Source organism: Okibacterium endophyticum, from assembly GCF_054780075.1.
The window spans coordinates 343,985-401,655 of the sequence record NZ_BAAGXA010000004.1 but is presented as its reverse complement, the minus strand read 5'-3'; the positions used below and the strand labels follow the sequence as shown (position 1 = coordinate 401,655).

At 62.9% G+C, this 57,671-nt stretch carries 51 protein-coding genes; 31 read left to right on the top strand and 20 right to left on the bottom strand.

The window, feature by feature from the left end; translation table 11 throughout:
- Positions 1-226: 226 nt before the first annotated feature.
- On the bottom strand, positions 227-1,132 hold the full coding sequence (locus ACYVF5_RS04200) for a class II glutamine amidotransferase (RefSeq protein WP_460943649.1): 906 nt from the start codon (positions 1,130-1,132) through the stop codon (positions 227-229).
- Between ACYVF5_RS04200 and ACYVF5_RS04195 the strand changes: the two genes are divergently transcribed.
- Positions 1,131-2,243, top strand: a complete 1,113-nt coding sequence (locus tag ACYVF5_RS04195) for a carboxylate-amine ligase (protein WP_460943647.1) — start codon at positions 1,131-1,133, stop codon at positions 2,241-2,243. The two genes, ACYVF5_RS04200 and ACYVF5_RS04195, sit on opposite strands and share 2 nt — an antisense overlap.
- 296 nt (positions 2,244-2,539) lie before the next feature.
- On the opposite strand, the gene ACYVF5_RS04190 is transcribed toward ACYVF5_RS04195, so the two are convergent.
- Complete coding sequence (locus tag ACYVF5_RS04190) at positions 2,540-2,806, bottom strand: hypothetical protein (RefSeq protein ID WP_460943645.1); 267 nt, start codon at positions 2,804-2,806, stop codon at positions 2,540-2,542.
- Positions 2,807-3,764: 958 nt separating this feature from the next.
- Between ACYVF5_RS04190 and ACYVF5_RS04185 the strand changes: the two genes are divergently transcribed.
- Genes ACYVF5_RS04185 through ACYVF5_RS04175 form a run of 3 tightly spaced genes read left to right on the top strand, consistent with a single transcriptional unit; the run spans position 3,765 to position 6,396 of the window.
- Positions 3,765-5,330, top strand: a complete 1,566-nt coding sequence (locus tag ACYVF5_RS04185) for a sugar transferase (RefSeq protein ID WP_460943643.1) — start codon at positions 3,765-3,767, stop codon at positions 5,328-5,330.
- A complete protein-coding gene (locus ACYVF5_RS04180; protein WP_460943641.1) occupies positions 5,330-5,815 on the top strand; it encodes an adenylyltransferase/cytidyltransferase family protein in 486 nt (161 codons plus the stop codon). Before ACYVF5_RS04185 ends, ACYVF5_RS04180 begins: the two co-directional genes overlap by 1 nt.
- Entirely contained in the window at positions 5,812-6,396 is a 585-nt protein-coding gene (locus tag ACYVF5_RS04175; protein ID WP_460943639.1) for an LbetaH domain-containing protein, read from the top strand. The genes ACYVF5_RS04180 and ACYVF5_RS04175 overlap by 4 nt, the downstream gene beginning before the upstream one ends.
- On the opposite strand, the gene ACYVF5_RS04170 is transcribed toward ACYVF5_RS04175, so the two are convergent.
- From ACYVF5_RS04170 to ACYVF5_RS04145, 6 genes are all read right to left on the bottom strand, one after another.
- Positions 6,383-7,114 carry a CDP-alcohol phosphatidyltransferase family protein gene (locus ACYVF5_RS04170; RefSeq protein ID WP_460943637.1) on the bottom strand — a complete coding sequence of 244 codons (732 nt, stop codon included), beginning with the start codon at positions 7,112-7,114 and terminating at the stop codon, positions 6,383-6,385. The two genes, ACYVF5_RS04175 and ACYVF5_RS04170, sit on opposite strands and share 14 nt — an antisense overlap.
- On the bottom strand, positions 7,114-10,566 hold the full coding sequence (locus tag ACYVF5_RS04165; RefSeq protein ID WP_460943635.1) for a fibrinogen-like YCDxxxxGGGW domain-containing protein: 3,453 nt from the start codon (positions 10,564-10,566) through the stop codon (positions 7,114-7,116). Before ACYVF5_RS04165 ends, ACYVF5_RS04170 begins: the two co-directional genes overlap by 1 nt.
- 86 nt (positions 10,567-10,652) lie before the next feature.
- On the bottom strand, positions 10,653-11,333 hold the full coding sequence (locus ACYVF5_RS04160) for a hypothetical protein (RefSeq protein ID WP_460943633.1): 681 nt from the start codon (positions 11,331-11,333) through the stop codon (positions 10,653-10,655).
- 143 nt (positions 11,334-11,476) lie between these two features.
- The gene (locus tag ACYVF5_RS04155; RefSeq protein ID WP_460943631.1) at positions 11,477-12,994 is read right to left on the bottom strand and encodes an MATE family efflux transporter; all 1,518 of its coding nucleotides are present in this window, start codon (positions 12,992-12,994) and stop codon (positions 11,477-11,479) included.
- Positions 12,994-13,758: a WecB/TagA/CpsF family glycosyltransferase gene (locus ACYVF5_RS04150; protein ID WP_460943629.1), complete on the bottom strand. Its 765-nt coding sequence runs from the start codon at positions 13,756-13,758 to the stop codon at positions 12,994-12,996. The genes ACYVF5_RS04155 and ACYVF5_RS04150 overlap by 1 nt, the downstream gene beginning before the upstream one ends.
- A complete protein-coding gene (locus ACYVF5_RS04145; RefSeq protein WP_460943627.1) occupies positions 13,755-15,302 on the bottom strand; it encodes a Wzz/FepE/Etk N-terminal domain-containing protein in 1,548 nt (515 codons plus the stop codon). The genes ACYVF5_RS04150 and ACYVF5_RS04145 overlap by 4 nt, the downstream gene beginning before the upstream one ends.
- 170 nt (positions 15,303-15,472) lie before the next feature.
- On the opposite strand from ACYVF5_RS04145, the gene ACYVF5_RS04140 reads away from it, so the two are divergent.
- The 15 genes from ACYVF5_RS04140 to ACYVF5_RS04070 all read left to right on the top strand — a co-directional run bounded on the left by ACYVF5_RS04140 (position 15,473) and on the right by ACYVF5_RS04070 (position 32,755).
- Positions 15,473-16,912: an O-antigen ligase family protein gene (locus ACYVF5_RS04140; protein WP_460943625.1), complete on the top strand. Its 1,440-nt coding sequence runs from the start codon at positions 15,473-15,475 to the stop codon at positions 16,910-16,912.
- The gene (locus ACYVF5_RS04135) at positions 16,909-17,841 is read left to right on the top strand and encodes a glycosyltransferase family 2 protein (RefSeq protein WP_460943623.1); all 933 of its coding nucleotides are present in this window, start codon (positions 16,909-16,911) and stop codon (positions 17,839-17,841) included. The genes ACYVF5_RS04140 and ACYVF5_RS04135 overlap by 4 nt, the downstream gene beginning before the upstream one ends.
- 96 nt (positions 17,842-17,937) lie before the next feature.
- Positions 17,938-18,828, top strand: coding sequence for a glycosyltransferase family 2 protein (locus ACYVF5_RS04130; RefSeq protein ID WP_460943621.1), 891 nt, complete (start codon positions 17,938-17,940; stop codon positions 18,826-18,828).
- A 374-nt stretch (positions 18,829-19,202) separates the two neighbouring features.
- On the top strand, positions 19,203-21,068 hold the full coding sequence (locus tag ACYVF5_RS04125; RefSeq protein WP_460943619.1) for a polysaccharide biosynthesis protein: 1,866 nt from the start codon (positions 19,203-19,205) through the stop codon (positions 21,066-21,068).
- On the top strand, positions 21,065-22,201 hold the full coding sequence (locus tag ACYVF5_RS04120; protein ID WP_460943617.1) for a DegT/DnrJ/EryC1/StrS family aminotransferase: 1,137 nt from the start codon (positions 21,065-21,067) through the stop codon (positions 22,199-22,201). The genes ACYVF5_RS04125 and ACYVF5_RS04120 overlap by 4 nt, the downstream gene beginning before the upstream one ends.
- On the top strand, positions 22,198-22,839 hold the full coding sequence (locus tag ACYVF5_RS04115) for a sugar transferase (RefSeq protein WP_460943615.1): 642 nt from the start codon (positions 22,198-22,200) through the stop codon (positions 22,837-22,839). Before ACYVF5_RS04120 ends, ACYVF5_RS04115 begins: the two co-directional genes overlap by 4 nt.
- 11 nt (positions 22,840-22,850) lie before the next feature.
- Positions 22,851-23,474, top strand: a complete 624-nt coding sequence (locus ACYVF5_RS04110; protein ID WP_460943613.1) for an acetyltransferase — start codon at positions 22,851-22,853, stop codon at positions 23,472-23,474.
- Complete coding sequence (locus ACYVF5_RS04105) at positions 23,471-24,694, top strand: glycosyltransferase family 4 protein (protein WP_460943611.1); 1,224 nt, start codon at positions 23,471-23,473, stop codon at positions 24,692-24,694. The genes ACYVF5_RS04110 and ACYVF5_RS04105 overlap by 4 nt, the downstream gene beginning before the upstream one ends.
- The gene (locus tag ACYVF5_RS04100) at positions 24,691-25,737 is read left to right on the top strand and encodes a polysaccharide biosynthesis protein (protein WP_460943609.1); all 1,047 of its coding nucleotides are present in this window, start codon (positions 24,691-24,693) and stop codon (positions 25,735-25,737) included. The genes ACYVF5_RS04105 and ACYVF5_RS04100 overlap by 4 nt, the downstream gene beginning before the upstream one ends.
- Complete coding sequence (locus ACYVF5_RS04095; RefSeq protein WP_460943607.1) at positions 25,737-26,843, top strand: polysaccharide biosynthesis C-terminal domain-containing protein; 1,107 nt, start codon at positions 25,737-25,739, stop codon at positions 26,841-26,843. The genes ACYVF5_RS04100 and ACYVF5_RS04095 overlap by 1 nt, the downstream gene beginning before the upstream one ends.
- Positions 26,840-27,976, top strand: a complete 1,137-nt coding sequence (gene wecB, locus ACYVF5_RS04090) for a non-hydrolyzing UDP-N-acetylglucosamine 2-epimerase (RefSeq protein WP_460943605.1) — start codon at positions 26,840-26,842, stop codon at positions 27,974-27,976. The genes ACYVF5_RS04095 and wecB overlap by 4 nt, the downstream gene beginning before the upstream one ends.
- 37 nt (positions 27,977-28,013) lie before the next feature.
- Positions 28,014-29,360: an O-antigen ligase family protein gene (locus tag ACYVF5_RS04085; RefSeq protein WP_460943603.1), complete on the top strand. Its 1,347-nt coding sequence runs from the start codon at positions 28,014-28,016 to the stop codon at positions 29,358-29,360.
- The gene (locus ACYVF5_RS04080) at positions 29,357-30,472 is read left to right on the top strand and encodes a glycosyltransferase (RefSeq protein WP_460943601.1); all 1,116 of its coding nucleotides are present in this window, start codon (positions 29,357-29,359) and stop codon (positions 30,470-30,472) included. The genes ACYVF5_RS04085 and ACYVF5_RS04080 overlap by 4 nt, the downstream gene beginning before the upstream one ends.
- A gap of 19 nt (positions 30,473-30,491) precedes the next feature.
- A complete protein-coding gene (locus ACYVF5_RS04075; protein ID WP_460943599.1) occupies positions 30,492-31,937 on the top strand; it encodes a lipopolysaccharide biosynthesis protein in 1,446 nt (481 codons plus the stop codon).
- A 191-nt stretch (positions 31,938-32,128) separates the two neighbouring features.
- Positions 32,129-32,755, top strand: coding sequence for a polysaccharide pyruvyl transferase family protein (locus ACYVF5_RS04070; protein ID WP_460943597.1), 627 nt, complete (start codon positions 32,129-32,131; stop codon positions 32,753-32,755).
- Positions 32,756-32,778: 23 nt separating this feature from the next.
- On the opposite strand, the gene ACYVF5_RS04065 is transcribed toward ACYVF5_RS04070, so the two are convergent.
- Positions 32,779-33,519, bottom strand: coding sequence for a glycosyltransferase family 4 protein (locus ACYVF5_RS04065; RefSeq protein WP_460943663.1), 741 nt, complete (start codon positions 33,517-33,519; stop codon positions 32,779-32,781).
- 535 nt (positions 33,520-34,054) lie between these two features.
- The gene (locus ACYVF5_RS04060; protein WP_460943595.1) at positions 34,055-34,660 is read right to left on the bottom strand and encodes a YdcF family protein; all 606 of its coding nucleotides are present in this window, start codon (positions 34,658-34,660) and stop codon (positions 34,055-34,057) included.
- Positions 34,661-34,694: 34 nt separating this feature from the next.
- Here ACYVF5_RS04060 and ACYVF5_RS04055 point away from each other — a divergent pair, with 34 nt between their 5' ends.
- The 4 genes from ACYVF5_RS04055 to ACYVF5_RS04040 all read left to right on the top strand — a co-directional run bounded on the left by ACYVF5_RS04055 (position 34,695) and on the right by ACYVF5_RS04040 (position 40,558).
- Positions 34,695-36,503: a DUF4012 domain-containing protein gene (locus ACYVF5_RS04055; protein WP_460943593.1), complete on the top strand. Its 1,809-nt coding sequence runs from the start codon at positions 34,695-34,697 to the stop codon at positions 36,501-36,503.
- 406 nt (positions 36,504-36,909) lie between these two features.
- Entirely contained in the window at positions 36,910-37,263 is a 354-nt protein-coding gene (locus ACYVF5_RS04050) for a hypothetical protein (RefSeq protein ID WP_460943591.1), read from the top strand.
- A 244-nt stretch (positions 37,264-37,507) separates the two neighbouring features.
- On the top strand, positions 37,508-39,898 hold the full coding sequence (locus ACYVF5_RS04045; protein WP_460943589.1) for an Ig-like domain repeat protein: 2,391 nt from the start codon (positions 37,508-37,510) through the stop codon (positions 39,896-39,898).
- Between the two features lie 243 nt (positions 39,899-40,141).
- Positions 40,142-40,558, top strand: coding sequence for a hypothetical protein (locus tag ACYVF5_RS04040; RefSeq protein ID WP_460943587.1), 417 nt, complete (start codon positions 40,142-40,144; stop codon positions 40,556-40,558).
- A 290-nt stretch (positions 40,559-40,848) separates the two neighbouring features.
- On the opposite strand, the gene ehuA is transcribed toward ACYVF5_RS04040, so the two are convergent.
- From ehuA to ACYVF5_RS04020, 4 genes are read right to left on the bottom strand one after another with little or no spacing between them, the layout of a single operon-like run.
- Positions 40,849-41,667, bottom strand: a complete 819-nt coding sequence (gene ehuA / locus ACYVF5_RS04035; RefSeq protein ID WP_460943585.1) for an ectoine/hydroxyectoine ABC transporter ATP-binding protein EhuA — start codon at positions 41,665-41,667, stop codon at positions 40,849-40,851.
- A complete protein-coding gene (ehuD, locus tag ACYVF5_RS04030; RefSeq protein ID WP_460943583.1) occupies positions 41,651-42,307 on the bottom strand; it encodes an ectoine/hydroxyectoine ABC transporter permease subunit EhuD in 657 nt (218 codons plus the stop codon). Before ehuD ends, ehuA begins: the two co-directional genes overlap by 17 nt.
- On the bottom strand, positions 42,304-43,035 hold the full coding sequence (ehuC, locus tag ACYVF5_RS04025; protein WP_460943581.1) for an ectoine/hydroxyectoine ABC transporter permease subunit EhuC: 732 nt from the start codon (positions 43,033-43,035) through the stop codon (positions 42,304-42,306). The genes ehuD and ehuC overlap by 4 nt, the downstream gene beginning before the upstream one ends.
- 8 nt (positions 43,036-43,043) lie before the next feature.
- Positions 43,044-43,943, bottom strand: coding sequence for a transporter substrate-binding domain-containing protein (locus ACYVF5_RS04020; RefSeq protein ID WP_460943579.1), 900 nt, complete (start codon positions 43,941-43,943; stop codon positions 43,044-43,046).
- 617 nt (positions 43,944-44,560) lie between these two features.
- On the opposite strand from ACYVF5_RS04020, the gene lpdA reads away from it, so the two are divergent.
- Together lpdA and ACYVF5_RS04010 are read left to right on the top strand one after the other, a co-directional pair.
- Positions 44,561-45,961, top strand: a complete 1,401-nt coding sequence (gene lpdA / locus ACYVF5_RS04015) for a dihydrolipoyl dehydrogenase (protein WP_460943578.1) — start codon at positions 44,561-44,563, stop codon at positions 45,959-45,961.
- A 159-nt stretch (positions 45,962-46,120) separates the two neighbouring features.
- Entirely contained in the window at positions 46,121-46,261 is a 141-nt protein-coding gene (locus tag ACYVF5_RS04010; protein WP_460943576.1) for a hypothetical protein, read from the top strand.
- Between the two features lie 66 nt (positions 46,262-46,327).
- Here ACYVF5_RS04010 and ACYVF5_RS04005 read toward each other — a convergent pair whose 3' ends face one another.
- Entirely contained in the window at positions 46,328-47,119 is a 792-nt protein-coding gene (locus tag ACYVF5_RS04005) for a PIG-L deacetylase family protein (RefSeq protein ID WP_460943574.1), read from the bottom strand.
- Positions 47,116-48,396 (bottom strand): glycosyltransferase, encoded by a 1,281-nt coding sequence (locus tag ACYVF5_RS04000; protein WP_460943572.1) that lies wholly within the window; start codon positions 48,394-48,396, stop codon positions 47,116-47,118. The genes ACYVF5_RS04005 and ACYVF5_RS04000 overlap by 4 nt, the downstream gene beginning before the upstream one ends.
- A gap of 517 nt (positions 48,397-48,913) precedes the next feature.
- Here ACYVF5_RS04000 and ACYVF5_RS03995 point away from each other — a divergent pair.
- Both ACYVF5_RS03995 and ACYVF5_RS03990 read left to right on the top strand, forming a co-directional pair.
- Positions 48,914-49,456, top strand: coding sequence for a copper resistance protein CopC (locus ACYVF5_RS03995; RefSeq protein ID WP_460943570.1), 543 nt, complete (start codon positions 48,914-48,916; stop codon positions 49,454-49,456).
- A 113-nt stretch (positions 49,457-49,569) separates the two neighbouring features.
- Positions 49,570-50,865: a UDP-glucose dehydrogenase family protein gene (locus tag ACYVF5_RS03990; RefSeq protein ID WP_460943568.1), complete on the top strand. Its 1,296-nt coding sequence runs from the start codon at positions 49,570-49,572 to the stop codon at positions 50,863-50,865.
- 74 nt (positions 50,866-50,939) lie between these two features.
- Here ACYVF5_RS03990 and ACYVF5_RS03985 read toward each other — a convergent pair whose 3' ends face one another.
- From ACYVF5_RS03985 to ACYVF5_RS03975, 3 genes are all read right to left on the bottom strand, one after another.
- Positions 50,940-51,905: a DNA topoisomerase IB gene (locus tag ACYVF5_RS03985; RefSeq protein ID WP_460943566.1), complete on the bottom strand. Its 966-nt coding sequence runs from the start codon at positions 51,903-51,905 to the stop codon at positions 50,940-50,942.
- A gap of 82 nt (positions 51,906-51,987) precedes the next feature.
- Positions 51,988-52,986, bottom strand: coding sequence for a hypothetical protein (locus tag ACYVF5_RS03980; RefSeq protein WP_460943564.1), 999 nt, complete (start codon positions 52,984-52,986; stop codon positions 51,988-51,990).
- 69 nt (positions 52,987-53,055) lie between these two features.
- Positions 53,056-54,030 carry an SDR family oxidoreductase gene (locus tag ACYVF5_RS03975; protein WP_460943562.1) on the bottom strand — a complete coding sequence of 325 codons (975 nt, stop codon included), beginning with the start codon at positions 54,028-54,030 and terminating at the stop codon, positions 53,056-53,058.
- Positions 54,031-54,188: 158 nt separating this feature from the next.
- Between ACYVF5_RS03975 and ACYVF5_RS03970 the strand changes: the two genes are divergently transcribed.
- From ACYVF5_RS03970 to ACYVF5_RS03955, 4 genes are all read left to right on the top strand, one after another.
- A complete protein-coding gene (locus ACYVF5_RS03970) occupies positions 54,189-54,668 on the top strand; it encodes a transporter substrate-binding domain-containing protein (protein ID WP_460943560.1) in 480 nt (159 codons plus the stop codon).
- Positions 54,665-55,630: a cation transporter gene (locus tag ACYVF5_RS03965; RefSeq protein WP_460943558.1), complete on the top strand. Its 966-nt coding sequence runs from the start codon at positions 54,665-54,667 to the stop codon at positions 55,628-55,630. The genes ACYVF5_RS03970 and ACYVF5_RS03965 overlap by 4 nt, the downstream gene beginning before the upstream one ends.
- A 206-nt stretch (positions 55,631-55,836) precedes the next feature.
- Positions 55,837-56,682, top strand: a complete 846-nt coding sequence (locus tag ACYVF5_RS03960; protein WP_460943556.1) for a universal stress protein — start codon at positions 55,837-55,839, stop codon at positions 56,680-56,682.
- Between the two features lie 263 nt (positions 56,683-56,945).
- Entirely contained in the window at positions 56,946-57,125 is a 180-nt protein-coding gene (locus ACYVF5_RS03955) for a PspC domain-containing protein (RefSeq protein WP_460943554.1), read from the top strand.
- Between the two features lie 71 nt (positions 57,126-57,196).
- Here ACYVF5_RS03955 and ACYVF5_RS03950 read toward each other — a convergent pair whose 3' ends face one another.
- Positions 57,197-57,616 carry a hypothetical protein gene (locus ACYVF5_RS03950; RefSeq protein WP_460943551.1) on the bottom strand — a complete coding sequence of 140 codons (420 nt, stop codon included), beginning with the start codon at positions 57,614-57,616 and terminating at the stop codon, positions 57,197-57,199.
- Positions 57,617-57,671 lie beyond the last annotated feature (55 nt).

Sequence of the window (57,671 nt, the reverse complement as noted above, 5' to 3'; positions counted from 1 at the left end):
TGGAGGCCGCCGGCACGGAAGCGGTCTCCAACCCAGCGGCCTCCAACCCGCCGGCTTCCAATCCCCCTCTGAGGCCCGGAACGGACTGAGCGGGTCTCGAGACGGGTCGGCCGCCGGGGCGGAGCAGGTCTCGACAGGCCCGGCCGGCGCAGGCCCGCCCACCCGCAGACCCGGTAGCCCGCAGACCCGGTAGCCCGCGGCCCGGCACCCGGCAGCCCGGGCAGCCTTACCCGAGCGCGACGGGATGCAGTCGGGTGATTTCGCGAGTGGTGAGATCGATCATCGCGGCGCTGTCGGGGGGCACGTCGTCCCACCCCTGGGTGTCGACGCCGCTCGAGATGACATAGACGGCGTCGTCGGTGATCTTGTAGTCCATCGCGTAGTACTCGGTGGTGTGCCTCGCGGGCAGTGCGTCTTCAGTCTCGAACAGTGCGCGCAGTTCTTTGCGGGGCGAATCCACCCTGCTGTTGATGTGGATCGCAAACATGCTGTGGGGCGTCAGCATCAGCGCGTTGAGGCTCGCGTTCGGAAACTCCCGCACCAGCCTGTCCAGCGCACGCGTCACACCTTCAGCCTCGTCCCGGTACTCTTCGATGCACTGCAGCACGTAGTGGAAGTATCGCTCGCTGTCGGTGTCTCCCTTCAGACGTGCGCGGGTGGAATCCGTCAGCAGCTCGTCGAGCCTGCTGATCGGAGCGAGGTTGCCGTTGTGGGCGAAGGCGTATCCGTTGTGGCTGAACGGATGTGTGTTCTCGGGCTTCACCGCCAGGCTTGCCGTCGCCCAGCGCAGGTGCGCAAAGCCGGCGGATCCCAGCGGCCGCGCGGCGAGATCGGCGTAGTCTGCGTCGAGTACAGCGGTTTGCGGCGATGTCACCGTGCGGGTGCTGTGATCGCTCGGGTCTTGCCACGCCATGCCCCATCCGTCGCCGTGCACCGAGGTCAGCGACGTGAACTCGTCGAATCCCTCGCGTCCGAGCACATCGACCAGCGAGATCGGGCGATTGGTCACGTATCCGAGCAAGCGGCAGATGATGGTCCTCCTTCGCGGCGGGCTGCCTCCACCCAACCCGATTCCGCTGCTGGGAGCAAACCCGCTCGCGAAGTAGGGTACCCCCTGACACACTGGAGCCATGCGAACCGTTGGCGTCGAAGAAGAGCTTCTGCTGGTGAGCGCTGAGAGCGGTCGTCCGCGCTCTGTGGCGCGTCGGATCCTGCGGGATGCCGTCACGGCAGACGACAAGACCAGCCCGCAGAGGCCGGGGGGCTCGCTCGAGCATGAACTTCAGCAGCAGCAGCTTGAAACGGATACTCCGCCGCACACCCTGATGTCGGCGCTCGGCGACGACATCAGGGTGTGGCGAAAGCGGGCGATCGAGGCCGCACGTGATGCGGGGGCGCGAGTGGTGGCATCCGGCACGTCGCCGATGCCCGTCGAACCGCGCATCATGCCTGACGAACGGTACAAACGGATGGCTGAGCATTTCGGCCTGACCGCCAGCGAGCAGCTGACCTGCGCGTGTCACGTGCACGTGGCGATCGAGTCGGCCGACGAGGGCGTGGGTGTGCTCGACCGCGTTCGCAACTGGCTGCCCACGCTGGTGGCGCTCAGCGCGAACTCGCCGTTCTGGCGGGGGCACGACACAAGCTATGCGAGTTTTCGCTCACAGGCGATGATTCGATGGCCGACCGCCGGGCCGACGGACGTGTTCGGGTCTGCAAACGAGTATCGCGCACTGGTCGATTCGATGCTGCAGTCCGGGGTGATCCTCGACGAGGGGATGCTGTATTTCGATGCTCGCCTGTCGTCGCACTATCCGACCGTGGAGATTCGTGTGGCGGACGTGTGCCCCGAGGTGGACGACGCGGTGCTGATATCCGCCCTGTGCCGGGCGCTTGTCGACACGGCATCCGATGCATGGGCGGCCGGGGCGCCGCCTGCGCCCGTCCCCACAGCCATGCTGCGCTTCGCCAACTGGCAGGCCGGTCGTTACGGAGTCGAGGGCGATCTGCTCGACGCGGTGTCGATGAAACCCCGTCCGGCGCGAGAGGTGATCGCTTCGCTCGTGGACCACGTGCGAGACGCCCTGCGCGGCAACGGTGACGAGGCCTTGGTCGAAGCGCAGATCGAACAGGTCCTGACGCGGGGAACAGGGTCGAGGCGTCAGCGTGACGTGCTCGCGAAGACCGGTCAGCTGGCGGATGTCGTCGCCGACCTCGTGAGAGTGACTGCCGGTCAGGACTAGCGTCGCGCCCTGTCGGGTCGGTCGAGCCCTGTCGGTGGTCGAGCCTGTCGGTGGTCGAGCTTGTCGAGACCCGCTGGAGGCCGTGCACAACTTCGGAGAAAACCCCTCTCCAGGCTCTCGGGCCGGCGTGTTGCACACTTCGCACTTGGATCTCCGAAGCTGTGCACGCCAACTCGGAGGGACGCCGCCTTCGGGGTGAGCGAAGACCACTCTCTGCCGCGTGATCAGCGCTGAACCGGTGGCGTGAACTCGCTACACCGGTGGCGTGAACCCGCGCCGCAGGTGACGAGAACTGGTCACGGCTGCCAGGTCGAACGGCGTGGACCGATGTGCTTCTCGACGAGCGGTTTCAAGGTGATGTCGCGCGTTGTGAAGCGCCAGCGTGCGCGAACCCGGGTGAAACCGTCGTTGTAGAGCGAGATGCACAGATCTGTGGTGAGAGGTGCGCGCGCGACGGGTTGCCAGCCCGATGAGGCACGGTAGGCCTCACGCAGAACGGGTTTCGCCTTCGCAGCGTGAAAGAGCCGCGCAACCTCGTCTGGAACATCGTTGACCACTGTCATCACACCTCCCGCGGCGTCGCACAACATAGCGATCGGCCAGGCCTTCCCGGTCAGGCTCAGTATCCTGCGCGAAGGGCGGCCGGAGCAACTCTCTGCACAGCTATTCACCAGATCGTCAGCTGACGGAAACGTCCGCTCACGGATAACGTCCGCTGACGAAACCTCAGCTCACAGAAACGTCCGCTCGCGGAACACCAGCTGACGGAAACGTCCGCTCGCGGAAACCTCCACTGATGGAAACGTCCGCTCGCGGAAACGCCAGCTCACAGAAACACCAGCTCACGGAAACGTACGACGCGTTCACACGAACAGGTAGCTCGAGCCCCCGAAACCAACTCGTCGCCCCCAGTACGGGGGTGATTTCGCTCAAACGGAGCGAATAGTGGTATGCGAGCGGCGTCGCTGGCGTGTATATTAAATGGTTAACCCGAAATACACCTCAGTGACCCGTATTGTTTCCCGCAATTCGGATCCAGAGGTTCCGCGTTCGCTTTTACCCGAGAGCGAATGCATCGCACGGCAGGTTTTCCCGAACCCGCCGCTTCGCTCCGCGGAGAACCCGACGCGACGCGTACCCGAAAATGCTCTAACCCGACCCCGTTTTGCCTTCCGGTGTTACCCGACCCGGCCCCCGATAGCGCCCTCGCGCGCGTCACCCGAGCCATCGCTGACCCGAGCGGCAGAACCCGACCCCGCATCGCCTCACCGGCCCTCACCCCAGCCCGACGTGTGTCACCCGACGCGCGTGGGATGCAGGTGCTCGAGGTGTGCTTACCCCTGTTCAGAACACCTGTAGACCCGAAATTCAGGTAGCTATGTCACCGATGAAACGTCGGCCCGTTCGCCGACCCCTTTTCCAGACCTCCACTCACCGGACCCCGTCTCAACGTCTCACCGCCGCCGATCTGAATCCAGCCGACGTGAATGCACACGTGCAGCTCGCCCGCAGGACACAGCGATGAGCCAGTTCAGCGCGTCTTCTCAATCGTTCGACTTTCCTGTCTCTGCGCGCTACACGCGATACGACACAGATCGGCGCAACGCCTCAGCGAGCTCAGCGAGTTCAGCAAACTCAGCGAGCTCCGTCGACTCCGTTGCGTCGGGCATGCTCTGGGCGAGACGATACCGCGCGAAGCTCATCGTCACCGACCTCTCGGTGATCGTTGTCACGCTCCTGGTCGTGTGTCTCACCCAGCTGGCGGCGGTCGGGTTCTCGCCCGCAACTGCACGTTCACGCGTCGAGCTGGTTCTCGTGCCCCTCACGATCGCGGTCTTCTGGACCGCAGCCCTCGCCATCGCGCACAGCCGGATGTCCCACGTGGTGGGGTCTGGCGCAGAGGAATACAAACGGGTCGCGGTGGCCACCACCTTCGCGATCCTGGTTCCGACGATCTACTTTCTGATGATCGACGTCCACGCAGCTCGCGGCTATCCGCTTGTGACGCTTCCAGCCGGCGTCGTCGGCCTGCTGCTCGGGCGCTGGTTGTGGCGAAAGTGGCTGTTGAACCAGCGCAGGTACGGCCACTACCTCTCGCGGGCGCTTGTTGTAGGACAACGGGACGAAGTGAAGTATGCGATCAGGCAGATCGCTGAGAAGTCTGGAGCCGCCTACCACGTGGTCGGCGTGGCGCTCGAGCGATTCGAAACCGATGCCCTCTCGGCTGCGGGCCGCAGCATCCCCGTCGTCTCAGATGTCGAGCACGCCGCAGAGGGCGCCGCGCGCGTCGGCGCCGACACGGTCATCGTCGCGGGCCAGCCGAGCGTGGGCAGCGACTACATCCGCACGCTCAGCTGGCAGCTCGAGGGCACAGCGACGGAACTGGTGTTGTCGAGTCGGCTGACGGATGTCGCCGGCCCCCGCATCCATTTTCGTCCCGTCGAGGGATTGCCACTCATCCAGGTGGAGATCCCCACGTTCGACGGCACCAAGCATGTGATGAAGCGCGCGTTCGACATCGTCGCCTCGTCGCTCGGCATCGTGGTGCTGATTCCCCTGCTGCTCGCCATCGCCATTGCGATCAAAATGGACAGCGACGGGCCGGTTCTGTTTCGTCAGGAACGTGTCGGCCGAAACGGGCGTTCGTTCAGCATCTTCAAGTTCCGTTCGATGGTCGTCACCGCAGAGCAGGAGCTCGCGGCGTTGCTGGCGCAGAACGAGGGCGCCGGCCAGCTCTTCAAGATGCGCGACGACCCGCGCGTCACACGCGTCGGTCGAGTGCTGCGCAAGTACTCACTCGATGAGCTGCCGCAGATCTGGAACGTGCTTCGCGGCGACATGAGCCTCGTCGGTCCCCGCCCTCCGCTTCCACGAGAGGTCGAGGGATATGAGGATCACGTCAACCGCCGACTCTTCATCAAACCGGGGATCACCGGTATGTGGCAGGTGAGCGGGCGCTCCGACCTGAGCTGGGAAGAGAGTGTGCGGCTCGACCTCTACTATGTCGAGAACTGGTCGCTCACCGGCGACCTCATGCTGATCTGGCGCACTTTCAAAACGGTTGTGAGACCGGCTGGAGCGTATTGATGGGCATCGGCGAACGGCCTCATCAGAAACGAGTGGGGTACGCGGGTGGTGCCTTCGACCTCTTTCACATCGGGCACCTGAACATCCTCAAACACGCCAGGAGCAAATGCGATTACCTGATCGCCGGCGTCGTCTCAGACGAGATGCTGCTGCTGACGAAAGGGCGGCTTCCGGTCGTGCCGATCAGCGAACGTCTCGAGATCGTGCGCCACATCAGCTTTGTCGACGAAGCAGTGGCCGAAACTGTCGAAGACAAGCTCGAGACGTGGGAGAAAGTGCGGTTCGACGTGTACTTCAAGGGCGACGATTGGAAAGGCACCGAGAAAGGCCGTCGGCTCGAGCGTGAGTTCGCCGCCGTCGGCGTGCAGGTCGTCTACTTTCCCTACACCATGAGCACGTCGAGCACAGCTCTTCGCCGCGCGCTAGACGCCCTCACGAACCAGGCGCCCGCGAGTCAGGCGCAGGCGGAAGCGGCGATGAGATGAACAACGTTTCTCTCCCGACGACAGCACGTGCCTCGACCCGTGCCGAGTGGGCTGCGCTGTGCCGGGCCGACTGGGCGGCCAATCGCGGTTATCCGAAGAGCAGGGTTGTGCTCATGTTGTTCCGCAGCGCTCAGTACTGGCGCTCCAAGCGCGGCGTCGGCCGTCTCGGTCACCTCATCGTCGGAAGCTTCTACAAGGTCATCAGCGAGTGGATGCTGGGGATCGAGATCCCCGCCAGCACGCGCGTCGGCCCCGGGCTCCGCCTTCGGCACGGTGTGGGCGTGGTGGTCAACCCTCACGCGGTCATCGGCGCCGGCGTCATGCTTCGCCAGGGGGTGACGATCGGCAATCGTCGCGAGAACGACGATTGCCCGGTGATCGAAGACGGCGTCGAACTGGGCGCCGGCGCTGTTGTGGTCGGTTCAGTTCGGGTCGGGCGAGGCAGCAGGGTGGCACCGAATGTGGTGCTCATGCAAGATCTTCCGCCGAACTCCGTCGCTCTGCCCGCCCCTGTTGTGGTCAAGGCCCGCCGTTCGCCCGATGCACCATCGAGCCGGAGGCCGGCGCTCAGCGAGCGCTGAGTTCGCGGTAGCGCCGTCTCATCGAGAGCGCGCTGTGCAGCGCGTTGACGGCGAAGAGCGCCGTGTACGCCGCGGCGAACACGGGGGCGAAACCCCAGAGCGCGAACACCCAGCAGAGGGTTCCCATGTCGCTCGGCAGCAGCAGGACCGACCGGAGCGCTCCACCCGTGGCCGGTGCCTGCGGCAGCCCGTCGGCGCGGCGCAGCTGTTCGCCGAGAATCTGGCTCATGAACTGCCCGACGCTCACAAGCGTGTAGAGCAGGGCGACGCCGAGCAGCCAGACCGGCGCCTCAGCCCGCATGGCACCGACGAGAACGGCGAGATGGATGGCCGGGGTACGGATGGCATCCACAACGTGGTCGAGCCATTCTCCCGCGCGGCTTCCGCCCCCGCCGAGGCGGGCCACCTGGCCGTCGGCGGAGTCGAGCACATAGCCGATGGCGAACAGCACGGCGATCGCCACACCGACCAGAGGTGCGGGTGGCACGGTGAGGAGAAGCACAATCGCGCCGAGCGAGAACAGGGCGCTGATCGCGGTGACCGTGTTGGCCGACCACCCCATGCTGTGGGCCGCTGCGGCAGCGAACCGGGCGAGTCTTCTATTGACCCAGCGTGTGTATGCGGGCACGCCCTCGCCCGGTTTCTGTGCCTGTTCGAGACCATGCAGCGCAGAGGTGAAGCTCCGCTTCACGGCCGGCGCGGTGCGTGACTCGGCCATCAGAGTGCCGTCGCCGAGAGATCGAAGCTCACGCTGGGGCTGCTGCGGTAATTGGAGACCACCTGCACGGCGATCACATTCGCACCGGGCGTGAGAAGTGCTGGGTCCACGTCGAATGAGACCGGGTTCGCTCTCGCCGTTGTGGTGTTCGGTGCGCTGTTCGCATAGGTGTTGTGGGTGATCGTGCCGTCGATGAGGTTGGAGCGACCGACCTCGACGCCGTTCACGAACACGAGGATGCCGTCGTCGGCAAATGTGCTCAGCCGGATGCCGCCCGCCGGCACGGCGTCGGCCGCGAGGTCGAATGTGGTGCGGAAGTACACGGACGATGGCTTCGGAGTCACCGACGTGGTGAGGGGCGTCACGATCGTCTGGCTGGTTCCCCACCCGAACGCGGCCGGGCCGGTCGGCCATGAAGCCGCATCGAAAGCGGGTTGATTCCAGTCGGCAGCAGGAGCATCCGCTTGGAACAGGTACGCCCACTGTGCCCCTTCAGCGACCAGCGGCGTGGCCCCCACGGGGTCTGGTTCGGGGTCTGGTTCCGGTTCGGGCTCAGGCTCAGGCTCAGGCTCCGATTGCGGCTGCTGACCGAAGACGGCTGTCGCCGCCAGATCGAAGCTCGCGCTCGGGGTGCTGCGGTAGTTGGAATGCACCTCTGCAGTGATGATGTTCGTCCCGGTCGTGAGCAGTGCTCCGCTGACGTCGAAGCTCAGCGGGTTCGTGGCGGCCTGGCTCGACGACACCGCCGCATTCGCATAGGTGCCGTGTGTGACGGGCCCGTCATCGAGATTCGCCCTGCCGACCTCGGTTCCGTTGACATAGACGACGATTCCGTCGTCGGCACGTGTTGTGAGCGTGACGGATGCGATGGCACCGGCATCAGCGACGTCGAAGGTCTTGCGGTAATACGAGGTGAGGGGTTTCGGTGCGGGGGCGTCGAGGAGTGTGGCGATGCTCGAGTGCCCCCAGCCGATCGGAGCGGTTCCGGTCTGCCATGCGGACGCATCGAACTGCGCACTCGTCCAGCCCTCGCCAGGAGCATCGGTCTTGTACCAGTACGACCATTCGCCGGCTCCGGCCGAGATGAGCACCGGGTTTCCGCTTCCGCCTGGGATGGCAGAAGTCGCCGTCGTTCCCGCGGTGCTCGCCGAGCGGTTGCCCGCAGCATCCACCGCCCGCACGAAGTACCGGGCGTCGTCGCCTGCAGCTGGAATGGAGGCGCTCAGCGCCGACGACGTCGTGACGACACGATCGTCGCGAAGCACTTCATAGCTCACCGCTCCGCTGTCGTCTGTTGCGGCATCCCAGCTCAGGGTGACGTCGGTGCCGTCGGTGAACGCCGCGAGGCCGGCCGGTGTGCTCGGTGGCTGGGCGTCGCGCGCCGCGAACCGGGCGAACCCTCCAGACCACTGCTTGACGAATCCGGCACGTACCGATGCGTTGTAGTCGCCGCCCACCCACGTGGTGCCTGTCGAGTCGACGAAGATCGCCCACGCTCCGGCACCGTTCCGCGAGCTGAGCATCGGGCTGAATGCCGGCAGGTATTCGCCCGTCGCGGCATCCCAGGCGCCGACGGAGTTGATCTTGGATGCCTGGGTCCACGAGGTGCCGATGCTGCCCCATTTCGACGCGCCGCTGTAGGTCGTGTGGAAGCAGTGGCAGCCGGCATAGAGGACGCCGTCTCGAGCGTCGATGGCCTGGAAGTCGCCGCCCGATTTGGTGATGTTCGTGCTGGCGAGGTCGAAGGCGTCACGACCGTAGCTGAAGAGCATGTGCTCAGAGCCGCCGAGCCAGACCTGGCCGCCGGCCTCTTCGACCGTCTGCTGGTAACCCTGTCGATCGCCGTCGCGATTCGAGAACTGCACAGCCCAGTCGAGGGCGGTGGCACCGGTTGTGCTCAGCGCTGCTCCTTTGTCGGTGAATGTGCCGTTCGACGATGTGAAGAACCCCGCGAAATAGACACGATCGCTCTGGGCTGCAGCATCGAGTGACATCACCGTGCCGTTGAACGAGGGATTCCAGCTCGGGTCTGGTGTGCCATCGGTCGCCGAGAGCCTTGTCCCCGAACGCGAGTAGATCTCGCGCGTCTCGCTCCCGCCGGTGGCGTGCGTGAAGCTGCCTCCGGCGTAGAGCCAGCCGTCTTGCACGTCGAGGGTGCGCACGATGGGAACACCGCCGCTCAAGTAGTTGAGCAGGCGGCCTGTGAAGGTCGTGTCGGTCGCCCCGGTCGACGGTTCGAGCACGGTGAGGCCGGCGACGGGCTGGCCGTTCACCTGTGTGAAATAGCCGCCGACGGCGACGCGGCCGTCTGGCAGGGTGGTCAGAGCCTTGACCTGATTGTTGAACGTCGGCCGGAATGACGAGATCCACTCGCCTGTCGCGACGTCGAACGCGGCGAGGTAGGACTGCTCCACGCGGCTGCCGCCGCCAGAGGTCTTTTGCACGTATCTGAAGTTTCCCCCCACATAGACGACGCCGTTCGACTCGGTGAACGCCGACACCTCATTGCTCCCCTCGAGGCTGCTCGGGCCGGCGCCGAGACCGGCGACGCCCCACGACGTGGGCTGGGCGAAACTCTCGGCGACGGCCTGCTGGGCCGTCGCCGGTGTGCCGGAGTCGGGAATGGCCGTGAAGACCTCGGACGACGAGAGCGTGGGGCGCAGAAACACCTGCGTGAAGGGCCGGGGATTGCCCGCCGTCGATGACGGTGCCCACAGATAACTCTGTGCGTCGTTCGTTCCTCGCGACGATGTGCCGAAACCGAAGCCGTACATCCATCCCTGAGCGGAGCCGGTGGTCGTCTGCACGCGTTGGAGTGCGCTGCCATAGCCGAAGCTGCTTGTGCTCCCGCCGGTTCCCGTTCTCGTGCCGACCCGCCAGCTGGCTATGCGCTGCTCGTTGTCGAACATCCACGACCAGTCGTCGCGCGGCGATGCGAAGGTGAAGGTGGCGTCCTGCCAGCTCGAGCCGTCTGCTGTCGTGGCGCGGTGCAGGCGGATGCCGTCGTCGAGCGACGACACACCTTCTCCGTTCAGGAGCGCGTCGATCTTTGCCGAGGAGAGCTGGCGTGGGGCGAAGGCAGCTGGTCCCGTGACGACATCGCGCACCTGGGCAGGAGTGCCGTATCCCTCGTTGCTTGTGCTCCAGTCCTCGCGGCCCCGGCCGACGAGCACCCATCCGCCGCCGTCGGTCTCTTGGTCGCAGTAGAACTGTTCGGGGGCGCCGAGTTCCGGAGTGACAAGCCAATAGATCCCGCTCGGTGCGTCCGGGTCGTTCTGGACGATCTCCCAGCACGACGCCGCCGCGCTCTGCACGCCGAGACCGTCGGGCGCGCCCGTCTCGGGCGCAGCGGTGGCTGCGATCGGCGAACCGACGACGAGACCCGCGATGAGGGCGATCGTCACGGTCGCGCTTGCGGTCTGTGCGGGGCGGGCGAGGGGCAAGAACGTCACTGTCGGGTCCAATGTGTGAGGGGCTCGGGGGGTGAGGGCTTCGGGTGCGCGGGTTTGGGTTCGGGAGCGGTGAAGTGTGTGCAGGGTCAGCAGGTGGGGTCGTCTGGAAAGGTGCGCGCGGTCACCTTCCACAGTGAGTCTTCGAAGGTCAGGGTGAAGAGGTTGAGTGCCCGTGGTGAGCTGGGCCCGTCGGCCGAGATCGGGTTTCCGCCGTGATCGAGGATCGTGACGGTGCTCGAGTCGACGCAGGCGAGCGCGGTGACCGTGGGTGGAACGGCGCCGTCGTCGACGCCCGTGATCGTCACGGACTCGAGAACGGATTCGCCCTCGATCGTCCATCCGTTCACCTCGAGTTCGAGGCGCTCGGCGCGAATCTCTTCGAGCATGGCCTCACCGGCTACCCCGCTGAGTGCTGTGAGATCGTCTGCCGTGACGTCTGCTGTGGACAGCGCTGTCAAGAAGACAGCGAGGGTCTGCTCGGCGTCTTCTTCGGTCAGATCGCCGGGCGCGGCCGCCACAGTGCTCGTCGGCGCGGGCGGCGCAGTGGCTGAAGCGTCCGCTGGGCCGCCGGCGGGGCCGGAGCCACTCGTCGCCGTGCCCGGGCCGACGCTGAACCACACCGCGATGACCACGGCGATCACACCGGCGGCAGAGACCAGCCAGATGAGGGGTCGCCAACGCGCCCCACGGCGCGATGGGCGGGAGGGAGTCGTTGATGGAGCAGTCGGTGGGGTCGCCGAATGCTCCGAGCGCGAATGGCTCGTCATGGTGTCCTGCATTTCGGGTTTACAGGTGATCAGGCGGGTAAGCACCGGAACGGTGATTTCGGGTCTCGTTCCGATCCGTCAGAGACGGCAGGTGGCATCATCATACACCAGACGCTTGTCTATGCAAGATGTCGTCCGAAAGACTATGTCGTGGTTCCACGCCGTCGGACGAGGGATATCAGATCCACGAGGTGCAGGCGACGTCTGTCGAGAACGCACCAGACGACGAACAGCACAGCGCCGATCCCGATCGAGATCGCCAGAGCCGCACCGGTCGCGCCCAGCCAGAGCCTCAGGGCGATGGCTGGAACACCTATCGACACAACGGGAACCAGCAGCGCGTACCCGATTCCGCGAAGGTCTGTGCGTATGCCGACGAAGCGGCGCACCTGCACCGTTGCGAGCGCGGCGTCGGCGAGCATGCTGATCGCCCAGCTGACGGCAGCGCCCGTTATTCCGATGACCGGGATGAGCGCGACGTTGCCGACGACGTTGATCACCAGCACCACACCTTTGTTGAAGGCGGCCCAGCCGCTGCGCCCGCTCATCAGAAGCACGGAATGGATGTTTCCGGCCGCGAAGGTGACGATCGCACCGGCGCTCAGCACGGCGAGCGCGACGGCGCCAGCGTCAAAGCCCGGGCCGAGCCAGCTGAGCACGACCGGCGCGAAGATCGCGAGCATAAGGTAGATCGGCGTGCTGAAGATGACGAGCCAGCGCGCGGCGGTTTGATAGAGCTTCTCGACGTCTGCGATCCGGCCCTGGTGCAAGAGGGTGCTGAACCGAGGGGAGACCACAACCCGCAGCGCCGTGTCGACGATGAGTCCGGCGGCGACGAAGCGGCTCGCGCCGCCATAGACACCCGCAGCGGCGGAACCGAGGATCCAGCCCACGATCAGCACGTCGAGCCAGAGGATGGACTGCTCCAGTCCGGCAGAGATGGTGCGTGGCACCGCATAGCGTCTCACCCGGGTGAACAGCTCGCGATCTGAGCGGAACGGGCCGGCTGTGCCCGCGGCGGCTTCGTGGCCTCTGAGCAGGATCCACACCACAAGCAGGGCGGCAAGAGCCATGATCGCCGTCGGCGCTGCCCAGCCGAGGGCGGCGGATGTGAGGGTGCCGCCGAGAACGGCTATGCCGGCGACGACAGCGATTCTGATGAGCGGCAGGCCGATGCTGCCGATGGCGACGTATGCTCCGATTCCCCCGAGGCCTCGCGTGGCAGCGAGCGCAGCCATGAGCACGGCGGCCGCCGGCAGAAACCAGCCTGCAGCACTGACCGCATCGCCGACGGCTCGATCGTGGCCGATGTGCTGCCCGCCGATCACGATCACCGCTCCGCCGATGAGCCCGCCGGCGAGCGAGAATCCGATGATCTGCGCGAGGGCACCACGAATGAGCGCGGGGTCGCTGTGGGCGAGGCGCGGCAGCAGCCACACAGCGACGGAATCCATGCCGAGCTTGGCGAGGCTCAGGGTGATCGTGAACACGGCGATCGCCTGCATCACCACCCCTGCGCCCGACTCGCCGAAGGATCGCGTGAGCACAACAGTGAGAGCGAAGCCCAGAATCGCGCTCGCCGCCGCGCCCACGAAACTCAGTGCCCCGCTCTGCGCCAGCGCCTTCGATTCGTGCGCGGCGTCGCCCTGCCCGTTCGCCACTACCGCGCCTGTCGCGACATGCGCAGGTACTGCATCCCCAGCCTCGCGATGAACGCCGGGTTCCCGATCAGGTAACGCTTCGCGAGGCGCCGCGGTTCGATCAGCAGGCGCCAGAGCCATTCGAGCCCGGCCCTGATCATCCATGCCGGGGCACGTCTGTTGGCACCGCTCGTCCAGTCGAAGAGGCCGCCGCAGCTCAAGATCGCCGATGCGCTGACCTCATGGCGGTGCTCGGCGATCCACTCCTGCTGCAGCGGGTCGCCGAGCCCCACCAGGAGCACGTCGGTCCGGTGGTCCGCGATCGCGGCGAGCAGGTCGGGCACCTGGTCGTGCTGCACGTATCCGTGGTGGGTCGCGATCCTGAGCGAGGGGTGGATTTCGGTCAGGCGTTCCGCCGCGAGCTCGGGGATGCCCGGTCTGCCTCCGAAGAGGAACACCGATTTTCCCTCTTTCTCGCACGCCGCCATCAGGGGGAACACCAGGTCGGTCGTCGCGAGGCGCTCGGGGACCGGGGTCTTGAGCAGTTTCGACGCCCAGACGACCGACTGCCCGTCGGCGTAGGCAAGGTCCGCCCTGCTCAGAATCGCTCGGAACCGGGGATCGGTCGCCGCGAGATTGCACACGTGTGCGTTGACTCCGATGGCGACGCGGGGCGCCGCGTCGTCGAATGTCCAGCCGATGATCGTCTGCACGGCGGCATCCATCGTGACGGCATCGACGGGCACTCCGACGACGATTCCTCTGTCGGGATCAGTCGTGGTCATCGTGGATTCTTGGTGGGCGGGGCCGGCTTCGGCGATGTTGCCGTGGGCTTGCGGGGCTTCTCAGGGCGCGGGGGAGCAGAGGTCTCGGGGGATTCGTGCGTGACAGACGGTCGCGCTGACGGGGTCTCGGCCGCTGATCGATGCACGACGAGAGCGCCGAGAAAGACGCCGCCGACCTCAAGCAGGTCGTCGATCTCGGTCTCGAGCCGACCTGCTTCGCTCCGATCCAGCTCGGCGATGAGAACGAGCGCGTCAGAGAGCCGGGCGGCGGCCACGCGGCTCGATCGGTCACTGTCCTTCGGCAGCACCAGAACCGTGAGCGCGTCGTGCGAACGCCCGCCGTCGGCGTCGAGCAGCCCACGGAGCTCATCGGTCATCACGTGCCTGCCGGCATCCGGCGCTGCCTGGGAATCGGCGACCGCGATGAATTCGAGATGCTCGAGCGCTGCAACGGCGCTCGAGACCCGGGTCTCGAGCTCGGCTGACGCACCAGGCACCACGAGCCTGGTCGGCTGGCCGGCCTCGGCGAAGCTCGCGGCCAGATTGACGGCCGCGAGCGAGACGTTGTGTCCGTCGGTGTCGTCTATCACCGCGAACACGCGACCGGCGGCTTCAGAGACGGACAGAATCCGTTCGCGTGCCACTCGTATCGCATCCAGAACAGAGCCGGTGGCGGGCACCGACCCGTCTTCAGGCGGAATCTGAGCCAAGACGCGGATGCCCGTTGCGCGGGCGACGTCGCCCGCGTCGCGCACACGATGGCGGAAGGCGTTGATCGCGAAGGCGAGCAGCAGCCCGACGGCCAACCCGGCCAAGACACCGGTGGCGAGGAAGATCGTGCGGGATGGCGCCGTCGCGACCTCGTTCTCGCCAGCCGAGGTGAGAATCGATCCGCCAGAGGTGTCGATCGACTCTGTCGTCGTCTTCTGTGCGAGAAGGCTGTCGAGCTCGATGAGGATCAGGTCACGGTCGCTGGTCGCCTGATTGGCCTCCGAGCTTCCGGGAACAGCTGCCGACACACGGCTGTTCGCGTCGACGAGCTGTTCCTGCAGGTCGTCGAGCCGCTCGGCGATGCGGCTGAGGATTCCGCTCAGACGCTGCTCCGCCTGCTCGGAACGGTAGGCCAGGTAGGCCTCCGCTATCGCGTCGGCGCCCGCGCGAGCTTCGCGCGCGGACGGGGCCGTCATGCTGATTCTGATGACCGTCGCGTCTGGGATGACTGTGGCCTCGAGAGAAGAGCGCAGCTCTGCAGCGCTCAAGCCGAGTTCATCTGCCACAGTGGCGGCGACGACGTGCGACGAGGCGATCTGCGCCTCTGTGGTGCCGTCGAGCAGACCAGAGGCCGATCGTTGCGCGTTGAACGGGTCGGTTGAGATCACGTTGATGTTCACGTCGGTTCGAGCTGTGTAGCTCTGCCCGACGAGCAGCAACGAGACGACGGCGATGAGCGCTCCGAGCACAGTGCTCGCGACGATGACCTTCCACTGACGTCTGACAATGGCGGCGTATCGCCCGAGACTCAGCGCAGGCGGTTGCTCTGCCAACAGTTCCTCCCCGGTGTCGCATCATCAGATGGTCTCGCCTCTGATGCGAACTCGACGTTCACCGGCCGGCTCTTCGCCGTCGCGAACGGTTGGCGTAATTATGGCATGGCGACAGAGAGGTTGCACGATGACGGCTTGCACGGCGACCCCGGATGGATGATCCTTGAGAAATGCGCCCCTCCCGCCCGTCGTTCCGTGCCGGACGGTCAGGCGAGGGCGCCGACGTGCCGGCCCAGGAGGCTGATCCGGGGGGAGCGCCCGGTTTTCGGGATCGACGGCCGGTATCGGCATCCGTCGCCCGATTGCCCCGGTGGCCGTTCGCCCTGGTCTTTCTCGGGGTTCCGCTCTGGTGGGTGCTCGGCATCGGCGACGTCGCCTTCATCCTCGGCGCTGTCGTTATGGCCGTGGTGCTCATCCGTCGCGGCGACGTGCGGGCTCCGCGCGGTTTCGGCATCTGGATGCTCTTTCTCGCCCTGATGCTGTTCTCGGTGATCGGAATCGACACAGGCGGCCGGCTCATCGGCTTCGTCTACCGTGCTGTGCTCTATGTGTCGATGACCGTGATCTTTCTCTATGTCTATAACGGCCGCCCGTCGCTCACGCCCCGATACGTCGCGGGGGTGCTCACCGGCTATTGGCTCGTTGTGGTCGCCGGCGGGTATCTCGGCGTGTTCTTTCCGCTGCTGACGATCACAACGCCCCTCGCGTATCTGATGCCGGACGGTCTGCTCGCGAACGAGCTGGTTCACGAGATGGTGATCCGCCGGGCGACGCAGTTCAATCCGGACTCGTATCTCGACCTCGATCCCCGACCAAGCGCGCCCTTTCTCTACACGAACGGCTGGGGCAACGCCTATTCGATGCTGATGCCTGTGGTCATCGCCTACCTCTTGATGGTCAAAGGGGAGCGCCGGTACTGGTGGCTGCTCGTCGCCATCCCTGTGTCCGTGGTTCCCGCGGTGCTGACGCTCAACCGAGGGATGTTCATCGGTCTCGCCATCGCACTCGCCTACGTGGTGCTGCGGTTGCTGCTCATGGGCAGGGCGAAGGCGAGCATCGCCTTTATGGTCATCGGTCTTCTCGCCGTGATCGCGTTCATCGCCTCGCCCGCCGACGACGCCCTGACGAACCGCCTCGACGAGTCGAGCTCGACCGAAGACCGGGGCAACCTCTATCAGGAGACCTTCGAGCGCACACTCGAGTCACCTCTGTTCGGGTATGGGGCGCCGAGACCCTCATACACGGAGGGCGCTCCGTCGGCGGGCACCCAGGGCCAGTTCTGGATGGTGATGTTCTCACATGGTTTCCCCGCCGTTCTGGCGTTCAACGGATGGCTGCTCTGGGCTTTTGTGCGATCCCTTCGTCGTCGAGACACTCTCGGCCTCGCCTGCAACACGGTTCTGCTGATCATCAGCGTCGAGAGCCTGTACTACGGGGTGACCACAAGCGGCCTGCCGATCGCCATGGCGGCTGCCGCACTCGTTCTGGGAGAGGAGCAGGCGCGGCGCAAGCGGGCGCCGGCTCCGCTACACTTGTCGAATTCTGAGAGAACCGCGTTGCTGACCCGAAGCAACGTGCCCGCCCGAACCCGAACCGAGCGAAGTCCATGAACGAATTCCCGCACGCCGCAGGCCAGGGCGTGAGCGTGGTGATTGCCACGAGAGGCCGCCCAGAGATGCTTCGCACAGCCGTGCGAAGCATCTTCGCCAACGACTATGAGGCGCCGATCGAGGTGATCGTCGTCTTCGACCAGATCGATGTCGACCCGTTGAACGACATCGCTGTGCCGCCGGGGGCCGAGCTGCACACGGTGCGGAACGAGCGGACCCCCGGACTCGCGGGCGGCCGGAACACCGGAATCATGGCCGCACGGCATCCGCTCGTCGCCTTCTGCGATGACGACGATGAGTGGTTGCCGACCAAGCTCAGGCGCCAGGTCGAGGCCTGGGACGACGACCCCGGGGCGTCGCTCATCGCAACGGGCATCCGCATTCAGACGACGGGGGCGACCCACGATCGGCTTCCGCCGCGGCGGGCGGAGTTCGCCGATCTGCTCGAGTCCCGCATCACCGAGATCCACCCGTCATCGTTTCTGCTTCGGCGGGCAGACCTGCTCGACGGCATCGGTCTGGTCGATGAAGAGCTGCCGGCGTCGTATGGCGAAGATTACGACCTGCTGCTGCGCGCGGCGCGGACCGGGCACGTTCTGAGCGTGGTCGAGCCGCTTGTGGTGATCCACTGGAACCGCGCGTCGTTCTTCTCTGAGCGGTGGGAGGGAATCGCCCGCGGCCTGGCCTATCTCTTGAAGAAGCATCCGGAGTTCGCATCGACGAGACGGGGCTCGGCTCGCATCGAGGGGCAGATCGCGTTCGCGCTCGCCGCCGTCGGTCACCGTTATGCGGCTCGTCGCTGGGCGCAGGTCGCTATCCGCCATGATCCGCGACAGTTGCGCGCCTATGCGGCGCTCGCCGTGGCGCTTCGCCTGGCGCCGCCGACCTTGCTGGTTCGCCTGGTGAATCGAAGCGGTCGTGGACTGTGACACGACCGAGCCCGTGACGTGGCATGTGGCTGGACGAGCCAGTGACGTGGAGGGACCATGACATGGACGGATCGGTGACGTGGACGGATCGGTGACGTGCCGCGCCTGAGTGTTCTGGTTCCCGTGCGCAACGGCGCGGGCACGGTGCGGCGCGCGATCGACTCGGCACTGCGCGTGATGCCACGCGACAGCGAACTGCTCGTCTTCGACGACGCGAGTGACGACGGCACACCTGCCGTGCTCGGGCGGATCGACGATCGTCGCCTGCGCGTGATCCGCTCGGAGCAGCCGCTCGGCGTGGCCGGGGGTCTGAACCGTCTGCTCGAGCACAGCGACAGTGAGTTCGTGGGCCGGATGGATGCCGACGACGTGTGCGTTCCCGCTCGGTTTCGCAGACAGCTGTCTGCGGTGCGCACCATGGATGTCGTGTTCACGACTGTCGTCGAATGGACTCCTGGATCGCGGCTGAAGCCGAACGCTCCGATCGCGCTCGCCCCCGATGTGTTTCCGTACCACCTGCTTCTCACCAATCCGGTGGCCCACCCGACGATGCTGGCCCGCCGTCACGCGATCGAGGCCGTCGGTGGCTACCGGGCGGTTCCTGCAGAGGACTACGATCTCTGGATCCGTCTCGCTCTGACCGGGGCGAAGCTCGGGCGCCTGGCGGCTCCCGGGCTCATCTATCGGGTGCACGGCGGGCAGGTCACCTCGTCAGAGAGCTGGCGGCTCTCGTCGTGGCGCAACCCGCTTGTGGCCGAGGCGTTCGGCGACCTGAGCGGCAGGCTGCTCGGGCGTCGCTTTCCTCGCCTCACCACGCTCGCCGTCGACGACAGCATCACCCGAGCCGAGTTCGACGTCGCGCTCACGCGTTTCGCCGGGGCCGTCACAGAGGCCTCGGCTGCGCTGCGCACGATCGACAGGCGTCGGCTTCTCAAGACGCTGATGGAGAGGGTGGGCGCAGTCCGCGCCATTCGCGCTGCGCTGTAGCCCGCCCCGTTGGTCGAGCCCGTCGGGACCGCCCCCAATCCAGGGGACGACGGTTTCGCATCGGTCAGCCGTCTATCCACGGTCCTTTCCGCCTGCAGCCGTGGACTTTTCGCTCACATCCACAGCCCACGTCGTGGTTGCGGCACCCGGTCTTTATGAACAGTTCATGACGCGGCATTGGCGCTCGCGCTTTCTGCGGGGCTAATCTGGAGAGCGCGCTGCATTTCGTGGTGTGCGTATCTAGCAGATGGATGTTTCGGGGTATCCAGAATGCATGTAGGAGCGGCACAACCGACGTTCGGCGTCGCAGATGAGCGCGTGTTCGAGGGTGTTTCACGCGGCGGCTCACAACGGGCGATTCGCGAGGTGCTCTCGTGAGCGAGACACAACGAAGAGCTCACGGACCGGTATCCGATTTCAACCTGCGCTACGCATCGCAGTTCGGCCTGGACGCTCTTGTATGGGTCATCACGTTGACCCTCGCCGAACTGTTCCGCTTCGACTTCGCGTTCGAGCGAGTGGGCTGGGCAGCCATCGCGATCGTCGGCCTGAGCGCTGCGCTCCTGCACTTCTCCGTCGGCCTCGTGTTCGGTCTTTATAGCGGTCGCTACAGCTACGGAACCTTCGAAGAGGTGCGCGCGGTCGTGTATTCGGCCCTTGTCGTCGGTTCTGTGACCGCGTTGTTCGTCATCTTTTTCGGCATCGACTGGGGCATTCCCCGAAGCACCGGGATCATCGCTCTGCCGATGGCCATTGTGGGCATGTGCGGGCTTCGCTATGTCAGACGACTGGTCACCGAGCACCGGCGCAAGCCGGGCGAGAATGCTCGCAGAACCATCGTCTATGGTGCTGGATACATCGGCGAGACCCTGATCCGCAGCATGCTCACCGATCCCCACTCGAAATATCGCCCCGTGGCCTTGCTCGACGACGACCCGGGCAAGGGCAACCTGCAGATACGAGGGGTGCTCGTGATGGGGACCTCGGCCGATCTCGAACGTGTCGTCAAGAAGACGAGGGCTACGGATCTTGTCATCTGCGTCGGCCGCGCCGATGCGTCGCTCATCCGTCGGGTGTCGGATGCCGCCACCGAGGTGGGCGTTCGCGTGTCGGTTCTTCCGCCCTTCGAAGATCTTCTCGAGGGCAAAACACGGGTCTCCGACTTGCGCGAGCTTTCGATCGAAGACCTGATCGGGCGCCAGCCCGTCGACACCGAGGTCGAGACCATCGCGGGTTACCTCGAGGGCAAGCGCGTTCTCGTAACGGGAGCAGGGGGCTCGATCGGGGCCGAGCTGTGCCGGCAGATCACCAAATACAACCCTCTCGAGCTCATCATGCTCGACCGTGACGAGACAAGTCTGCAGGGTGTGCAACTGTCGATCGACGGGCACGGCCTCCTTCACACGAAAGACGTTGTGCTCGCCGACATCCGTGACGTTTCGAGTCTTCAGAAGATCTTTTCCGAACGACGCCCGGATGTCGTTTTTCACGCAGCCGCACTGAAGCATCTCCCGATGCTCGAGCAGTATCCAGACGAAGCGTGGAAAACCAATGTGCTCGGCACGCTCAACGTTCTCAACGCCGCCCGCTCCGCCGGCGTCACAACATTCGTCAACATCTCGACAGACAAAGCGGCGAATCCCACGAGTGTGCTCGGGCACTCGAAGCGGGCTGCCGAGAAGCTGACCGCGTGGATGGCGGGCGAGACCGGGCAGAATTACCTGTCTGTGCGCTTTGGCAATGTGATCGGCAGCCGTGGTTCGATGCTTCCGACGTTCAAGTCGCTGATCGAGGCTGGTGGTCCGCTCACCGTGACCCACCCCGATATCACACGATTCTTTATGACGATCCCCGAGGCCTGCCAGCTTGTTGTTCAGGCGGGCGGCATCGGCGAACCGGGTGAAGTGCTCATCCTCGACATGGGTGAGCCGGTTCGCATTCTCGACGTCGCCGAGCGCATGATCGCGATGTCTGGCAAAGACATCGAGATCGTGTTCACCGGTTTGCGTGAGGGCGAGAAACTGCACGAGGACCTCATCGGTGCGAACGAGACAGACGTTCGCCCCCGGCATCCCAAGATCTCGCACGCTCGCGTCGAGGGAACGCCTCCCGAGCTGCTCGACATCAGAATCTGGAAGGAACGGATGCTCTCAGTCCCGCGCAACAATGACACGAGTGTGGTCGGGCTCGTCGCTGCCAGTGCTTCGGGCAGTGCTCCCCAGAAGGCCCCGACGGAGTGAGCGAACGCATCTATATGTCTTCTCCCGATGTGGGGGAGAAAGAAGAAGCAGCGGTCATCGCGGCCATTCGATCCGGATGGATCGCGCCTCTGGGGCCAGATGTCGACGCGTTCGAGAGGGAGCTCGCTGAGCGTGTGGGGGTCTCGCATGCCGTCGCGCTGAGTTCGGGCACCGCAGCACTCCACCTGGGACTGCTCGGTCTGGGCGTCGAGCGAGGTGATGTCGTTGTGACCTCGACGATGACGTTCGCCGCGACGGCGAACGCCATCACCTATGTCGGTGCGACTCCGCATTTCATCGATTGCGATGCGGCGACGGGCAATATGGATACCGTGCTCCTGCGGCGGGCGCTCGAGGAGTATCGCGAGCGCGGGCGGATGCCGACAGCTATCGTTCCGGTCGACCTCTTGGGCAAGGCCGTCGACTACGCGGCGGTTCTCGCCATCGCCGACGAGTTCGGAATCCCTGTCCTGTCGGATGCCGCTGAATCCTTGGGCGCATCCCACAGGGGCAAAGCGGCGGGTTCGTTCGGGCGAGCATCGATCGTCTCATTTAACGGAAACAAGATCATGACGACCTCGGGTGGCGGAATGCTGCTCACCGACGACGAAGAGCTGGCCCAGCATACGCGCTATCTAGCGACCCAGGCGCGCCAGCCGGTTGCGCACTATGAGCACACCGATATCGGCTACAACTACCGCATGAGCAACCTGCTCGCCGCACTGGGCCGCGCCCAGTTGAGCAGGCTCGACGAGATGATCGCCAAGCGGCGGGCTCTGCGAGATCGCTACAAGCGGCTGTTCGCCGACGTCGATGGCGTGACGGTTTTCGGCGACGGGTTCGACGACGAAGACAATTTCTGGCTGACCTCGATTGTCGTCGACGAAGAGGTCGCAGGTTGGCGAGCCGCTGACCTCAGCGCAGCGCTCGCCGAGGAGAACATCGAAAGCCGCCCGCTCTGGAAGCCCATGCATCTGCAGCCGGTGTTCGCCGATGCGCCTGCGACGATCAACGGATCCGCTCAGCACCTGTTCGAGACGGCGGTCACGCTGCCGAGCGGGTCTGCATTGACCGCGGAGCAGATCAACCTCATCGGGGACGCAATCACCAGCTTCGTCGGACACACGGCATGAACGCAGAACGGCCCCGCATGCTGTATCCGCTCATCAAACGTTCCTTCGACATCGTGCTTGCGACCCTCGCATACGTTCTTTCTCTTCCCCTGCAAGCTGTCATCGCAATCGCTATTGCGACAAACCTGGGGAGACCGGTTCTCTTTCGCCAGCGACGTCCGGGCAGGCATGGCCGAGTGTTCGTGCTTGTGAAGTTTCGGACGATGAAGGACATAGATCGTGCGCGCGGGCTCGTGACCGATGAGGACAGGTTGACAAATCTTGGCAAATTCCTCCGTTCGACTAGTCTCGACGAAATTCCGACCTTGGCCAACGTCATCAAGGGAGATATGAGTTTGGTTGGCCCGAGACCACTCCTCACTGAATACATGGACCGATACACAATTGAGCAAGCGCGCAGGCATGAAGTAAGACCTGGCATAACGGGGCTTGCGCAGGTGAACGGCCGGAACGAACTTCCTTGGGAAGAGCGACTCAGCCTGGATGTGCAGTATGTAGACAGGCAGAGCTTTGCGTTGGACCTGAGATTGATCAGCGCTACTGTCGGCAACGTGATGCGACGTCGAGGAGTCACGTCGCCAGGCCATGCCACGATGCCCGAGTTTCGCGGGAACCAATCATTGGGCGAACCGAATTGAGAAACGATGTAGTGGTGATCGGCGCTGGAGGGTTTGGGCGCGAAGTGCTCGACGTGCTTGCCGCAATGAACTTGCGTGACACAACAGTCAGCGTTCGCGGCGTCGTCGACGATCAGCCCAGCAGGTTGAACCTCGAACGGCTCGCTCAAAGAGATATTCCGTATCTGGGCTCCGTGAGCGAATGGTTGGATACGGATGATCAGTCTACGTTCCTGATCGGGATCGGTAATCCACAGGTGCGCAGTCAAGTCGCTGCGGCCTGCTCTGCCGCGGGCAGATGTGCCGCGGTTGCGGTCCACCCGACTGCCACCCTCGGATCTCAAACGACTCTGGGCGAAGGGACCGTCGTCTGCGCCGGTGTGCAAGTATCGACGAACGTCACGCTCGGTGCTCATGTCCATGTGAACCCGGGGGCGATCGTGGGGCACGATTCCGCTATCGGGGACTTCGTTTCGGTAAACCCGGGATCGACGATATCTGGTGATGTGACGATCCGGAGTCGAGTACTTGTCGGTGCGGCTGCCGTAGTCCTCCAGGGGCTCACCGTCGAAGAAGACAGCCGAATAGGAGCAGGCGCATGCGTAGTTCGTGACGTGCCTCGAGGCGCAACCGTGAAAGGTGTGCCGGCGAAGTGAGAATCGTGATCGTTACGCAGTATTACCCACCGGAACCCGTGCCGATTCCGCATGCTCTTGCACACGAGCTGGCGGCGCGAGGTCACGCGGTGCGGGTTGTGACCGCTTTTCCCAATTATCCCGATGGTCGCATCTATGCAGGCTATTCACAGCGCCTCGCGCATCGGGAAGAGGACGGCGCTGTCCGGGTGAAGAGAATACCGATTGTCGTTAGTCACTCGACGAACCCTCTCTTTCGCGCCATCAACTACCTCTCATTCGGTTTGGGTGCGTTTCTCGCATCGCGATTCGTATCGGGTGCGGATGTCGTCTACGTCTACGCCACCCAGATGACGGCGACCATCGCGCCGAGATGGTGGTGGAGGCTTCGCGGCGTTCCTTTTGTGCTCCATATCCAAGATCTGTGGCCCGAGTCCATAACGAGCTCCTCGATGTTGCCGCCGTTCGCTGCTCGAACGGTCGGGGCAGTACTCCAACCCTGGTTGCGTGCGACGTACCAAAAGGCAGCTGCGACCATAGCTATTGCCCCTTCTATGGCTCAGCTCCTCGCTCGACGAGGCGTTCCTCCGGAACGCCTTCACACAATTTTCAACTGGGCAGACGAGAGCGTTCAGAAGCGGCGATCGCGCGAAGAGAGAATGCATGGAACACTTCGTGTCTTATACGCAGGAAATCTCGGACACCTTCAGGATCTGGAAACGGCAATACTCGCTGCCGACAGTGTGAAGGACCTGCCAGGATTTCAGCTCGATATCGTCGGCTCTGGCGTAGTAGAAAAAGAGCTTCACGACCTGGTGGAGAAACGGGGAATCAACAACGTCACTTTTCATGGACGCGTCAAGTCATCGGCGATGTCCACATACTTCGAGCGTGCGGATTTTCAACTCGTCCCGTTGAAAGATCTGGCAATATTTCGTGGAACCATACCGTCCAAGCTGCAGTCGAGCCTCTCGCTTGGAATGCCGGTCATCTCATCTGTGCCCGGGGATGTTTCGGAACTGATCGTTGAAAATGGGCTCGGGATCGTCGCTCGACCCGAATCGGTCGAGTCGCTTGCACGGGCGTTTCGCGATGCATATTCGATGTGCGAATCAGAACGAGGTGAGATGGGGGCTCGAGCCCAGGTCTTCTATGCCGATCACATGTCTCGGCAGCGTGGAGTGGACGCCATCGAGAACCTGATGGCTTCGGTCGTATCAGCGAAAGGGAATATTCGATGAATGTCTACGAAGGTAAGCGCGTTCTCATCACCGGAGGTACGGGATCGTTCGGCCACACCGTTGCCAAGAAACTCCTGGCAACCACCGGTGTCGAGCAGATCCGGATTCTCAGCCGGGATGAAGCGAAACAGGATCTTATGCGCCATGAGGTCGGCGATTCACGCGTGCGCTTCTATGTGGGCGATATCCGTGACCTGCAGAGCGTCGAGCGAGCGATGCGTGACGTCGATTTTGTTTTTCATGCTGCTGCACTCAAGCAGGTTCCCTCGTGCGAGTTCTTTCCCATGGAAGCCGTCCGAACCAATGTGATGGGTAGCGAGAACGTTATCCGCGCTGCCGACCAGGCTGGCGTGTCATCGGTCGTGTGCTTGAGCACGGACAAGGCGGTCTACCCGGTCAACGCCATGGGCATGAGCAAGGCAATGATGGAGAAGGTGGCGCAGTCACACGGGCTGAACAACCCGAACGCAGAGACGACAGTCTCGTGCGTGCGATACGGAAACGTGATGTACTCTCGCGGTTCGGTCATTCCGCTCTTCATCCGTCAGCTCAAGGCAGGCAAGAACCTCACCGTCACCAACCCAGATATGACCCGGTTCATGATGTCACTCGCTCATTCGGTCGACCTGGTCGAGTTCGCTTTCCACAACGCCGATCAGGGCGACCTCTTCATTCGGAAAGCGAAGGCGTGCACGGTCGGCGACCTCGCCCAGGCGGTCATCAACCTCTTTCAGTCGTCGGCGAAGGTCGAGGTGATCGGCACACGCCACGCTGAGAAGCTGTCAGAAGCGCTCGCCAATCGCGAAGAGCTCGCGCGGGCTCACGACATGGGCGACTATTTCCGGATCAAAGCCGACAAACGCGATCTCAACTACAACGTCTACTTCGAGGAAGGCGACGTGAAGCAGAGCAGGTTTGACGACTACGACTCACACACCGTGGAGCGGATGGACGTGCGTGACGTGGAAGAGCTGCTTTTGACGTTGCCGGAGGTCCGCGAGGAGCTCGCCGCCGCAGGGATCGCAGCACAAGAGGTTGCGTGATGCCGGAGAGGAGCATCGTTCTCACAGGAGGCCGAGGGTTTCTCGGCTGGCACACGCGAGCTGCGCTGCGCGAAGAGGGCGTAGATGCACGGATGCTCTCGGTCGGTGATTTCTTCGACCTGGATGCAGCAAGCTCTGTCGTCTCTGGATCGACACGGGTGATCCATCTCGCGGGAGTGAACCGCGGAACTGACGGCGAAGTGCGTGACGGGAACATCCAATTCGCTCGTCAACTCGCGCAGGCACTGCTCCGTGCGCCTCAGGCACCGGCAGAGATTGTCTTCGCGAACTCCACCCAGGCAGACAACGGATCTGTTTATGGCGACGCGAAACAAGCGGCAGCCGGCATCCTGAGCGAAGCTGCGGCACAAATGGGGGCAGAATTCTCTGACCTTCATCTGCCCAATCTGTTCGGAGAGCATGGGCGCCCCTTCTATAACGCCGTGACAGCGACCTTCAGCCATCTGCTTGCCGACGGGCAGGAGCCCGAGGTCAAAGACGACAAGGAGCTGTCGCTTCTCCATGCACAGGATGCCGCGGATCTTCTCATCGGCGCGGTTGATCTTTCGCGTGCGAGAGAGCTGCAGGTTGCAGAGACTGTGAGCGGGCTGCTTCGAAGGCTATCGAGAATGGCTGAAACATACCGAAGGGGAGAGATACCCGATGTGTCGACACCATTCGATCGGAATCTCTTCAACACCTATCGGTCCTACACCTTTCCCGGTCAGGCGCCCGTGCGGCTGGCTCGCCATGCGGATGCACGAGGCTCGTTCTTCGAGGTGATTCGCTCACATGGTGGGCCGGGCCAGTCATCATTTTCCACAACTGTGCCTGGAATCACCAGGGGAGACCACTTTCACCGCCGCAAGATCGAGCGATTCACCGTCCTCTCGGGCACCGCAACGATAGCTCTGCGTAAGATCTTCACTGACGAGGTGTTCTCGTTCGAGGTGACGGGCGACGAACCGGTTGCGGTGGACATGCCGACGATGTGGAGTCACAACATAACGAATGTCGGTGCAGACACGCTCTATACATCGTTCTGGACGAACGACATCTTCAACTCTCAAGCTCCAGATACGATCCCGGAGGCAGTGCACGCATGACGAAACGACTCAAGGTGATGACGGTCGTCGGCACGCGGCCAGAGATCATTCGGCTCTCGGCGACGATCAAACGTCTTGACGAATTCACGGACCACGTTCTTGTGCACACCGGGCAGAACTACGACTACGAGCTCAACGAGGTCTTTTTCGAAGACCTCGGCCTGCGCAAGCCCGACCACTTTCTCGAGGCAGACACCTCGTCGTTGGGCAAGGTCCTGGGCTCGATCCTCGCGAAGACTGAAGAGGTTCTTCTCACAGAACGTCCCGATGCCATGTTGATTCTGGGCGACACGAACAGCAGTATTTCGGCTGTGATCGCGAAGCGAATGAAAGTGCCGGTCTACCACATGGAAGCCGGCAACCGTAGCTTCGATGAGAACGTCCCAGAAGAAACGAACCGTCGCCTCGTTGATCACGTTGCTGATTACAACCTGGTTTACACGGAGCATGCTCGCCGCAACCTGCTTGCGGAGGGCATTCACCCGTCCCGGATTCTCCTGACAGGTTCACCGATGCGTGAAGTTCTCGAGCAGAATGCCTCGCAGATAGATGCCAGCGATGTTCTCTCTCGTGCCGGCCTGACTCGCGGTGAGTACTTTCTTGTCAGCCTTCATCGAGAAGAGAACGTCGACAACCCTGAACGGCTACGGCAGGCACTCGAGTCTCTTCAGGCCTTGGCTGAAACATATTCGGTACCCGTGCTCGTGTCGACTCATCCGCGGACCAGGAAGAGGCTTGAAGAGCAGAGTGCGGATTCGAAACGCGGCATCACGTTCCATGCGCCATTCGGGTTTCACGACTATGTCAACCTGCAGAAGAACGCCAAGCTCGTGCTCTCGGACAGTGGCACGATCTCAGAGGAGTCCTCGTTGCTCGGGTTCCCGGCTGTCACGCTACGAGATGCTATCGAGCGGCCGGAAGCGCTTGATACGGGGTCTATCATCACAGCGAGTGTGCTCGCAGATGCTGTGCTTGACGCGGTTCATATCGTCCTCTCAGAGAAGAATGGGTCCTCCCGGGGCACGGCTCCTGCCGAGTATGGAATCAAAGACTCCTCAGCGCGTGTACTGACCTTCATCCGTAGCACTGCGCAAACGCACCATACTCGGTTAGCAATTCGTCGGAGTAGCTAGATATGGCTAGAGTTTCGATCACCTACTCGGATTGCTCATGATGGCATTGTTTCTCACCTCATCGGCGGTCGCTCTCCTTATCATTGCGCCTCTTTTGATCGGCAGATTTGGCTGGGAAAAGTGCCTGCTGTTCTTGTCGTTGTTCAGCCTTCTCGTGTTTCCTCGTAATCTGATTTCAGTCGAGGGAGGGGAGAATCCCCACGTTGGCATCTCAACGTCGCACGTTGGGCTGACCCTCTTTCAAGGTGTGGCGCTCATCGCGGTTGCCTATTTCATGACAAGTAGGAGAGGGATCAGAATCCCGCTACCGTTCGTGGTTATAGCGCTCGGCATGGTGTTTTGTTTTGTTTTTGTGTGGGACACCTCGAACTTGCACCTAGCCGGATTCACGCACTACATAGGTGCTTTTCTGTTCTGGGCAATAGGGTTTGAGCTCTCAAAGGGGTTGGACCCACACTCTTCTCGAGCGGTGATCTGGCCGAAACTCATAGTGAGCTTCCTCGTAATTCAGTTGGGCGTCTCCGTTCTCGAGCTCGTCGGAATTCCATTACCAGGAATCGTGTCTGGAACAACCCGCGAGGTCGAGAACGGACGCATCTTCGGCACGGTCGGTAATTCGGGAACGCTTGGGAAAATCGCGTTTCTCATTTTGATCGTGCTACTGCCATTCGCTATGTCGAAAACGCGGAACGTGCGGGCATGGGGCTTGACCGGAGTCTTGTTGGCTGTTGTTCTGACAGCACTCACGCTAGGACGAGCAAACATGGCCGCTGTCTTGATCTTGATACTTGGATCTCTCCTTTTCGCATCCTCATCACTCGGCATAGGTAGACGAGTTCTCCTCCTCGGCGCACTTGTCATCGCTGCGTTCATATTTGGAGACGCATTCCTTCAGAGGTTTTTAGATGATCCAGAGGGCACGATTAGGCCTCAATTGAGCTTGGCCGCATTCGAACAAATGTCGCAGACTCTTTGGCAGGGGGTGGGTCCAAACAGCTACGTGGAGGTTGTAGGTAGCTGGGACATCACTACAGCTCGCGGGTTTCCAGTACATAATGCCTTCTTGCTGGCGATTGCGGAACTAGGCCTCGTGCTTGGCGTGATCCTCTTTGTGCCATTCGCAAAGGTAGCGTGGCGAGCTGCACGCGGGGTCGTGGTGAGTTCAGATCAAAGCGGATTTGCGCGAACACTACTCTTCGCCTGCCCCGGGCTCGTAATCGTGCTTGCCACCGGGTGGGGTATGTTAAACGGTTTCATGCTATGCCTGTTCATGTTTATTTTCGGCATACTGGACCGACAGCTGCGTCCACAGAAGCATATGGGTGAAACTGCTCGACGTAAGGCTGAACATCAGGGTGAGACACAGGGGAGCCTCCGCGCGTGAGCGCCGAGCCGAGGGCGCGTTTGAGGGTGCTCATGTCCTTTCAAAGAGGCGGGCAGCGAGCGAACCCCTTTACCCAGCATCTTTACCATGCAGTTGAGGGTGCAGATGTTGAAGTTGAGCTTTTCAGTTGGAGCAAGGCGCTTTTCGGCACCTACGATATTTTTCACGTTCACTGGCCGGAGAATCTCTTTAGGGGTTCGAATCTCTTTCGTACTTTGGTGAAGTCGATATTGGGGTCGTTGCTGCTGGCGAGATTTTGGCTTCAAAAGACGCTCATCGTTTACACAGTGCACAACCTCGCTCCCCATGAATCTGTCAGCCGAATAACTCGATGGCAAGTCGGGAGCTTGGCAAGGATGTACACGTACTCGATCTACTTGAACGAGTCGGTTACCAATAATCCGCTAGTGGGAGTGACCATCTTGCATGGCACGTACCCACGTGTCACGGATCGTCTTGTTGAACCGGAGGGAGATCGCGCCAGTTCATTGTCAACTGTGGTCTGTATTGGGCAAGTTCGTCCTTACAAAGGGCTTGAATACCTCATAGATGCCTTTCGCAAGTTAGACGACAAAGACGTTAGATTGCGCGTACTGGGTTTCTCCTCAGACGAAGAGTACAAGCGGCAACTCGTAGATCGCGCCGAGAACGACCCGCGCATCGAACTTCGTTTCGAGTATTTGTCAGATGCAGAAGTCGAGCGATCAATAGATTCGGCTGAACTAGTCGTGTTGCCGTATCCGGCAATATACAACTCTGGAGTGGCGCTGTTGGCGCTCAGCAATGAAACACCCATTTTGGTACCAGATAGTTTTTCGACTAGACCGCTTCGAGATGAAGTTGGCGAGGACTGGGTCAGCCTCTTCGGAGCGCCCCTGCAACCCGCTGATATCCAGATCGCTCTCAGCAAAGCACATAAGCGCAAGGTGAGACCACCAGAATTGAGCAGGCGAAGGTGGAAAGTGATCGGTCAGCTCCACAGGAGCGTCTATGAATGTGTCTACGCAACGCGACGGTACGCAGTGAAGGATCGAGTCGCACGCGTGCACCAGGCTGTATCTCTCGACCTGTCGCTGCTAGGACACTCGTCACGCAATCGGGTCATCGAATGACATTCGAAGAGACGCGCATATGACGCTCGGCGATTCGGCCGCACGCGGTGCGAAGGTTGCACTAATCGGACAGGCGATCAAGTTCGCCATCCAAATGACGGGGATCATGGTGCTCGCTCGTTTGCTGAGCCCAGCGGAGTTCGGGCTTGTCGGAATGGTCGCGGCGATCATTGGAGTCGCCGCGATCGTTGCTGATCTGGGGTTTTCGACGGCAGCCATTCAAGCAGCATCGATTTCACACTATCAACGAAGCAACTTGTTCTGGATAAACGCGGGGGTGGGTCTAGCAGGTGGATCAGCACTAGCGCTCAGTGCAGGGCTGATTGCTAGTTTTTACGGCTATACGCAGATACAGCCCATTGTCTGGGCACTCTCCGCAGCGTTCTTCATACAGTCCCTTACTCCTCAGTTCACCGCAGATGCGGCGCGGAACTTGCGCTTTGGGCTCCTTGCTATTGCAGACGTACTGGCTCAATTCGTCGCGGTTTCGCTTGCCATTTTGATGGCAATTGCGGGTTTCGGAGTTTGGGCTCTGGTGGCGCAAACTGCGCTGGTCCCGGTGGCGACGCTCGTGTGTCTTGCGGCTTCGAGTAGATGGGTTCCAAGCTTTCCCCGACGCGTCCCGATGAAGTCGCTCGTTCATTTCGGTGTCAACACCTTTGCTGTGCAGGTGCTCAACTACCTGAGTTCGAGTATTGATTCAGTCCTCATTGGTCGCTTCCTGGGGGCAACTCAGCTGGGATATTACGACCGTGCCTTCCAACTGTTTAAGGTACCAATTCAACAAGCTATGGGACCGCTGACGCGAGTCATGCTGCCGCTTTTATCTCGGCATCAGAAGGATCTCGGCGTTCTCGGCCAGTACCTTAGGAACGCCCAGCTCGTACTCATGTACGGGGTTGTGAGCGTATTGGTGTTCGTGTCGGCAGCCGGTACTCCAATCGTTACCACCATATTGGGACGAGACTGGCTGCCCGCTGCCCAGATACTTCCGATCTTTGCCGTCGGGGGTGTCTTTCAGGTACTGGGGTATGTCTACTATTGGGCGTTTCTGGCAACAGGCCAGACAAGTATTCAGCTCCGATACGCATTCTTTACGCGGTTGCTTATGATTGCATTGTTAATCGGAGGAGTGCAGTTTGGTCTTCATGGCGTCGCCATCGCCGTTTCCCTTGGATTAGCCATGAACTGGGTTGTGCTGAGTGCGATCGCGGTGCCAAAGATCGGAATACGCGTCCGTCCATTGCTGCAAGCAACGATGCGCCCTCTGGTCACACACGTTGCGATGTTCGGAGCAGTGTCCATAACAGCCATTGGCTTTACTCCGCTAGTGGGGGACGGCGTCTTGCTCTTGCTACTCCTGGTTCTTGTGGCGGCTATATTCTACGGAGGTATGTATGTGTTGTTCCGTTCAGTACGGGGTGACATTCGCACGGTATATGCGTTTGTGCGGCGAGCGATTTGAATAGCGCCAAAGTGGGAGGCATAGAGGTCGTTCATTGGAATCCTCGATGGAACGGGCGTCGTTTCCCTCTAAGCCGCATGCCATTCAGATCAAGAGTTAACAACTTTGGAGATCTCTTAGGTCCTATGATCGTCGAGCGAACTCTTCGCGATCATCACGAAACGAGGGTTCGGGCCGAAGGCTCATCGCGAGTGTTGACTGTTGGCTCGATAATTCACCTTGCATCGACTGGAGACACCGTTTGGGGTTCAGGTGTTAATGGAAAAGTGAGAGCCGATGCATATCGGTTTTCCTCGCTTGACGTCCGCGCTGTACGGGGACCGCGAACTCGGGCGTTTCTTCAGGCTCGTGGCATCGACGTTCCTGAGATATATGGCGATCCCGCGCTGTTGTTGCCATGGCTCTTCCCCGAATGGAAAAAGACGGCTGAGGCGAAAACGCGAAGGCTTGGAGTAGTGCCGAACTTTCGGGATAGGCACTTATATGCAAACCACCCTGACTTTATAGATCCTCGTGCCAAGGTAGAGGCGGTAATCTCCGCGATCGTTCAAAGTGAAGTTATTGTTGCTTCTTCACTTCACGGGGTGATCCTTGCAGAAGCGTTTGGGATACCGGCGATCTGGACGAAGAGTCGAGAGGAATCCCCCGTGAAGTATGAGGACTACTACCTCGGAACGGGGAGAGACGACTACCCGCCAGCCCTAGACTTCGACGACGCCATACGATTGACCGTCGGTTTTCGCCCGTCAGGAACTGGCCTGAGCGATTGGAATCGCAGTTCCCTTGAGAACGCCTTTCCTCTTGATCTGTGGACTTAATCGCGTCGTCGATCGCTTTCTCTTCATACCTCGTCGAAGATTGCATCCTGAATCGATCGAGCGACGTTGGCTGCTGACCAGAGGTCGAGCGCTTCACGAACGCTGGAGACGAAACTGTCGACATCCACATCGCTCATTTTGTGAAGCCATTCTTCGACTGCACTGGCAAGCGCATCCGGGGTGGTGGGGTCGAAGGAAAGAGCATTCACGCCTTCTGTCAAAGCCTCTGTCTCGGGACCATTCCTCATAGGGCTGTCCGGATAGACCACAGGTACCCCATACTGCAGGGCGTCAACGGCGAGTAGACCAATTGCGGCTGGTGCCACAACGAGAGTTGCGTTTTCGAAAACTCCCTCAAGCTCGTTGGAGTCATGGATTGCTCCTAGGAACCTAATCGGGAGTTCCTCTCGGGCCGCCCGCTCACGCAAAGACTCAAGGGCGTCGCCTTCGCCGACTATCGTTGCTTCGATATCTGGATGAGCCGGCAGGAGTTGCGACATTGCATCCAAGAGCAAATCCAGGCGTTTGGATGTCGTCACTCTGCCGACGTAGAGGAGGCGAAACGAAGCGGGTTTTGTAGAACGTCCTATCCCTCGTCTTCGCGCCCGGGCAGTAAGCTCTACGTCGGACAATCTGCCGGCACTTCCTTGATGCTCGACAGCGTTCCGGACTACGTGCACTTTAGATGATTGCGTGCCCAACTCGCACGCTGCGCGCCGTTCGGATTCGCCATACACGAGGAGGCCCGTCGCTAGACGATTCATAATCTCCTGGACGTAGCGTTTCAGACTACGGTCTCCCGGTTTGCCACACTGTCCCCAAAGATAAGTTGGTTTCCTTCTGACAGCCCCGGCGAGTAATACGCCCCATACAGATAGTGACGTTGTTGCGGGTGCAATGATCACGACATCGAAACGAGAACTCCAAGCCAGGCGAATCACTGACTTGTTCCAACTGAGAGGTCCCATCCGCCGGACCCGAACTTCATTTAGGTTCGCATAATCCTCTCGAGTGAGACTCCTGATGGACGCTCTGCCAGTTGTCCCACCATAGAACGAAAAATCCGACCCTGGCCTAGCGTCGAGTGCCTCAAGAATGGCTAACCGGTATATCGGAAAGAACGGGTAATAGAGCATTACTCGTTTGGTCACCAATGCATCCTTTTCCACTTAGTAGTGATGTTGAGCGCTGAGAAAAGATCATCGCCTAAGCGAAAGCTACGGCGGAAATCAATGTACCAATCGAAAGATCTGTTCAGCCTCTTCTCGATACTTTGTAAGGAGCGGGGCATTCGATCAATCAGCAACTTGTCCATCCGAGCGCTTTAACAAACGCACCCGTCTGATAAACATACTGTTGCACCCAATATCCGAGACTGAGGTGGCGGGCGTAGGCATAGACATTCAGCGTTCCCGTATAGCACCGGCCGATGATGAGCCGAGCGCGGTTCACGTGGGTGACGATCGTCACGACAGCGACCTCGGTCCAGCCGTTTTCTAGTGCGAGTCCTGCGATGGCACGCGCCTCACCCTGAGTCGTTCCAGGATCGGGGGCAAAACAGGTGACCGCATAGGGGCGTCGAGCTGAGCACGCTTCAGACACGTATTCGCCATCTTCTCGACTGCTTGAGATCACAAGATTGCCAGAGAGCCCCTGATCCATCAGGTTCTCCGCATATTCCATTCCGTACTTCGACGGACCGAGCACGATGATCGCATCCACCTTGCGTGGTTCGTCTGTGTGCGGAAATACGAAAAGCGGCAGGCCGACGAGTATCCAGGTGACGATCGTGGCGACGAGTCCGAACCCGATTCGGATGAACAGTTTGTGCGGTGGCAGCCTGGTATGTTGTCGCCGCGCATCACCCATGCCGCCATCGTACGGTGCTTCACCAGCCGTGTTCACGGTTTTCTCCGCGCTCTCTGGTTGAATGAGGCCTATGTCGTCTGAAGCCGCACTTCGTCATCGTCCGCGGGCGAACAAGCGCAAGCGACGGATTTGGCTGTGGGTTGTTCTCGGTCTGGTTGTCGTGATCCTTGCCGCTGGCGCGTGGATCGCAATCCGGGGCCTGATGGCGAAGAGCTCGCTTGAGGCCGCCATCCCACTCGCCGGCGAACTCGCGAGTGCGGTGGTCGCCGGCGACACCGAGCAGGTCGCTTCGTTGAGCGACACGTTCACCGAGCACGTGGACGAGGCGGCGTCTCTGACCAGCGACCCCATCTGGCGTGTTGCAGAAATCGTCCCGGGTGGCGGCCCGAACCTGACGGCGTTCCGCGAAGCATCCGCAGTCGCGCGAGACGTTGCCCACGATGCCGTGGGCCCGCTCGCGACGATGGCGGACGGGATCGACATCGCGGCGTTGAGACCGGTAGACGGTGCTGTCGATCTCACTGTGCTCACGAGCATCCGTGAGCCTGTCGCGCTCGCAGCGGATGCCCTGCGTGACGCGCAGGCGCGCACACAGGCGATCTCTACGGACAACATCATCGGCCCGGTGCGTTCCGGTGTTGAGCAATTGGCCGTTGCCGTCAGCGATGCATCCGAAAGCGTGAGCGCACTGCATCGAGTCGCGGAGCTTCTGCCCGCGATGCTCGGGACTGACGGACCACGAAGCTACCTGCTCATGTTTCAGAACTCTGCAGAGCTGAGAGCGACCGGAGGCATCGCCGGGGCGCTCGCCGTCGTGGGAACAGACGCCGGTCGGGTCGACCTGACGGCGCAGGCAACAGCGAGCAGTTTTCCGCGCCTCGACCCGCCGTTATCGTTGCCGCCAGAGACCCAAGCGCTCTACGGCGACATCACGGGGTCGTTTATGGCCGACGTCAACCTCACACCGCAGTTCCCCGTCGCAGCGTCGCTCGCTCGTGAGATGTGGCGCTTGAGATCGGGCGCCGAAGTCGACGGGGTGATCGCCGTGGACCCTGTGATGCTGAGCTATCTGCTGCGCGCCACAGGACCGATCACCTTGCCGACCGGTGACGAGCTGAACGCAGACAACGCCGTGCAGCTCTTGCTGAGTGATGTCTATGCTCGTTACCCCGACGCTGAGGCACAGGATGCCTTCTTTGCGGCGGCAGCCGCCGCCGTGTTCGAAAAGGTTGCCGCGGGCGATCTCGAGCCACGCGCACTCCTCGAATCGCTTGTGCAAGCGGGGGAAGAGCACCGCATCCTGTTGTGGAGCGCACACGAGGCCGAGCAAGGGATTATCGCCGAGACGACGCTTGCCGGCGAGCTGCCAGAGCCGGATAACGAGCATCTGCCGTTCGGTCTGTATCTCAACGACGCCACGGGCGCCAAAATGGACTACCACCTTGAGACGGGCATGTCTGTCGGGGAAGCATCATGCCGCGACGACGGAACCGGCCTGTATACGGTGGGTCTGACGCTCACGAACACGGCGCCGGCCGACGCCGCGAACGTCTTGCCCGACGCGGTCACCGGCCCCGGAACATTCGGGGTGCAGAAGGGGAACATCCGCACGATGATCACCGTGTATGGCGCCCTGGGATCCACCGGCATCGGAGTGATCCGAGACGGGGCGGGGGCCGGTTACCGGCCAGCCGTCGACAACGGGTACTCGGTGAGCAGGATCTTCGTGGAACTCGCGCCCGGCGAGAGCACAACACTGGAGTTCGGCTTCGTTGGCGACGAGTCCGGCGATCGCGAGCCGGTGATCACGCACACACCTCTGGTCAGGCCCGTCGAGGTCGCGGAGGCGACCCCGAACTGCGATGCGTGGACCTGGTAACGCAGTTCCTCGACGTAGCGTGCCCCATGTCGTCACGCCCGAGACTCGCCGGCCGCACAGCTGAGCCTGGCAATGCGAGGGCCCATGTTCCCGTTCGGGTCCGAGAACATGGGCCGTTGCATAGACGGCAACAGCCCATGCTCTTGTCGGGTTCAAGAACATGGGCTGCGTCGCCGTTGGGTGAAGGCCTGGCCCGCGAAGGGGGAGCGCAGGCGCCTTCACCTTGAGAGATGCCATTGCGATCGGATTATGACGCGTGTAGGGTCACAGATTCCAAAATTTCTGGTGTTGGTGTTCAGGCCGGGGTCCTTCTCGCGGAGTGTGTTTTCCACAGGGGCCGTTCTTCTTGCTCAAGCCGAGACGTGTGCCTCTAGAATTAGCCGTGCTCGTGCCCGAGAATGAGAGGGTGATCGAAGTGACCGAACCCCAGGTATGGGTGCTTATTGCGGTTTTCTCCGCAGCGATCTTCGCGATGCTCGGCATTGTCACAACCACTTTCAATCGCACGTTGACGAGTGCGATCGGCGGACTGCGTGACCGTATGGACGCGAGATTCGAGGCGATGGACTCGAAGTTCGAGGCGATGGACTCGAAGTTCGAGGCAAAGTTCGAAGCGATGGACTCGACCTTCGATGCGAAGTTCGAGGGGATGCGAGCCGAGGTGAACGGCAAGTTCGATCTGATCGAGGTGAAGCTCGAGCATATGGATGCCGACATCCAGGCGATCTCTCGGCACGTGTTCGGCACAGATCCGCGCTGACCCCACGAGCAGAGCTGGAGCATCGATCTCGCGTTTTCATCTGTTTCGGACCGTCTCACCTTGCATACGAGATGACAACGTCCAGATGAGGTGAGAACACGAACAAGGCCTCTTCGATGTTCGGGACCCCCGAACTGGGGTTCTACATTGCTTGCCATCTGGTGTTCTCTGGTGCATTCTCGGGGAGGCGTTGTCTCCTCATCCGTGTCTCAGACCGGACCCCAACGTCAGGAAGAGGTCCCGAATGTTCCAGCTGATTCCCACTCGAACCGGTCTGGCCAGGGCAGCAGTCGTTACTCTCGTTGCTGCGAGCGCCCTCGTCGTCGGAGGCACGACTGCCGCTGCCGCGCCCGCGGTGCAGAACATCACTGCTGCCGACATCGTGGACATCCGTGCACCAGAGGGGACAACGCAGTGGTTCTCTGAGGTTTCCAAGGGCGGCTCTCTGCTCGACGACGCCTATAACGGCACCGACAGCCTTGCCTTAGACGTGCCGAGTGCCAGCGCATCGGTTCGCGTACTCAAGACCTATGGTGCGGGTGTCCGCCCGCAGAGCGATCTTCCGGCGCTGCTCTCTGACGCGTCATACAGTTATGCCGGCGCCAATGTGAACTTTCAGATCGAGATGTTCTACACACCGGTCGATCCGGCATACGGTCCGGACTCACCCACTGCAGAGAACCGCTGTACGCCGGCATTCGACGAGGGCGTCGCAGTGCCGGGGCAGTGCTACACGGTGATCAAATGGGAACCGTTCGTAGACCGGTCGACGTGGACGACCGTTGACCTCAGCGCAGACACGGCCGCCGATAGCCCGAGTCAGACCGGCGGGTGGAAGAACAGCCAGCGCATCGGCACCTACGCGAAGCCCGGAGCGATGATTGGCAACACCCTCACCGAGTATCTCGCTCAGATGAGTGACTACACAGTCATTGGCGTGGGTCTGGGGCTCGGATCCGGCACATCGGATGCCAGGGGTTGGGTTCGGGACGCATCGTTCGGCGGCGTCGACTACCGCTTCGCGCAAGCGCCACCGAGCGATATCACGGTGGGCCCGGGCGAGTCGGTGCAAAACGCGATCGACACCGTCGCCGAGGGTGGAACGGTCCACCTCAATCCAGGCAGCTATGACGAAGAGATCCGTATTCGCAAATCCGTCTCCCTGGTGGGCAATGGGGAAGCCGGCTCCGTGGTCTTCAACCAGCCGGCCGCGGGCCGGAACAAGCTCATAGACATCTACAACACATCGAACGTGACGATCGAGAATATCGTCGTCGACGGAAGTGCGCGTGTCGAAGCAGGAGGGCAAACGTCAACCGGCATCGACGCCAACAGCGTGCACGGGTTGACGCTCACCGACGTCACGGTTCGCAACTTCGCGAAGAACGGCATCGCCGTGACCGGCAAGTGGAGTGAAGATACTCCTACATCGTCGTCCGACATTCATTTCGACGGTATCTCGGTGACGAACAACCAGTGGGCGGGTATCGCGTTCTACACACTGAGCACGCAGGGGGTCGGGGTGGGCATCTCGAACGTGACGTTCTCCGGGCCAACAGCTGTGAGTGACAATGCCAAAGGAATACAGTTCGGCGACCCTGGCGATCACGATGGCGTCACCGGTGTTGACGGAGGACCGGTGCGCCTTGGCATAATCACGTTCGCGGGCAACGAGATCAGCGTGATCAACTCCGATCAGAGCGAAATCGAGCTTGATCGTGCGTCGACCGTTGACGGGCGACCCGTCACCACCGGTGATTTCGAGCCGGGAACGCTTCGGATCGTTCCGGCGGCATCCACGACGATCGTCTTGTCAGCTTCGCCGTCAGGGGCGATACTCGAGGGCGGCTCGGTCACCCTCACGGCGACGGTCCGACCGAACACAGCCACAGGAACGATACGGATATTCGATAGCGGGAGTGAGATCGCACAGCACGCCACCACGAGCGGTTCTTTCACGTTCTCGACCTCGTTGCTCTCGCTGGGCGCACACACGCTCACCGCACAGTTCATTCCCTCCGACCCGCACCAGTTCAGTTCGTCGACGTCGGCCGCTCTGTCCTTCACCGTGAACCAGAAGAATGCACCTGCTCCGCCACCCGCAGCAAACACCGAGCAACTCGACGAACGAATCGCGCGGGACAACATCGACGTCGCTGCCATCACCGAGAGCTTCGCCCCGTCGGGTGGCGCTGCCGACAACCCGCTGAACGCGTTCGACCGGAACGAGCCCCTCTCTGGCGAGCTTCCCTGGCCAAATACCACCGACAGTTTTGTTGATGTGTATGCGTTCTCGACGCCGGTGTTCCTCGGAACGTTCCCGGTCGTCGATGGGAAGGTCATACTCACCGGCGTCGACCTCTCGAAGCTTGAGGCCGGAGGCCACCAGCTGGTATTCGTCGGGCAAACCAGCGGAGAAATGCAGGTGATGGCGGTCACCATAGCCTCAGCAGAACCCGACCCAACGACCGGCGATGACTCGCCGTCAACGGGTTCTGACGGTGCGGGCACCTCAGAGGACTCGTCACTCGCCTCGACAGGCGCCGAGGTCGCATACGGGTTCGTCGCTCTCGCGCCCGCCCTCATGGTGCTCGGCGGGATGCTCCTCATGGGCCGCCGCCGTGCCCGCAGCTAGCAACGATCGCTGAGCGACAATCTCGGTCTGAGCGTCATACCGGCCGACTCTGCCCGATACACGGGTTCTGGGCTGCCGGTGCCCCCTCGTCGTGATTCTGCAGGACTTCTGCGCAGTGGTGAGGGCACGGACACGCGATACCAGCGCCCTCGCGCCGGTGTATTTCCACAGGGTCGTTCTCTTTGGCTGGATTGAAACGTGCACCACCTAGAATCGATAGCGCTCGTGCCCGAGAATGAGAGGGTGATCGAAGTGACCGAACCCCAGGTATGGGTGCTTATTGCGGTTTTCTCCGCAGCGATCTTCGCGATGCTCGGCATTGTCACAACCACTTTCAATCGCACGTTGACGAGTGCGATCGGCGGACTGCGTGACCGTATGGACGCGAGATTCGAGGCGATGGACTCGAAGTTCGAGGCGATGGACTCGAAGTTCGAGGCGATGGACTCGAAGTTCGAGGCAAAGTTCGAGGCGATGGACTCGAGATTCACGTCGATCGACGCCAGGTTCGCGGCGATGGATGCGACCTTCGATGCGAAGTTCGAGGGCATGCGAGCCGAGGTGAACGGCAAGTTCGATCTGATCGAGGTGAAGCTCGAGCACATGGATGCCGACATCCAGGCAATCTCTCGGCACGTGTTCGGCACAGATCCCCGTTAGCTTCGACCGCGCCCGCCCCATATCAGGCGGTTGGCACCGCTTCTATCGAGGCAAGGCGGGCATCGGTCGGCGGGTTTGCATCCGGTGGGGATGACGGCGCTGCTCCCGTTCAACGCCGTCATCCCAGGGCCGAGGTCGTCGACGTGCAACGTTCTTGAATAACGGCTGCAGTGCTCATACGAGGGACGACCTGGAGGGAGACCCTTAGCTGGTTCGATCGTAGATCGTTTCTGGACTCGTCCCAAGGGGGCGAGGCGTCCAATTTTCCTATCGCGGCGGCTTGACCAGCGCTAGCCGGCGGATGCGGCGTCTGCGTGCGGCTCGTCACCGAGCACGGCCTGCAGGAACGCCTTCGTGCGCTCCTCGGTCGGGTTCGAGAACATCACGTCGGGCGATGCCTCTTCGATGATTCGACCGCCGTCGAACATCAGCACACGATTCGACACATCGCGAGCGAACTGCATCTCGTGGGTGACGATGAGCATCGTGATGTCCGTCGTCTCAGCGACGTTCCGCAGAATGCCGAGCACCTCGCCCACGATCTCAGGATCGAGCGCCGAGGTCACCTCGTCGAGCAGCAGCACCTCTGGGTCCATCGCCAGTGCGCGCGCGATCGCCACCCGCTGCTGCTGGCCGCCCGAGAGTTCAAGCGGGTGAGCGTTCTCTTTGTCGGCGAGTCCGACCTGGTCGAGCAGTTCTCGTCCTTTGGCGATCGCGTCGTCTTTCGACATGCCGAGCACGTGCACAGGGGCTTCGATGATGTTCTCGATCACCGTCATGTTCGGAAACAGGTTGAACTGCTGGAAGACCATGCCGATCCGTTTACGAATCTGGTTCTTGTGCTTTTCTTTGAGCTCGACGCGCTTGCCGTCTCGCTCTTCATGGGTGAGCGGCTCACCATCGATATAGATGTAACCGTCTGTCGCCTCTTCAAGTGTCATGACCAGCCTGAGGATGGTCGTCTTTCCGGAGCCACTCGGACCGATCAGGGTGACACGGTCGCCCTTGGCGACCTCGAAGTTGAGGCCGTTGAGCACAACGTTGTCGCCGAACCGTTTCTCGACGTCGACGAATGCGATCGTGGGGACGGCGTCAGTAGTTGTAGGCAAGTCGCTTTTCCAATCTTCCGATAAGCAGTGAGGTCGGGTAACTCGCGAGCAGGAAGATGATTCCGGCGAGGGTGATCGATTCGATGTACTTGAAGTGGTTGCCTCCGAAGACGAGGCCGGCCTGCACCATTTCGACGACGCCTATCGAGAGCAGGAACGGGGTGTCCTTGAACATCGAGATGGCATAGTTGCCGAGTGCCGGGATCGTCGCCCGCAGGGCCTGCGGAATGATCACGGCGATCCAGGTGCGGCTTCTCGACATCGACAGGGCTGTCGTCGCCTCCCACTGTCCTGCCGGAACCGCCTCGATGCCGGCGCGGTACACCTCGGCCATATACGTCGAGTAGTGGATGCCGAAGACGATGATTCCGATGGTCAGAGGGCTCACGTCGAGGAACGCGTAGTAGGCGAAGAGCAGTTGCACGACTATCGGTGTCATGCGGATGAAGTCCACGATGAACTTGACGATGGCGCTGATGGGACGCGGAGCCGATCGACGGAGAATGGCGATGATCAGTCCGAGCACGGCGGCGATCGCCGTGCTCACGACGGTCACGAGAAGCGTGACCGTGAAGAAGCCCTGCAGAAGCGTCGGAAGAGCTTCCCAGGCCAGCTCCCAGCTCCAGAACTGATCGTTCACGCTTTCTCCTCGACCTTCTCCAGGCCCGTGTCCGGCGAACGAAGGCTCAGGGCTTCACGCAGGGACTCGCCCCGGCCGAGCCGGTGCTTCGCCCGCACCTCGAGAGCGTTCATGGCCAGGGTCAACAGGTAGGCGATCACGAAATAGGCGATGAGCCCGACGGTGTAGGCGAAGAACGTGTCGGTTTCGAGCCGCAGCTGATCGATGCGGAAGGTGAGGTCGGTCATCGTGATGAAGCTGACGATGGCGGTTCCCTTGAGCAGGTGAATGAGCAGGTTGGACAACGACGGGATCATCAGGGCCCACGCCTGCGGAAAGATGATCCGCCGCATCCTCTGCGCCTTCGACAGACTGAGAGCAGTTGTGGCCTCCCACTGACCGGTGGGCACGGAGTTGATCGACCCGCGAACCACTTCGGCGCCATATGCCCCGTAGTTGAGTCCCAGCGCGAGAATGCCGACGAACATCGCCGGCAGATCGACTCCGAGCTGGGGCATCACGAAGAAGAACCAGAAGAGCTGGACGACAAGCGACGTGCCGCGGAAGAACTCGATGAACGCCCGGGCTGTGCCGCGCACCAGGATGTTCTCCTGGCGCGCGAGCAGCCCGAGCGCCACCGCGAGAGCCATGGCGAGGATCGCGCCGCCGACGGTCAGTTGGAGTGTGATCCAGAGACCTTCGAGGATCAGCGGCAGCGATGCGCCCAGCTGTTCGAAATTGCTAGACATCGAGTCGTCTATTCGAGTTCACCCGCACAGAGCTGCTCGGTGGTGAGGTTTTCGGGCGGGAGGTTCTCTTCGGTGAAGCCGTACTCACCGACGAGGCCGAGATACGTGTCCACGTCAGCGGTGATCTTTCCGAGTTCCTCGTTGTATGCCTCGAGCAGTGCCGTGTCTTCCTGGCGGAAGACGGTGGCTCCGGCGCCGATCTGCTCGACGCCGTCGATGACCTGCACGAACGCGTCGGTCACCTCAACACCTGCGTCAGGGTTGTTGTCTGCCATCCAGTTGAGCGAGATCGCCGTCATCGCAAAGGCATCCGCACGGCCGTTCGCAACGGTGTCCATGCCGGTCTGTGCGTCTGGCACGGTCTGCGCCTCGAGACCGAGCGACTCGGCGTAGCCGGCCTCGATGCCACCGGCGAGCACGGCGAGGTCGACGTCGCCGGCTGCAACGACGGAATCGAGGTCGGTCAGCCCCTTGGGGTTGCCTTCCTGCACCATCAGCGCCGTGGTGTACATGATCTCGGGGTCGCTGAATGCAGCCTGTTCACAGCGCTCGGGGAGGATCGACATCCCGGCGCTGATGACGTCGAAGCGCCCGGCGTTGAGCCCGGGGATCAGCGAGTTCCAGTCGACCTGGACGACCTCGACGTCGTCGATGCCGAGGTTGCCGAAGATCTCTTTGTGCATGGCGATCGTGGCGCCTTTGGCCTCGTCGCCCTCCTTCCAGGAGTACGGACGCTCGTCGGCGATCGCGACGGTGACGGTGCCCGATTCCTGGAGCTGCTCGAGGGTGCTGCCTGCGCCGTCGCCCCCGTCGTCGTCGCCCGCCGCACAGCCTGTGAGCAAGCCGACAGCGAGTGTGCCCGTGGCGGCAAGGCCGATCCACGATCTCATCGATGATGGTGTCTTCATGGTCCTCTTTCGGTCGTGTACAGGGCGAACCACCTAACCCGCGCTGTCGCGCAGCCCAGCCGACCCGACCCGAAATGGTCATGTGAGTCCTTTAGGTTAGGTGAGGCCCATGGGCGGCACAAATTGTCTCTGCGTCGGTGAGACGTCGGTGAGAAGGTGACGAACGGGTGCTCTCAACAGGGCGGGTCAATGAACGGAAATCACCGTTGACCGGGTGCAACCCTCGTGCCAGGCGTCGACGCGGCTCTGCGGCGTGATTGGCGCCCGCGACCTCTGGTCGCCGCCTGCTGGCAACGGAGAGCCCCGGAGGCCGAAATCCGCAGGATCACACGCGAGAACAGAGGTGAAGCCCACGGCACCTGTTTGCCGAGTCTCACAGTTTGATAACGAATGGACTACGACGCCGAATGCGACCCCTGGCAGGTGAGATGCACGGCGCGGTCATCGCGGCGGAACGAGTGATCGGTGAGGCCGCACTCGGGCCCAGCCCCCCGATAGACGACAGTGATTGTGAACCGACGGGGGCCCTCCGGCCTCGACAGGGGCAGAATAGAGAGAGCGCCGCATTCGCGCTGCCTGACCTGACCCTGCTTGACTACCCTCGGGAGGCTGCCCCCATGGCTGCACACGTCGATGTTGTTGTACTCGGTGCCGGACCGGGCGGATACGTCGCCGCCATCCGCGCCGCCCAGATGGGCAAGAGCGTGGCGATCATCGAGAGACAGTATTGGGGTGGTGTGTGCCTGAACGTGGGGTGTATCCCGTCGAAGGCACTTCTGCGCAACGCCGAGCTGGCACACATCTTCACACACCAGGCCGACATGTTCGGAATGTCCGGCGACGTCTCGTTCGACTTCGGAGTCGCCTTCGATCGCAGCCGACAGGTCGCAGACGGGCGTGTCAAGGGTGTGCACTTCTTGATGAAGAAGAACAAGATCACCGAGTTCGACGGGCACGGGTCGTTCACAGACGCGAACACCGTCGAGGTCGCCCTGAGCACGGGTGGCACCGAGACGGTCACCTTCGACAACGCCATCATCGCGACAGGGTCGACCGTGAGACTGCTGCCCGGCGTCGAGCTGAGCGAGAACGTCGTCACCTATGAGTCGCAGATCATGACACGCGACCTGCCCGGGTCGATGGTCATCGTTGGTGCCGGCGCGATCGGCATGGAGTTCGCCTACGTTCTCAAGAACTACGGCGTCGACGTGACGATCATCGAGTTCCTCGACCGCGCGCTGCCGAATGAAGATGCGGATGTCTCGAAAGAGATCACGAAGCAGTACAAGAAGCTGGGCATCGACATCCTCACGTCGACCAAAGTCGAATCGGTTGACGACAAGGGCTCGTCTGTGACCGTGACCTACACCGCGAAGGACGGGTCATCCGGGTCGATCGATGCAGACAAGGTGCTGATGTCGATCGGGTTCGCCCCTCGCGTCGAGGGATTCGGCCTCGACAAGACGGGCGTCGACCTCACTGAACGTGGCGCGATCGCCATCGACGAGGTCATGCGGACCAATGTGCCCCACATTTATGCGATCGGGGATGTCACCGCCAAGCTGCAGCTCGCGCACGTCGCAGAGGCTCAGGGTGTTGTGGCCGCAGAGACCATCGCGGGAGCAGAGACACAGCCCCTCGGCGACTACCGGATGATGCCGCGCGCGACGTTCTGCCAGCCGCAGGTCGCGTCGTTCGGACTCACCGAGCAGCAGGCGAAAGACGAAGGCTACGACGTGAAGGTCGTGTCGTTCCCGTTCCAGGCGAACGGCAAGGCCCACGGCCTCGGCGACCCGACCGGTTTCGTGAAGCTCGTCGCCGACAGCGAGTACGGTGAGCTGCTTGGCGCCCACATGATCGGGCCCGACGTTTCTGAGCTGCTGCCAGAACTGACGCTCGCCCAGAAGTGGGACCTCACGGCCACCGAGCTCGCCCGGAACGTGCACACGCATCCGACCCTGAGCGAAGCGCTGCAAGAGGGGTTCCACGGCCTCACCGGCCACATGATCAACTTCTGATTCCGTGCACGACACCCGTTGCGGGAGTCGGCGTTGCGCGTGGGTGTGAGAAGAACTCCCGCGCGAAACGGGGGACACGCACGGGAGTGGCGGGGATCCCGGAACGCCTGGCGGGTGCCTGGTGCGAGTGGCGGCGAGGCGGGGTCGTACTCTTGACGTATGAAGGTTGTGCTCACGATTCGTCCTACCGAGACACGCGACATCGAGACAGACGGCGAGGACTACGTCACGGCGAAAGCGGCGGCGCTGGAGCAGGTTCCCGAGGGCTGGGCGCCTGTCGCCATCCGCACTGAGCGCTGATCACGCAGCAGCGGTGGTGCTCAGCAGTCGCTGTGCCGAGCAGGAGTGGCGCGCGACGCGCCGCCGTCAGCGCGGGAGCAGGCGCAGGCCAGCCGAGCTGGAAACGCTCTCGGACTGGCCGCCGGAGTGAACGATGCGCACTCCGCCGCCCGCGCCATCGTCGACAACGGTGAGCTGGGATGCGTGGCACCGAAGGGCATCCGCCACAACAGGTCGATGCTCGTCGAGATCGAACCACTCGACGCCCGGTCCCGGCGAGTGAACGATCTCGGCGACATCGACGGCGGCATCGGAGTATCGTCCACCATCGGCCCTCTCATTGACGGCACGGCACGCGGCGACCGTCGCACGGTGGGCGCAGACATGGTCGGGATGCCCGTAGCCGCCTTCGTCGTCATAGCTGATGACGAGCGTCGGGCGTTCACTGTGGATCAGCGCGGCGATGTCCGCGGCGACCTCATCGAGCGGGGCGATCGACAGGGCGTCATCGTGGACGTCTGCCGCCGGGCCTGGCACGCCGGGCGCCGCCCAGGACATCCCCGAGTCGCGATAACGCCTGTCCGCCCTTCCTGCTGCACGAGCGGGCCGCTCGCCGAGCAGAAACGATCGACTCACGCCGAGTGTCCGCGCGGCGCACCGCAGCTCGTTCTGGCGGTGTTCGGCGAGCTCCGGGGTGTCGAAGAGGTGCGCGAGCGGTCCGTCGACGACCTCTCCGCGTTCACCGCGTGAGGCGGTGAGCAGCAGCACGTCGACGCCGCGAGAGGCCAGGTCGGCGATCAGGGCGCCCGTGCTGATCGCCTCGTCATCCGGGTGGGCGTGCACAAAGAGCACAGTGCGGTGCCCGTCGAGCATGCTCATACGTCGCTCGCCGGTGCACGTCGCCGTCCGGGCTCTGCCGTGGCATGGTCATCGATGAGCGTGCGATACACCTCGACGAGAGCCGCCGCAGAGCGACTCCAGGTGTAGCCCTCAGCGCGCTCGCGGGCCGCAGCAGACAGTCGCTCGGCGTATGCGGTGTCTGTGAGGATGCGCGTGACGGCATCTACCCACGCGTCGGGAGCGCGAGACTCGAGAAGCACGCCCGTGACGTCGTTCACAACGGCCTTGCGCAGCCCACCGGCCGTCGCTGCCACCACGGGAACACCGCTCGCCGCCGCCTCGAGCGAGACGAGCCCGTATGTCTCTGAGTGCGACGGGATCAGCACGACCCGCGCCCGGCGCATAAGGGCGGCCAGCTCGGGCCGGGACTGCGGCCCGATGAAGCGAACGAGGTCGCCGACGCCGAGTGAGTCGGCGAGGCGGGCGAGCTCGTTGCGATAGGGCTGCATGTCTGAAGAGGCCTGTCCGGCGATCCGCAGTTCTGGGCGGAGCCGCTCGGGCATCGCGGCAATCGTCTCGATCGCCAGGTCGAACCCCTTGAGCGGATGCACTCGGCCCGCTGCCAGCGCATAGGGCTGTGTGTGCGCCATTCCTGGGGCTTCCGGATGGAACAACTCTGAATCGACGCCCGGCGGCACGGTGCGCACCCGCTCGGGCCCCGCGCGGAGCCGGTCGACGACGGTCTCGGCCTCTGCAGTGCTGATCGTGACAACGAGGTCCGATTCGGCGGCGAGCTTGAGCTCACCGGCTAAACGGGCGGGAGATTCGGCGCGTTCTCCGTAGGAGAGGGGAGTGGATGCGTCTGCGGCGATGCTGTGGAAGCTCTGCACATGAGGCACCCCGATCTCGCGCGCGACGGCGAGAGACGCCATGCCAGAGAACCAGTGGTGTGAGTGGATGACGTCCCAGAGCGGTTCTGCGGTGGCCGTGGCGCGCACCTGCGCGCCGAACTCGTCGATCAGCTCATCGTGTTCGCTCTTGGTGATGGTGCGTGCGGGACCGGCATCGAGGACTCGCAGGGTGACGCCGGGCGCCAGCAGCGATTCGGCCGGCTGCTCTGGTGAGCTGCGGCGGGTGAGGATGTCGACCAGGTGACCGCGTGCTCCGAGTGCCTCTGCCTGATGGCGCACCACAACGTTCATGCCTCCCGCGTCTCCCGCCCCTGGGTCTGTCCCGGGCGACGTGTGCATCGAGACGAGGGCGATGCGCAGTCGCCGCGAAGGCGCAACAGCAGAAAGCGGGACGGGGGAGGGCACGTCTGCGATCTTAACCTGCCCGTGGTCTCAACCCGCAGCAGCGGGTGCCGGAGCTCGCACCGCTCGACGCTCCGGCCGCCACGAGGCGCAGAAGCCCACAAACGACGTCGGCACCTCGGCGGCTGGTGTAATATTCGGATTCATTGCGGGAGATCTGAAGACCGAGATCAACGGGTATGGCGTCTCGCGGCATACGGCCAACTGAGTGGTCTGTGGCGGTGCGCGAAAACCCACCGTGCAGCCTTCGACAGGGAATACCAGGTCAGCCGGACTTTCGTCGAGTTGGCTCCTGGCAAGAGTGCCAGGTTGACCTGTGCGTCCGTCGGCTGGAAGGTCCCGACGGCGGTGACATCCGCGTGGAGCGCCCAGGCGCCTAGTCGGAATCAGGCCGAAAGACAATGATTGACAGACCCCTCTGACCCGGGCATATTGTAGAGGTTGCCCGGCAATTTGCCGGAAAAGCCAAGGGTGGCGATTTGTCATCCAATGCAGGATTAATTTCGGGGGTTATTCGCTCATGGCAAAGAAAGCACTTGCAGGCGTTTTGCTTGCGCTGGTCGCAGTATTCACTGTGCCGGTCGCTGCAAACGCCTATGTACCAGACGACGAGGACGTCACCGTTTCGGGTTCCGTCGTTCCCGGTGGCACCGTCGTGGTGACCATCGAAGACACCTTCGCGCCTGGATCGCCGGTCTCGTTCACGGTCAGCGGCTACGGTGCCGTCACCATCGCTGTCTTCAAGGCGGCTACCGACTCGGTCACGAAGACCGCAGACGCGAGCGGTACCGTCTCGGCCGCTGTCACTCTTCCCACAGACGCACGCGGCACCTACACAGTCGAGTTCTCAGGCGTCGGCCCCAACGGAGAGCCGATCGTCGGATCGATCCCGCTCACGGTCAGCGCAGCCGGTGGCGGTAGCGGCGGCGGTGGCGGACTTCCAGACACCGGTTCCGACCTGTCGATGCTCGGCCTCTGGGCCGGCGGAGGCGCGCTCCTTCTCGGTGCTGCGCTCATCGCGACGATGACTGTTGTCCGACGTCAGCGCGAGGCACAGAACTAAGCCTCATCGCGTTGTAGGTCCGAACACTGTTCGGTGAAGACAATTCGACGGTCAAAGACGAGGGTCCCGAGCTACGGTTCGGGGCCCTCGCTCTGTGTGTGAGGATGTAACAGATGAAGATCTCGGTTATCGGCTGCGGGTACCTCGGTGCCGTCCATGCCGCATCCATGGCGAAACTCGGGCACGACGTCATCGGAATCGACGTCGATCAGGCCAAGGTCGACTCGCTCTCTGCTGGGCACTCCCCGATCTTCGAACCAGGGCTCCCCGAACTTCTTGTCGAGTCGATCGAGAGCGGTCGCCTGCGGTTCAGCACGAACATGGCAGACGTCGCCGGGGCATCCGTGCACTTCATCGCGGTCGGCACCCCGCAGCTGCTGAACCAGAACGGCGCAGACCTCACCTATGTCAACGCGGCCGTCACCTCGCTTCTGCCGCACCTCGCGCCTGGTGACCTGGTCGTGGGCAAGTCGACAGTGCCCGTCGGCACGGCGGCCCGCCTCGGCGAGCTGGTCGCAGACGTGAAGGCCGAACTGGCCTGGAACCCTGAGTTCCTGCGCGAGGGGTATGCGGTGCAGGACACGATCTCGCCCGACCGCTTCGTCTACGGGGTCAGAGAGGGCGGACGAGCCACCGAGGTCCTCAACGAGGTCTATGCAGAGGCGATCGCCGCTGACACTCCCCTCGTCGTCACGGACTATGCCACAGCTGAGCTGGTCAAGGTCGCTGCCAACGCGTTTCTCGCCACCAAGATCTCGTTCATCAACGCCATGGCCGAAATCGCCGAGGTCACCGGCGCCGATGTGACCCAGCTCGCGGATGCCATCGGCTACGACTCCCGCATCGGACGCCGGTTCTTGAACGCGGGCGTCGGTTTCGGCGGCGGATGCCTGCCCAAAGACATCCGTGCGTTCACGGCGCGTGCAGAAGAGCTGGGCAGGGGCGAATCCGTCGCCTTCTTGAAAGAGGTCGACGCGATCAACCTGCGTCGCCGCGACCGGGTCGTCGAACTCGTCGTCCAGGCGCTCGGCGGATCCGTGTATCAGAAGAAGATCGCTGTGCTCGGGCTTGCGTTCAAGCCGAACAGCGACGACATCCGCGACTCGCCGGCACTCGACGTGGCCGTGCGGCTGCACGGCCTCGGTGCCGAGGTGATGGCGTCAGATCCAGAGGCGATCGCGAACTCGCGCGCGAAGCATCCGCAGTTGTCGTTCGGCACCACAGACGAGGCACTCGCCGGTGCCGACGCGGTTGTCATCGTGACCGAGTGGAAAGAGTACAAGCAGCTCGACCCCGCAGCTGTCGCCTCTGCGGTGGCACAGCCGATCGTCATCGACGGCCGCAACTGCCTCGACGTCGTGGCCTGGCGCGCAGCGGGCTGGACCTATTACGGGCTCGGCCGACGCTAGTGCGATCGGCAGCGGGACGGCGCGGTAGCGCCCCGAGCCCCAGCCGCTTTTTTGTCTCGCCGCCGGCCTGAGCCTCAGCGATAGAGCAGCGCCCTGAGCTCGGACTCCGCGGCGTGAAGCCGCTGCGGATCGATCGTCTCGCCCGAGCGGTAGTGATCGAGCAGCCGAGGGTCGACATACGACGCCCGCGCAATCGAGGGTGTGTTGCCCAGCACGTCTGCGGCATCTCTCATCGCCTGCGCGATCACGGCCTTCCGCTGGCGTTGGGTGGATGCCGTTCCCGCCCTGGCGAGACTGACGGCGGCCGCGAGGGTGCCGTGCAGTGTGCGGAAGTCCTTTGCCGTGAAGTCGGCGCCCGCCCGCAGGCGAACGTACTCGTTGATCTCTTGCGGCGTCAGCGGGCGCCACTCGCGGCCGTCACGCCAGGCCAGCAGGCGGGCGTTCGGCCCGCGGCGCTTGAGCGCGCGAACCACTCTCGCCAGGTCGTCGTCTTCGATCTCACTCGACCACGCATGTTTGCTCTTGGCCGGAAAAGCCAGCGACACCCGGTCACCGTGCGTTGTGGCGTGGGCGCACAGCAGAGTGCACAGCCCGATGCTGCCGTGTTCCTTCGCATAGCGTTCGCTGCCGATGCGCAGGGAGCCGGTGTCGAGCATCCTGAACGCGGCAGCGAGCGCGCGCTCACGCGTCGGCCCGTCTGAGCGCAGGTCGCGGGTGACGAGCCCACGCGCGGTGGGAAGCGATTCTGCGAGTCGGAGCGCGCGGTCGTATTTGACCCGGTCTTTCTGTTCACGCCACGACGGGTGATAGATGTACTGCCGGCGGCCGGCGTCGTCGACGCCCGTCGCCTGGATGTGGCCGTTCGGGTATGGTGCGATCCAGACGTCGCGCCACGCCGGCGGGATCGCGAGGGAGTCGAACCGTGCTCGAAGCTCGGGGTCGGTGACCGTGTTGCCGTGCGGGTCGCGATAGGTGAATCCGGCTCCGGCGCGATGCCGTGTGTATCCTCTGCCCGACGAGTCGATGCGCCTGAGCCTCATTCAGCCTCCCTGTGACCACCTGCTGTTCGCCGGATACTCGCGATCAAACCCCGCCGTGGGAGTCCAGGCAAGGGGGTTGTCGTCACAACAACTCCTCGACACGCGCCCGTGCCTGTTCGGCGGCGCGTTCTGCCGAGGTCAGCGCCCTGGCGGCGCGTTCCCGGTCGCGCTGCCGCCGGCGAATGTCACGCTCGAGTCGCATGACCGTGTTCCTGACCTCGCGCAGGCGTTCGGTGAGGGTCGCAAGCTCGTCGGTGAGGTCTGTGTGCTCCCGGTCGAGTTCGTCGAGACGTTCGTCGATCTCGTCGACGGCGGCCTGTGCCTCCGATGCCTCGCGTTCGGCATTCCGGGCGTCTCTCCTGGCCCGTGCCCTGTCGAACTCGGCTGTCTCTCGGCCTTCCCGTTCAGCCGCCGTGTTGTGGTTCGTGCTCTTCCTGGCGGTCTTCTGCTCACGGGACTGGATGTCGGTGTTCTTCTTTGTGCCCCGCTTCTTCTGCGAGACCGCACGTGGTGCAGATCGCTTCGCCGAGGCCGAAGGCGAGCCCTCCTGTGCGGCAAGCTCGGGTGGCGGGGCACCGACGGCATCCGATGCGTCCACGGGCTCGAGCCCGGTAGCCGCGAGTGGTTCGAGCAGGCGTCCGGTGCGCACGGCGAGTTCGGCTCCGGCATCGACGACCGCAGCCTGCAGAGTCTGGTGCGCCTCGCGTGCGGCGGTGTCGCTGATCTTCTGATCCAGCTCAGCGGCGAGCGATCGAGCGGTCTCAGTGAGCCGCGCGACGATGTCGTGACGTTCAGCGCCCAGGCGTTTGAGCTCGTCGCGGTCGAGTTTCTCTTGCGCGGCCCTCAGCGCGGATCCCAGTTCGAACAGCTCGTTCATCTCATCTGCTCTATGGCGCACGAGCATGTTGACGGCCCAGGCGGATGCCGTCGGCTTGGCCAGCCGGCGAATGCGGGCGGCGAGTTCCGTGTCACCGTCGTTCTTCGCGTCGGCAGCGCGCTCGTTCCGTGTGGTGACGAATGCCGACGGCTGGAGCGCGTAGAGCTCGTCGGCCACGGTCAGCAGAGCGTCTGAGGGCGGCATACCGCCAGTGTGCCACGGTACGCGTCGCCCGCGGCAGCGGAGAGCCGTCGGCAGTCGTGTCGATCGAGGTCAGTGCCGGTTGCGTCTGGCGATCACGATGCCGGCCGTGAGCACACCGACGCAGAGAACCATGCGTTGTGCCGTCTTGGCGTGCCCGCCCCACCCACCGGTCACGGAGTCGCGTCTCGGAACATCGGCGGGGGAGTACAGGTTGCCCGTGCTGTCGTCGGCTCGCACAGTCGGCGACAGCTGCCGTGTGTGCGCGAGCACAGCCATCGTGTCTTCGATCAGGGCAGGGCGGACACGGTGCATTCGGGCGAAGCCCGAACCGATGACACCGACGTAGACCTCTCGCTTCGGCTTGCGCACGACGGACACGATCGCTCGTACGATCGGTTCCGTGCCGTAGACGGGAGGCATCGCCCGCACACGCCGGCCCGAATAGTTGGCCACGTGATCGAAGAGGGGAGTGTCGACCGTCGGAGGATTGACCGTCGAGATGCTCACACCGCGCTGGCCCTCGAGAAGCAGTTCCGAGCGCAGGCACACGCCGAGTGCCTTGACGCCGGCCTTCGCCACGGAGTACGCCGTGTTGTATGGCTGGGGAACCTCGCCGATGATGGAGCCGACGTTCACGATGGCGCCCCTGTTCTGGGCACGCATCACGCGCAGGGCGGCGCGTGCTCCGTAAACATAGCCCATGACGTTCACGTCGAGCACACGACGGAAGTCAGCGAGCGGAACCTTGAGAAAGCTGCCGTATACGGCGACGGATGCGCAGTTCACCCACACGTCGATGCGCCCGAAATGGGCGACCGTTCGTTCGGCGAGTGCTTGCACGGCGCCCGCGTCTGTCACGTCTGTCGGCATTGCGAGCACCGCCTCACCGCGGCGCGTGCACTCTCGCGCGAGGGAGTCGAGTGCTTCTGCGTCGCGCGCAGCGGCAACCACCGTGGCGCCGAGGCGCGCGAAACGGATCGCCGTGGCGCGACCGATGCCGCTCGCGGCTCCGGTGACGACGACAACGGAATCCTTGATTTTCATCGTTCTCCTTCGTGACATGTGTTCAGTGCGGTTGGCGTCCATCCAAATCGCACATGCATCGCACGACAACGCCTTGACATCGGCCGTGACGGATGCTGCCGTCCGCCGGCATGGGGCGCAGGGTGTTCGAGGCACGAGAACCCGCATACGGTGAAGTCATGAGACGACGGCCGAGTCCGCTCACGGTCTGCGCGGTCGCCGGAGTGCTGGCGCTCGCCGGGTGCGGCACGAGCATCCCGACGGACCCCAACGGCACGCTTGAGCGGGTCGCCGGCGGCACTCTTCAGGTGGGTATCTCGCCGAACGGTGAACAGACGATCGCCGAAGACGAGGGGTACAGCGGCTCTGAGGTCGAGCTCGTGGAGGGGTTCGCCGACAGCATCGACGCAGAGATCGAGTGGACGGCCGGCACGGAGGCGGAGCTCGTTCGCCAGCTGGAGGACAGAGCGCTTGACCTGGTGGTCGGGGGATTCACCGATACAACGCCGTGGTCGGATCGCGTCGGCGTGACCCGCGCCTATGCGAGCGTGCGAGACGAGAGCGGCGAGGCGCACAAACTCGTGATGCTCGTTCAGATGGGCGAGAATGCGTTTCTCGTCGAACTCGAGCGTTATCTCTCAGAGCATGGCGGCCTATGAGAACCGTCTACCGCATGGATGTGCCGAACGAGCAGGCAGAGGCCCTCCGCAGGGCCATCCGGCTCGAATGGATCAGCATCGGGTTCACCGCGTGCACAGTGGCTCTCGTCGCCACAGTGCTCGGCAACTCGCAGGCCATGAAGACGGCGTGGGTCGAAGACATCCTGTCCGTGATCCCGCAGTTCGCCTTTCTGCTCGCCGTACGCGTGATCGGCCGCTCACCGACGCCGAAGCATCCGTATGGGATGCATCGCGCGACGGGCGTCGGCCACCTCGTTGCGGGTGTGGCACTCGTGATCGTCGGCGGGTCGCTCATGATCGATGCGGGCAGTGGGCTTCTGACGGGGGAGCACCCGAGCATCGGCACGATCGAGCTCTTCGGCAACGTCATCTGGCTCGGCTGGATCATGATGGGTGTGATGGCGTCGATTGCCGCCCCGCCTGTGGTGTTCGGGCATCTCAAGATGAAGCTCGCCAGAACCCTGCACAACAAGGTGCTCTATGCCGACGCCGCCATGAACAAAGCGGACTGGATGACCAACGTCGGTTCGATAGTGGGCGTCGGCGGGATCGGCCTCGGCCTGTGGTGGGCAGACTCCGCTGCGGCCCTGTTCATCGCCGCGAGCATCACATGGGACGGTGTGAAGAACACCAAGGACGCGGTGCTCGATCTGATGGACAAGCGCGCCACCACCTTCGACGACAGCGAACCGCACCCGGTCAGCCGCGAGGTGGACGACTACCTGCGTGAGCTCGACTGGGTTCTCGCGGTGCGGTCGCGTGTGCGAGACGAAGGCCAGGTGTTCCACATCGAGGCATTCGTTGTGCCGAGGCGGCGAAAGGTGTCGCTCGAGCAGCTCGAAGAAGCCCGGGCCGGATGCTCGCGCATCGACTGGAAGGTGCAGGACGTGGTGATCGTGCCGGTCAGGCGATTGCCGTCGGAGTTCTCGGGGGCAGGGTAGCGGGGCGTTCCAGCCGATGGGCCCGAGGCGAGCCGAGAGCGGCCACGAGCCCACTCCGGGCCGATTCACCGATGATGCGCGTGATGGTGTTCTCGGTGCCGATGAGAACAGCGCGGATGAGAGCATCGCATCAGTAGAGACCCGAATGGCTTAGGGCGTACCTTGGAGGAAGAAACGAACCCCACGTCGAGGGATGCGAGGATGCCATGAGCACACGAACACTTGTCGGTATTGACGGAACGAGCGCGAGCGAACGAGCAGTCGCGTGGGCCGCGACACGTGCATCCTCGTGCGGCGACGCACTGCACCTGGTGCACGTGATGCCAAGCGGAATCCGTTCAGCGGGAGGCGACGACCTCGTCGACGCAGCCGAACGGGGAGCACAGAGCCTCGTGGAACGATCGACGGAACGTGTGCACTCCATCGACCCGGCCATCCAGGTGACGAGCGAGGTCGTTCTCGGCGACGCACTCGATCAGCTGGTGAAGAAGTCACCCGGGTCTCAGCTTCTCGTCGTCGGCGACGATTCGCAAGACGCCGGACGCCAAAGCCGACGAGGCACACGAGGTTTCAGGATCGCCGCCGCCGGGCAAGTGCCCGTCGCCGTGATACCCGACATCGACCTGACCGGCCGCTCGGGCGTCGTTGTGGGAGTGGACGGGTCAGACCTCTCCGACCACGCGCTGCAGTTCGCCGCTGCCGAAGCCGACAGGCTGAACGAACCGCTGATCGCCGTGAACGCGTGGAACAACCCCGTCGTCTATGGATACGACTTCACGTTCCCCGTCGAATATCTCGACGATCTCGACGAAGCCGGCCAGCAGACGCTCACCAGGGCTCTCGGCGGTGTCGAGCTGGAGCATCCGAACCTCGAGATCCGTCGCGTCGTCGCCGAAGGAGACGCCGCGCTCATACTGACCGAACAGGCAGCCACGGCGAGCCTGCTCGTCGTCGGGAGCCACGGGCGCGGTACAGTCGCGCGGCTGCTGCTCGGCTCCGTCAGCCACGGTGTGCTGTCGAACCTGGTGGCGCCGACAGTCGTGGTGCGCTGAGCGAGGTCTCGTCCCAACGAATCGTCTCGACCCGTTGACTCGGCCCCGTCGAGGCTGCTCAGTGCCTACAAGGGCTCAGTGCCTACAAGGGCTCAGTGCCTACAAGGGCTCAGTGCCTACGAGGCTCGGACGGTGCCGTGGGTCTCGGCAGGGCGCGACCGCCGTGGGGGTCGACCCGCGCAGGCTCGGCCGGTGTCGGGCCTCGGCAGGCCGCGACCGATGCGGGGCTCGACGATCGGGCGTCGGCGTGACATTCTGGGGTGATGAACCTCGTCAGGCCACGTCGTGACCGTGTGATCGCCGGTGTGTGCGCAGCCATCGCCAACCGATTCGGATGGAAGCCGTCGACAGTGCGCATCCTCACCGCCCTGAGCGTGATATTGCCGGGACCGCAGGTGCTGATCTACATCGTGCTCTGGATCCTCGTTCCGAGCGAGGCCTGATCCCAAAGGGATCGCGAGGGGCCCCCGGATCCGCGGTGACCGCACCAGCGGCCCGGCGCAGTGCTCTTGCGCTATCTGCGCCGCGTCACCATGACCAAGCCGACGATCACGGCGATGATCCCGCTCGCGATCGCGATGACCTTACCGGGGTTTCTGCCGTATTCGTCACGCACTCTCGACACGGTGTCGTCCGCAGCCTTCTTCGCGTTCTCTGCGGCCTGGCCCACCTTCTCGCCCGCGGACTCGAAGGACTCCCTGGCCTCGTCAACGCGATCTGAAACCGCCTTCGTGGCTGACTGTGCAGCATCCTTCGCCGAGCCCGCGGCGGCGGCAGCCTCGTCGACAGCGTCATGTGCCTTCTTCTGCTTGTCTGCCGGGGCATCTGCAAACGCCTTGTCGACCGCATCGTGGGCTGACTCTTCTGCAGTGTGGATCATGTCTTCTGCGGCGTCTTCTGCCTTGCCTGCGCCGGAGTTGGTGGTGTCGCTCATCATCTTCCTTACGTCTGCGGATATCTGTCTACATCTGCGGATATCTGTGGCGGGG

What these genes read in the sequence shown, in the direction of transcription:
- ACYVF5_RS04020 (WP_460943579.1), bottom strand. Translation starts at nt 43,943, where the DNA reads ATGAAGACACCATCATCGATGAGATCGTGGATCGGCCTTGCCGCCACG.
- wecB (WP_460943605.1), top strand. Translation starts at nt 26,840, where the DNA reads ATGACGAAACGACTCAAGGTGATGACGGTCGTCGGCACGCGGCCAGAG.
- ACYVF5_RS03985 (WP_460943566.1), bottom strand. Translation starts at nt 51,905, where the DNA reads ATGAGGCTCAGGCGCATCGACTCGTCGGGCAGAGGATACACACGGCAT.
- lpdA (WP_460943578.1), top strand. Translation starts at nt 44,561, where the DNA reads ATGGCTGCACACGTCGATGTTGTTGTACTCGGTGCCGGACCGGGCGGA.
- ACYVF5_RS04065 (WP_460943663.1), bottom strand. Translation starts at nt 33,519, where the DNA reads ATGAATCGTCTAGCGACGGGCCTCCTCGTGTATGGCGAATCCGAACGG.
- ACYVF5_RS04085 (WP_460943603.1), top strand. Translation starts at nt 28,014, where the DNA reads ATGATGGCATTGTTTCTCACCTCATCGGCGGTCGCTCTCCTTATCATT.
- ACYVF5_RS04075 (WP_460943599.1), top strand. Translation starts at nt 30,492, where the DNA reads ATGACGCTCGGCGATTCGGCCGCACGCGGTGCGAAGGTTGCACTAATC.
- ACYVF5_RS03960 (WP_460943556.1), top strand. Translation starts at nt 55,837, where the DNA reads ATGAGCACACGAACACTTGTCGGTATTGACGGAACGAGCGCGAGCGAA.
- ACYVF5_RS04195 (WP_460943647.1), top strand. Translation starts at nt 1,131, where the DNA reads ATGCGAACCGTTGGCGTCGAAGAAGAGCTTCTGCTGGTGAGCGCTGAG.
- ACYVF5_RS04200 (WP_460943649.1), bottom strand. Translation starts at nt 1,132, where the DNA reads ATGGCTCCAGTGTGTCAGGGGGTACCCTACTTCGCGAGCGGGTTTGCT.
- ACYVF5_RS04170 (WP_460943637.1), bottom strand. Translation starts at nt 7,114, where the DNA reads ATGGCCGAGTCACGCACCGCGCCGGCCGTGAAGCGGAGCTTCACCTCT.
- ACYVF5_RS04115 (WP_460943615.1), top strand. Translation starts at nt 22,198, where the DNA reads ATGAACGCAGAACGGCCCCGCATGCTGTATCCGCTCATCAAACGTTCC.
- ACYVF5_RS04095 (WP_460943607.1), top strand. Translation starts at nt 25,737, where the DNA reads ATGCCGGAGAGGAGCATCGTTCTCACAGGAGGCCGAGGGTTTCTCGGC.
- ACYVF5_RS03950 (WP_460943551.1), bottom strand. Translation starts at nt 57,616, where the DNA reads ATGAGCGACACCACCAACTCCGGCGCAGGCAAGGCAGAAGACGCCGCA.
- ACYVF5_RS04160 (WP_460943633.1), bottom strand. Translation starts at nt 11,333, where the DNA reads ATGACGAGCCATTCGCGCTCGGAGCATTCGGCGACCCCACCGACTGCT.
- ACYVF5_RS04185 (WP_460943643.1), top strand. Translation starts at nt 3,765, where the DNA reads ATGAGCCAGTTCAGCGCGTCTTCTCAATCGTTCGACTTTCCTGTCTCT.
- ACYVF5_RS04010 (WP_460943576.1), top strand. Translation starts at nt 46,121, where the DNA reads ATGAAGGTTGTGCTCACGATTCGTCCTACCGAGACACGCGACATCGAG.
- ACYVF5_RS04005 (WP_460943574.1), bottom strand. Translation starts at nt 47,119, where the DNA reads ATGAGCATGCTCGACGGGCACCGCACTGTGCTCTTTGTGCACGCCCAC.
- ACYVF5_RS04140 (WP_460943625.1), top strand. Translation starts at nt 15,473, where the DNA reads ATGCGCCCCTCCCGCCCGTCGTTCCGTGCCGGACGGTCAGGCGAGGGC.
- ehuC (WP_460943581.1), bottom strand. Translation starts at nt 43,035, where the DNA reads ATGTCTAGCAATTTCGAACAGCTGGGCGCATCGCTGCCGCTGATCCTC.
- ACYVF5_RS04045 (WP_460943589.1), top strand. Translation starts at nt 37,508, where the DNA reads ATGTTCCAGCTGATTCCCACTCGAACCGGTCTGGCCAGGGCAGCAGTC.
- ACYVF5_RS03965 (WP_460943558.1), top strand. Translation starts at nt 54,665, where the DNA reads ATGAGAACCGTCTACCGCATGGATGTGCCGAACGAGCAGGCAGAGGCC.
- ACYVF5_RS03995 (WP_460943570.1), top strand. Translation starts at nt 48,914, where the DNA reads ATGGCAAAGAAAGCACTTGCAGGCGTTTTGCTTGCGCTGGTCGCAGTA.
- ACYVF5_RS04175 (WP_460943639.1), top strand. Translation starts at nt 5,812, where the DNA reads ATGAACAACGTTTCTCTCCCGACGACAGCACGTGCCTCGACCCGTGCC.
- ACYVF5_RS03955 (WP_460943554.1), top strand. Translation starts at nt 56,946, where the DNA reads ATGAACCTCGTCAGGCCACGTCGTGACCGTGTGATCGCCGGTGTGTGC.
- ACYVF5_RS04055 (WP_460943593.1), top strand. Translation starts at nt 34,695, where the DNA reads ATGTCGTCTGAAGCCGCACTTCGTCATCGTCCGCGGGCGAACAAGCGC.
- ACYVF5_RS03975 (WP_460943562.1), bottom strand. Translation starts at nt 54,030, where the DNA reads ATGAAAATCAAGGATTCCGTTGTCGTCGTCACCGGAGCCGCGAGCGGC.
- ACYVF5_RS04135 (WP_460943623.1), top strand. Translation starts at nt 16,909, where the DNA reads ATGAACGAATTCCCGCACGCCGCAGGCCAGGGCGTGAGCGTGGTGATT.
- ACYVF5_RS04150 (WP_460943629.1), bottom strand. Translation starts at nt 13,758, where the DNA reads ATGACCACGACTGATCCCGACAGAGGAATCGTCGTCGGAGTGCCCGTC.
- ACYVF5_RS03990 (WP_460943568.1), top strand. Translation starts at nt 49,570, where the DNA reads ATGAAGATCTCGGTTATCGGCTGCGGGTACCTCGGTGCCGTCCATGCC.
- ACYVF5_RS04100 (WP_460943609.1), top strand. Translation starts at nt 24,691, where the DNA reads ATGAATGTCTACGAAGGTAAGCGCGTTCTCATCACCGGAGGTACGGGA.
- ACYVF5_RS03970 (WP_460943560.1), top strand. Translation starts at nt 54,189, where the DNA reads ATGAGACGACGGCCGAGTCCGCTCACGGTCTGCGCGGTCGCCGGAGTG.
- ACYVF5_RS04180 (WP_460943641.1), top strand. Translation starts at nt 5,330, where the DNA reads ATGGGCATCGGCGAACGGCCTCATCAGAAACGAGTGGGGTACGCGGGT.
- ACYVF5_RS03980 (WP_460943564.1), bottom strand. Translation starts at nt 52,986, where the DNA reads ATGCCGCCCTCAGACGCTCTGCTGACCGTGGCCGACGAGCTCTACGCG.
- ACYVF5_RS04190 (WP_460943645.1), bottom strand. Translation starts at nt 2,806, where the DNA reads ATGACAGTGGTCAACGATGTTCCAGACGAGGTTGCGCGGCTCTTTCAC.